The organism is Halomonas sp. BC1 (assembly GCF_002078135.1).
GTDB classification, from domain to species: Bacteria; Pseudomonadota; Gammaproteobacteria; order Pseudomonadales; family Halomonadaceae; genus Vreelandella; species Vreelandella stevensii.
Genome location: NZ_LFGS01000005.1, coordinates 124543 through 180623, shown reverse-complemented (window position 1 = coordinate 180623; position 56081 = coordinate 124543). Strand labels below are relative to the sequence as shown.

The 56081-nt window shown below is 60.8% G+C and carries 57 protein-coding genes, 1 tRNA gene and 2 pseudogenes (1 of these 60 running past the window's edge); 18 read left to right on the top strand and 42 right to left on the bottom strand.

Translation table 11 applies throughout. The features are described 5' to 3' along the window. Together ggt and ppsA are read right to left on the bottom strand one after the other, a co-directional pair. On the bottom strand, positions 1-735 hold the beginning of the coding sequence (gene ggt / locus B7L72_RS05480) for a gamma-glutamyltransferase (protein ID WP_081193055.1). The gene continues 1053 nt to the left of window position 1, outside the view; the window shows 735 of its 1788 coding nt (coding positions 1-735); the start codon lies at positions 733-735; its stop codon lies beyond the left edge, outside the window. Between the two features lie 180 nt (positions 736-915). Beyond that, positions 916-3300 carry a phosphoenolpyruvate synthase gene (gene ppsA, locus B7L72_RS05475; RefSeq protein WP_081193053.1) on the bottom strand — a complete coding sequence of 795 codons (2385 nt, stop codon included), beginning with the start codon at positions 3298-3300 and terminating at the stop codon, positions 916-918. Between the two features lie 315 nt (positions 3301-3615). On the opposite strand from ppsA, the gene ppsR reads away from it, so the two are divergent. Continuing rightward, positions 3616-4449, top strand: a complete 834-nt coding sequence (gene ppsR, locus B7L72_RS05470) for a posphoenolpyruvate synthetase regulatory kinase/phosphorylase PpsR (RefSeq protein WP_016913992.1) — start codon at positions 3616-3618, stop codon at positions 4447-4449. A gap of 9 nt (positions 4450-4458) precedes the next feature. Here the strand turns inward: ppsR and B7L72_RS05465 are convergent, their stop codons facing one another. The 4 genes from B7L72_RS05465 to B7L72_RS05450 form a co-directional block, all read right to left on the bottom strand. Beyond that, positions 4459-5037, bottom strand: coding sequence for a hypoxanthine-guanine phosphoribosyltransferase (locus B7L72_RS05465; protein WP_016913993.1), 579 nt, complete (start codon positions 5035-5037; stop codon positions 4459-4461). A 30-nt stretch (positions 5038-5067) separates the two neighbouring features. Next, complete coding sequence (nagZ, locus tag B7L72_RS05460) at positions 5068-6087, bottom strand: beta-N-acetylhexosaminidase (protein WP_081193051.1); 1020 nt, start codon at positions 6085-6087, stop codon at positions 5068-5070. Between the two features lie 76 nt (positions 6088-6163). Further along, complete coding sequence (locus B7L72_RS05455) at positions 6164-6679, bottom strand: L,D-transpeptidase (protein WP_081193049.1); 516 nt, start codon at positions 6677-6679, stop codon at positions 6164-6166. Then, positions 6657-7343 carry a TetR/AcrR family transcriptional regulator gene (locus B7L72_RS05450; protein WP_081193047.1) on the bottom strand — a complete coding sequence of 229 codons (687 nt, stop codon included), beginning with the start codon at positions 7341-7343 and terminating at the stop codon, positions 6657-6659. Before B7L72_RS05450 ends, B7L72_RS05455 begins: the two co-directional genes overlap by 23 nt. 224 nt (positions 7344-7567) lie before the next feature. Between B7L72_RS05450 and lexA the strand changes: the two genes are divergently transcribed. Beyond that, positions 7568-8236 (top strand): transcriptional repressor LexA, encoded by a 669-nt coding sequence (gene lexA / locus B7L72_RS05445; RefSeq protein ID WP_081193045.1) that lies wholly within the window; start codon positions 7568-7570, stop codon positions 8234-8236. 34 nt (positions 8237-8270) lie between these two features. On the opposite strand, the gene B7L72_RS05440 is transcribed toward lexA, so the two are convergent. Next, positions 8271-8942 carry an energy-coupling factor ABC transporter permease gene (locus B7L72_RS05440; protein ID WP_081193043.1) on the bottom strand — a complete coding sequence of 224 codons (672 nt, stop codon included), beginning with the start codon at positions 8940-8942 and terminating at the stop codon, positions 8271-8273. Between the two features lie 23 nt (positions 8943-8965). Then, on the bottom strand, positions 8966-9820 hold the full coding sequence (purU, locus tag B7L72_RS05435) for a formyltetrahydrofolate deformylase (RefSeq protein WP_081193041.1): 855 nt from the start codon (positions 9818-9820) through the stop codon (positions 8966-8968). A gap of 275 nt (positions 9821-10095) precedes the next feature. Between purU and B7L72_RS05430 the strand changes: the two genes are divergently transcribed. Further along, entirely contained in the window at positions 10096-11694 is a 1599-nt protein-coding gene (locus B7L72_RS05430; protein WP_081193039.1) for a ribonuclease J, read from the top strand. Positions 11695-11726: 32 nt separating this feature from the next. Here B7L72_RS05430 and moaE read toward each other — a convergent pair whose 3' ends face one another. From moaE to B7L72_RS05380, 10 genes are all read right to left on the bottom strand, one after another. After that, positions 11727-12206 (bottom strand): molybdopterin synthase catalytic subunit MoaE, encoded by a 480-nt coding sequence (gene moaE / locus B7L72_RS05425; protein ID WP_081193037.1) that lies wholly within the window; start codon positions 12204-12206, stop codon positions 11727-11729. Between the two features lie 3 nt (positions 12207-12209). Then, positions 12210-13004 (bottom strand): cyclic pyranopterin monophosphate synthase MoaC, encoded by a 795-nt coding sequence (gene moaC / locus B7L72_RS05420; protein WP_081193035.1) that lies wholly within the window; start codon positions 13002-13004, stop codon positions 12210-12212. 4 nt (positions 13005-13008) lie between these two features. Continuing rightward, entirely contained in the window at positions 13009-13569 is a 561-nt protein-coding gene (gene mobB, locus B7L72_RS05415; protein WP_081193033.1) for a molybdopterin-guanine dinucleotide biosynthesis protein B, read from the bottom strand. Positions 13570-13592: 23 nt separating this feature from the next. Continuing rightward, complete coding sequence (locus B7L72_RS05410) at positions 13593-14822, bottom strand: uracil-xanthine permease family protein (RefSeq protein ID WP_081193031.1); 1230 nt, start codon at positions 14820-14822, stop codon at positions 13593-13595. Positions 14823-14911: 89 nt separating this feature from the next. Next, positions 14912-15541, bottom strand: a complete 630-nt coding sequence (upp, locus tag B7L72_RS05405; RefSeq protein WP_016914005.1) for a uracil phosphoribosyltransferase — start codon at positions 15539-15541, stop codon at positions 14912-14914. A 98-nt stretch (positions 15542-15639) separates the two neighbouring features. After that, positions 15640-16323, bottom strand: a complete 684-nt coding sequence (gene ung / locus B7L72_RS05400; protein ID WP_081193029.1) for a uracil-DNA glycosylase — start codon at positions 16321-16323, stop codon at positions 15640-15642. A 1-nt stretch (position 16324) separates the two neighbouring features. Further along, complete coding sequence (gene gpt / locus B7L72_RS05395) at positions 16325-16804, bottom strand: xanthine phosphoribosyltransferase (RefSeq protein ID WP_016914007.1); 480 nt, start codon at positions 16802-16804, stop codon at positions 16325-16327. A gap of 6 nt (positions 16805-16810) precedes the next feature. Then, positions 16811-17356: an adenine phosphoribosyltransferase gene (locus tag B7L72_RS05390; RefSeq protein ID WP_039182221.1), complete on the bottom strand. Its 546-nt coding sequence runs from the start codon at positions 17354-17356 to the stop codon at positions 16811-16813. 34 nt (positions 17357-17390) lie between these two features. After that, positions 17391-18689 carry an NCS2 family permease gene (locus B7L72_RS05385; RefSeq protein WP_016914009.1) on the bottom strand — a complete coding sequence of 433 codons (1299 nt, stop codon included), beginning with the start codon at positions 18687-18689 and terminating at the stop codon, positions 17391-17393. Positions 18690-18881: 192 nt separating this feature from the next. Continuing rightward, a complete protein-coding gene (locus B7L72_RS05380; protein WP_081193027.1) occupies positions 18882-19508 on the bottom strand; it encodes a riboflavin synthase subunit alpha in 627 nt (208 codons plus the stop codon). Between the two features lie 462 nt (positions 19509-19970). Between B7L72_RS05380 and B7L72_RS05375 the strand changes: the two genes are divergently transcribed. The 4 genes from B7L72_RS05375 (at position 19971) to B7L72_RS05360 (ending at position 23137) form a co-directional block, all read left to right on the top strand. Further along, positions 19971-21014, top strand: a complete 1044-nt coding sequence (locus B7L72_RS05375) for a methionine ABC transporter ATP-binding protein (protein ID WP_081193025.1) — start codon at positions 19971-19973, stop codon at positions 21012-21014. Continuing rightward, entirely contained in the window at positions 20995-21648 is a 654-nt protein-coding gene (locus B7L72_RS05370) for a methionine ABC transporter permease (protein ID WP_026001709.1), read from the top strand. Before B7L72_RS05375 ends, B7L72_RS05370 begins: the two co-directional genes overlap by 20 nt. A 136-nt stretch (positions 21649-21784) precedes the next feature. After that, the gene (locus B7L72_RS05365) at positions 21785-22579 is read left to right on the top strand and encodes a MetQ/NlpA family ABC transporter substrate-binding protein (RefSeq protein ID WP_081193023.1); all 795 of its coding nucleotides are present in this window, start codon (positions 21785-21787) and stop codon (positions 22577-22579) included. 90 nt (positions 22580-22669) lie between these two features. Further along, positions 22670-23137: a GAF domain-containing protein gene (locus B7L72_RS05360; protein WP_081193021.1), complete on the top strand. Its 468-nt coding sequence runs from the start codon at positions 22670-22672 to the stop codon at positions 23135-23137. Between the two features lie 42 nt (positions 23138-23179). Here B7L72_RS05360 and B7L72_RS05355 read toward each other — a convergent pair. Continuing rightward, positions 23180-23256, bottom strand: a tRNA-Val gene (locus tag B7L72_RS05355). A gap of 164 nt (positions 23257-23420) precedes the next feature. Between B7L72_RS05355 and B7L72_RS05350 the strand changes: the two are divergent. Then, positions 23421-23840: pseudogene (locus B7L72_RS05350) on the top strand (endonuclease/exonuclease/phosphatase family protein); the annotation flags it as partial. Between the two features lie 37 nt (positions 23841-23877). On the opposite strand, the gene B7L72_RS05345 reads toward B7L72_RS05350, so the two are convergent. Continuing rightward, positions 23878-25254, bottom strand: coding sequence for a class II fumarate hydratase (locus tag B7L72_RS05345; RefSeq protein ID WP_081139012.1), 1377 nt, complete (start codon positions 25252-25254; stop codon positions 23878-23880). Between the two features lie 341 nt (positions 25255-25595). On the opposite strand from B7L72_RS05345, the gene B7L72_RS05340 reads away from it, so the two are divergent. Then, entirely contained in the window at positions 25596-25970 is a 375-nt protein-coding gene (locus B7L72_RS05340; RefSeq protein ID WP_081139009.1) for a phasin family protein, read from the top strand. Between the two features lie 100 nt (positions 25971-26070). Here the strand turns inward: B7L72_RS05340 and hda are convergent, their stop codons facing one another. Further along, entirely contained in the window at positions 26071-26775 is a 705-nt protein-coding gene (gene hda, locus B7L72_RS05335; protein ID WP_016914019.1) for a DnaA regulatory inactivator Hda, read from the bottom strand. Further along, a complete protein-coding gene (locus B7L72_RS05330; RefSeq protein WP_081193019.1) occupies positions 26772-27875 on the bottom strand; it encodes an AI-2E family transporter in 1104 nt (367 codons plus the stop codon). Before B7L72_RS05330 ends, hda begins: the two co-directional genes overlap by 4 nt. A gap of 192 nt (positions 27876-28067) precedes the next feature. Between B7L72_RS05330 and purM the strand changes: the two genes are divergently transcribed. Then, positions 28068-29147 carry a phosphoribosylformylglycinamidine cyclo-ligase gene (gene purM, locus B7L72_RS05325; protein WP_081193017.1) on the top strand — a complete coding sequence of 360 codons (1080 nt, stop codon included), beginning with the start codon at positions 28068-28070 and terminating at the stop codon, positions 29145-29147. Continuing rightward, positions 29144-29887 carry a phosphoribosylglycinamide formyltransferase gene (purN, locus tag B7L72_RS05320; RefSeq protein WP_081139004.1) on the top strand — a complete coding sequence of 248 codons (744 nt, stop codon included), beginning with the start codon at positions 29144-29146 and terminating at the stop codon, positions 29885-29887. The genes purM and purN overlap by 4 nt, the downstream gene beginning before the upstream one ends. A gap of 99 nt (positions 29888-29986) precedes the next feature. Here the strand turns inward: purN and dcd are convergent, their stop codons facing one another. The 4 genes from dcd to cobA all read right to left on the bottom strand — a co-directional run bounded on the left by dcd (position 29987) and on the right by cobA (position 33351). Further along, a complete protein-coding gene (dcd, locus tag B7L72_RS05315) occupies positions 29987-30553 on the bottom strand; it encodes a dCTP deaminase (protein ID WP_039182260.1) in 567 nt (188 codons plus the stop codon). A gap of 11 nt (positions 30554-30564) precedes the next feature. After that, positions 30565-31365 (bottom strand): iron-sulfur cluster carrier protein ApbC, encoded by an 801-nt coding sequence (gene apbC, locus B7L72_RS05310; protein ID WP_081193015.1) that lies wholly within the window; start codon positions 31363-31365, stop codon positions 30565-30567. A gap of 153 nt (positions 31366-31518) precedes the next feature. Then, on the bottom strand, positions 31519-32337 hold the full coding sequence (locus tag B7L72_RS05305) for a hypothetical protein (RefSeq protein ID WP_081193013.1): 819 nt from the start codon (positions 32335-32337) through the stop codon (positions 31519-31521). A gap of 180 nt (positions 32338-32517) precedes the next feature. Then, on the bottom strand, positions 32518-33351 hold the full coding sequence (gene cobA, locus B7L72_RS05300; RefSeq protein ID WP_081193011.1) for a uroporphyrinogen-III C-methyltransferase: 834 nt from the start codon (positions 33349-33351) through the stop codon (positions 32518-32520). A gap of 271 nt (positions 33352-33622) precedes the next feature. On the opposite strand from cobA, the gene B7L72_RS05295 reads away from it, so the two are divergent. The 4 genes from B7L72_RS05295 to B7L72_RS05280 all read left to right on the top strand — a co-directional run bounded on the left by B7L72_RS05295 (position 33623) and on the right by B7L72_RS05280 (position 37798). Continuing rightward, positions 33623-34534 (top strand): GGDEF domain-containing protein, encoded by a 912-nt coding sequence (locus B7L72_RS05295; RefSeq protein WP_081193009.1) that lies wholly within the window; start codon positions 33623-33625, stop codon positions 34532-34534. A 30-nt stretch (positions 34535-34564) separates the two neighbouring features. Further along, a complete protein-coding gene (locus B7L72_RS05290) occupies positions 34565-34903 on the top strand; it encodes a 4a-hydroxytetrahydrobiopterin dehydratase (RefSeq protein WP_081193007.1) in 339 nt (112 codons plus the stop codon). Beyond that, positions 34904-36094: an amino acid aminotransferase gene (locus tag B7L72_RS05285; protein ID WP_081138995.1), complete on the top strand. Its 1191-nt coding sequence runs from the start codon at positions 34904-34906 to the stop codon at positions 36092-36094. It abuts the gene before it with no gap. 219 nt (positions 36095-36313) lie between these two features. Next, entirely contained in the window at positions 36314-37798 is a 1485-nt protein-coding gene (locus B7L72_RS05280) for a uracil permease (RefSeq protein WP_081138994.1), read from the top strand. A gap of 13 nt (positions 37799-37811) precedes the next feature. Here B7L72_RS05280 and B7L72_RS05275 read toward each other — a convergent pair whose 3' ends face one another. The 5 genes from B7L72_RS05275 to merR all read right to left on the bottom strand — a co-directional run bounded on the left by B7L72_RS05275 (position 37812) and on the right by merR (position 42538). Beyond that, on the bottom strand, positions 37812-39143 hold the full coding sequence (locus B7L72_RS05275) for an MATE family efflux transporter (RefSeq protein ID WP_081193005.1): 1332 nt from the start codon (positions 39141-39143) through the stop codon (positions 37812-37814). Between the two features lie 109 nt (positions 39144-39252). Next, positions 39253-39837, bottom strand: a complete 585-nt coding sequence (locus tag B7L72_RS05270; RefSeq protein ID WP_081138991.1) for a YceI family protein — start codon at positions 39835-39837, stop codon at positions 39253-39255. 69 nt (positions 39838-39906) lie between these two features. Next, on the bottom strand, positions 39907-40482 hold the full coding sequence (locus B7L72_RS05265; protein ID WP_081138990.1) for a cytochrome b: 576 nt from the start codon (positions 40480-40482) through the stop codon (positions 39907-39909). 241 nt (positions 40483-40723) lie between these two features. Next, complete coding sequence (locus B7L72_RS05255; RefSeq protein ID WP_081193003.1) at positions 40724-42013, bottom strand: ISL3 family transposase; 1290 nt, start codon at positions 42011-42013, stop codon at positions 40724-40726. 78 nt (positions 42014-42091) lie between these two features. Then, complete coding sequence (gene merR / locus B7L72_RS05250; protein ID WP_006911920.1) at positions 42092-42538, bottom strand: Hg(II)-responsive transcriptional regulator; 447 nt, start codon at positions 42536-42538, stop codon at positions 42092-42094. 73 nt (positions 42539-42611) lie between these two features. Here merR and merT point away from each other — a divergent pair, with 73 nt between their 5' ends. The 3 genes from merT to merA are packed head-to-tail and all read left to right on the top strand — an operon-like array spanning position 42612 to position 44684. Then, a complete protein-coding gene (merT, locus tag B7L72_RS05245; protein WP_008957404.1) occupies positions 42612-42962 on the top strand; it encodes a mercuric ion transporter MerT in 351 nt (116 codons plus the stop codon). Positions 42963-42975: 13 nt separating this feature from the next. Then, positions 42976-43272 (top strand): mercury resistance system periplasmic binding protein MerP, encoded by a 297-nt coding sequence (gene merP / locus B7L72_RS05240; RefSeq protein ID WP_006911918.1) that lies wholly within the window; start codon positions 42976-42978, stop codon positions 43270-43272. A gap of 2 nt (positions 43273-43274) precedes the next feature. Further along, positions 43275-44684 carry a mercury(II) reductase gene (gene merA, locus B7L72_RS05235; protein WP_016914038.1) on the top strand — a complete coding sequence of 470 codons (1410 nt, stop codon included), beginning with the start codon at positions 43275-43277 and terminating at the stop codon, positions 44682-44684. Positions 44685-45037: 353 nt separating this feature from the next. On the opposite strand, the gene B7L72_RS05230 is transcribed toward merA, so the two are convergent. The 11 genes and pseudogenes from B7L72_RS05230 to B7L72_RS05180 all read right to left on the bottom strand — a co-directional run. Continuing rightward, positions 45038-46237: an O-succinylhomoserine sulfhydrylase gene (locus B7L72_RS05230; RefSeq protein ID WP_016914039.1), complete on the bottom strand. Its 1200-nt coding sequence runs from the start codon at positions 46235-46237 to the stop codon at positions 45038-45040. A gap of 89 nt (positions 46238-46326) precedes the next feature. After that, complete coding sequence (gene purF / locus B7L72_RS05225) at positions 46327-47847, bottom strand: amidophosphoribosyltransferase (RefSeq protein WP_026001713.1); 1521 nt, start codon at positions 47845-47847, stop codon at positions 46327-46329. 104 nt (positions 47848-47951) lie between these two features. Beyond that, positions 47952-48500, bottom strand: coding sequence for a CvpA family protein (locus B7L72_RS05220; RefSeq protein ID WP_081193001.1), 549 nt, complete (start codon positions 48498-48500; stop codon positions 47952-47954). Positions 48501-48502: 2 nt separating this feature from the next. Further along, the gene (locus tag B7L72_RS05215) at positions 48503-49192 is read right to left on the bottom strand and encodes an SPOR domain-containing protein (protein ID WP_081138986.1); all 690 of its coding nucleotides are present in this window, start codon (positions 49190-49192) and stop codon (positions 48503-48505) included. A 17-nt stretch (positions 49193-49209) separates the two neighbouring features. Continuing rightward, positions 49210-50505, bottom strand: coding sequence for a bifunctional tetrahydrofolate synthase/dihydrofolate synthase (gene folC, locus B7L72_RS05210; RefSeq protein ID WP_081192999.1), 1296 nt, complete (start codon positions 50503-50505; stop codon positions 49210-49212). Continuing rightward, the gene (accD, locus tag B7L72_RS05205) at positions 50498-51499 is read right to left on the bottom strand and encodes an acetyl-CoA carboxylase, carboxyltransferase subunit beta (RefSeq protein WP_016914044.1); all 1002 of its coding nucleotides are present in this window, start codon (positions 51497-51499) and stop codon (positions 50498-50500) included. Before accD ends, folC begins: the two co-directional genes overlap by 8 nt. A gap of 95 nt (positions 51500-51594) precedes the next feature. Further along, positions 51595-52398, bottom strand: a complete 804-nt coding sequence (trpA, locus tag B7L72_RS05200; protein ID WP_016914045.1) for a tryptophan synthase subunit alpha — start codon at positions 52396-52398, stop codon at positions 51595-51597. An 8-nt stretch (positions 52399-52406) separates the two neighbouring features. Next, positions 52407-53645 carry a tryptophan synthase subunit beta gene (trpB, locus tag B7L72_RS05195; RefSeq protein ID WP_026001714.1) on the bottom strand — a complete coding sequence of 413 codons (1239 nt, stop codon included), beginning with the start codon at positions 53643-53645 and terminating at the stop codon, positions 52407-52409. A gap of 72 nt (positions 53646-53717) precedes the next feature. Then, positions 53718-54350, bottom strand: coding sequence for a phosphoribosylanthranilate isomerase (locus B7L72_RS05190; protein WP_081192997.1), 633 nt, complete (start codon positions 54348-54350; stop codon positions 53718-53720). Next, positions 54347-55285 carry a tRNA pseudouridine(38-40) synthase TruA gene (truA, locus tag B7L72_RS05185; protein ID WP_081192995.1) on the bottom strand — a complete coding sequence of 313 codons (939 nt, stop codon included), beginning with the start codon at positions 55283-55285 and terminating at the stop codon, positions 54347-54349. Before truA ends, B7L72_RS05190 begins: the two co-directional genes overlap by 4 nt. Before the next feature lie 9 nt (positions 55286-55294). Continuing rightward, a pseudogene (locus B7L72_RS05180) lies at positions 55295-56081 on the bottom strand (hypothetical protein); the annotation flags it as partial.

Below are 56081 nucleotides of genomic sequence, written 5' to 3'. Positions count from 1 at the left end.
GGCGATCTCACCTTCGTGGAAGGCACTGCTGCCCTCATCCGCCACTCGGCGCAAGATGGCGGCCAGCGCGGGGTTGGTCAAGGTGACGCCCACGGCCAGCGGCTCGCCTGCTTCATGGTAGTAGAACGCTCGGGCCAGCGGGTCCTCGCGCAGCGCCGTGTCGTTGGCCAGACTGGTATGCAGCCGGTGGCTGACGGCAAAGCCCTCTTCCGCCAGCGTAATGGCAGGGGTAAAAAGCTCTCGCCAGGCGAGTTGACCATGTTCGGCGTGGGCCTGCTCCAGCATGCGCAGCACCCCCGGCACCCCCACAGAGAGACCGCTGGCCACCGCGTCCATGAACGGCAGCGGCTCGCCATCTTCCATGAACAGCTCACCGGTGGCCGCCGACGGTGCGGTCTCGCGACCATCGAAGGCCTGCACATTGCTGCCGTCGTAATGCATCAAGAAGGCACCGCCGCCGATCCCACTGGACTGCGGCTCTACCAGGGTCAGCACCATTTGTACGGCCACGGCGGCGTCGATGGCGTTACCGCCGGCCTTGAGCACTTGATACCCCGCGTCAGTGGCCAGCGGGTTCGCCGCAGCAACGGCAAAGGATTCCACGGCCCAACCGGGCTTCTCCTCATACCCTGAGCCTACTTCCGGTGACATCTCGGGAGCCTGGTAGCTAAAGCCCCAGCTCACCATGGGAACGAGTAGTAAGCCCGTCAGGGGGATTGCCCGTTTAGGCAGCATAGTCTTTCTCCTTTTCAGCAGGGTGCAGGCAGATATCGCGTAGGGCCACGGGGGCGGCGTCATCCAGAGCGGTGTCATCCAGAGCGGTGTCATCCAAAACAAAGCGTAGCCTATAAAACCCGTGCGCCCGGCACAATGGCCGGGCGCAAATCGAACAGCAGGCTAACTAACCCATGGATGTCAGGCGATACTCTCTCCTGCCAGCATGAACCAGGTTTCGAGAACCGCGTCCGGGTTCAATGACACCGAGTCGATCCCTTGCTCCATGAGCCACTTGGCGAGGTCCGGGTGATCCGAAGGCCCCTGGCCGCAAATCCCCACGTACTTGCCTTGCGCCTTGCACGCCTGAATGGCCATGGCCAGCAGCTTTTTGACCGCTGGATTACGTTCATCGAACAGGTGGGCCACGATGCCCGAGTCGCGATCCAGCCCCAGGGTCAATTGCGTCAGATCGTTGGAGCCAATCGAGAAACCGTCGAAGTACTCGAGAAACTCATCGGCCAGCAGCGCATTGGCAGGCAGCTCGCACATCATGATGACCTTGAGGCCGTCAGGGTCGCTGCTGCCACCGCGCTTCAGGCCGTTGGCGGCCAGCAGCTCGACCACTTCCCGGGCTTCATCCGTAGTGCGTACGAAAGGCACCATGATCTCGACATTGGTGAAGCCCATCTCTTCACGCACGCGCTTCAGCGCCCGACACTCCAGCTCGAAACAGGGCCGGAAGGCATCGGAAATGTAGCGAGAAGCGCCACGGAAGCCCAGCATGGGGTTCTCTTCACCTGGCTCGTACAGCTTGCCGCCTATCAGGTTCTCGTATTCGTTGGATTTGAAATCCGAGAGGCGGACGATCACCCGCTGCGGATGAAACGCCGCCGCCAGGGTGGAAATCCCCTCCACCAACTTGTCCACGTAGAAACTGACCGGGTCGGCGTACCCTGCCGTACGCAGGTCGATCACCTGCTGAAGGTCAACCGGCAGCGTTTGATAATCCAGCAGCGCCTTGGGGTGCACGCCAATCATGCGGTTGATGATGAACTCCAGGCGCGCCAGCCCCACGCCCGCGTGGGGAAGGCTGGCAAAGCCAAAGGCACGGTCCGGGTTGCCCACGTTCATCATGATCTTGAAAGGAATCTCCGGCATGGCATCGACGCTGGAGACGTTGCAATCGAAGGCCAGCAGGCCTTCATACACATGGCCGGTATCACCCTCGGCACAGGAGACCGTCACGTCGCTGCCTTCCTGCAGCTGCGTGGTGGCATCTCCACAGCCCACCACCGCGGGAATGCCCAGCTCACGGGCAATGATCGCCGCATGACAGGTACGCCCGCCTCGGTTGGTGACGATGGCCGATGCCCGCTTCATGATCGGCTCCCAGTCGGGGTCGGTCATGTCGGTAACCAGGATGTCGCCCTCTTGAATCTTGTCCATCTCGTCAGGACTGAGCACGATCTTGACCGCACCACGGCCAATGCGTTGTCCGATGGCCCGGCCAGTGATCAGCGTGCGGCCCTTTTCACGCAGCTGGAAGCGCTCCAGCTTGCCGCCCTCCTGCTGGGAAACGACGGTCTCAGGACGCGCCTGCACGATGTACAGCTGACCGTCATCGCCATCCAGCGCCCACTCGATATCCATGGGCCGCTGGTAATGCTGCTCGATGGTGACCGCCTGACGAGCGAGGTCCATGATCTGCTCGTCGTTGATACAGAAACGCCCGCGATCCTTGTAAGGCACGTCAACGGTTTCCACGGAACGACCTGCGCTGGCATCCTTACCGTACACCATCTTGATCAGCTTCGACCCCAGGGTACGGCGCAGCACGGCGGGGCGCCCGGCGGCCAGCGTGGGCTTGTGCACATAGAACTCGTCAGGGTTGACCGCCCCTTGCACCACGGTCTCGCCTAACCCCCAGGAAGCGGTGACGAACACCGCGTCCCGGTAGCCGGACTCGGTGTCCAGGGTAAACATGACACCGGACGCACCGGTTTCGGAGCGCACCATTTTCTGCACCCCGGCGGACAGGGCGACGTTTTCGTGGGCATAGCCCCGATGGACGCGGTAGGAAATCGCACGATCATTGAACAGCGAAGCAAAGACCTCGTGGACCGCGTGCTTGATGTTGGCCAGGCCTTCGATATTGAGGAAGGTTTCCTGCTGACCGGCGAACGATGCATCCGGCAGGTCTTCCGCCGTGGCGGAGCTGCGTACCGCGACCTTCAGGCCGGGGTGTTTTGCCTGCAACTGCTGGTACGCCTGCTCGAGTGCCGCTTCGAAGCTGGGCGGCAACGGCGTCTCGATGATCCACCGGCGAATACGCTTGCCAGCCTCGGCCAGCGCCTTGACGTCGTCGACGTCGAGCCGTGCCAGGGTGTCGTTGATACGGTCGTTGAGGCCTTCGTGGGAGAGAAACTCGCGGTATGCATGGGCCGTAGTGGCGAAACCGCCAGGCACCGTGACACCCACACCGGCCAGATTGGAGATCATTTCGCCAAGCGAGGCGTTCTTACCACCCACGCGTTCGACGTCCGCCATACCCAGCTGATCGAACCACAGAATGTACTCTTCCACGCAACCCCCTCACTCAGACATTGATGCTACCGTTGGGACGACACCCATTCACGCTGTCACCCTAGCATCGCGGCCCCCTATTCGCCATTGGTCTAACAGCGCAGGGAGTGGAGGATTTTTACAACAACGGCCGGAAACACGGCGTTTATGTAGTCAGGGCAGGATGCCGACCTGTTTGCGCAAGCCCAATCGCCAGTACCCTGCACACGCAAACCCTGCACACGAAAACCCTGCACATGAAAACGTTGTGCTGCCATGGCGCACGGCACACAATGAGCGTTCGTAAATCAGCTAGATGAGGGTGGCGGGCAGACTATGAAACGAACAGCCTTTTTTATTTCCGATGGCACGGGGATCACGGCAGAAAGCCTGGGGCGCAGCCTGTTGGCGCAGTTCAGCGACGTGGACATCAACATGATCACCAAGCCCTATATCGATACGTTGGAAAAGGCTCAGGCCGTCGCCGAGATCATCGAGTCCACCGCGATGCGTGACGGTGTTCGCCCCATTATCATCGACACCATCGTCGACCAGCAGATCCGCAACGTCATCCGCCAGGCCTCCGGCTTCAAGGTCGATATCTTCTCGACGTTTCTGGAACCGCTGGAGCAGGAGCTAGGCACACACTCTTCCTACAGCGTCGGGCGCACCCACTCCATAGGCAGCGACGATGTGTACATGGATCGTATCCACTCGGTGCATTTCGCACTGGATAACGATGACGGTGCCCGCACCCATCAATACGACAAGGCCGACATCATTCTGGTAGGGGTATCCCGCTGCGGTAAAACGCCGACGTCCTTGTACCTGGCACTTCAATTCGGCATTCGCGCGGCCAACTATCCGCTGACCGAGGACGACCTGGATGAAGATGGTCACTTGAAGCTGCCGAAAGCGCTGGCACCGCACCGGCACAAGCTGTTCGGCCTGACCATCGATGCCCGCCGACTAGCGGCCATTCGCAACGAGCGTCGCCCCAACAGCCGCTACAGCTCCATGGACCAGTGTCTGCAGGAAGTCGAGCAGGCCGAATCGCTCTACCGCAGCATGAACATTCCTTTCATCGACACCACGCGCTTCTCCGTGGAAGAGATCTCCACCCGCATGATTGCCGAAACCGGCCTGGCAAGACGCTTCTCGCCTCGCTAGGCCAGTGCCTTACATGCCCTTGGGTGCAAAAATCCCCGGGGCATTTCGCCAGTAGCCCTTGTAGTCCATACCAAAACCAAAGACGTAGCGGTCGGCGACTTCCAGGCTGCAGTAGTCGGCCTTGAGACCGGGCACTGCCTTGCGGTCGTGCTGCTTGTCCACCAGTACGGCGGTGGTCACGCTGGCGGCCTGGGCCTCCTTGCAGTACGCCAGGATGGCCGCCAGGGTGGCGCCTTCATCGAGAATATCGTCGACGATCACCACATGCCGACCCGCCATGGGGATTTCCGGCGAGACCCGCCAGAACAGCTCGCCGCCGCGCAGTTCATTGCGGTAGCGGGTCGCGTGCAGGTAGTCCACTTCCAGGGGAAAACCCAGCCGCGTCAGCAGATGACCGGTGGTGATCAAACCACCGTTCATGACGCAGTAGAAGACCGGCAACTTATCGCCCAAATCGCGGGTGATCTCTTCTGCCATGCGGTCAAGGGCACGCTCGACCTGCTCCTGTGAAATCAAACAGTCGGCGTTGTCCATCAACTCGCGCATGGAGTCCAGCGACTCCAGCGCTTCTTTATCCAATTTGGACATCGAGCCTCTCCAAAACAGTCTATGGGTCAATTAGCTGGCGTCAGCCACCAGCGCTTCCAGCCTGGCGTGGGTCTTGCGCCAACGGCCCAGCGCGGCCAGTGCTTCCAGCTGCGGTCGCGCGCGACCATAACGCAGCTTGGCGGGCCGCTTGTTGAATACGTCATGACAGGCCTGCACTACTTCCAGCGCTGCCTCACGGTCGTTGCAGATCAGCAGCATGTCGCAGCCCGCCGTCAGGGCAGCCTTGGCGCGCTCGGCGGGGCCACCGGCCTCATGGGCGCCGGCCATGCTCAGGTCATCCGAGAAGATGCACCCTTTAAAGCCCAGCGACTCACGCAGCATGCCTAGCCAGCTCGGCGAAAAACCGGCCGGACGGGAATCGAAGGCAGAGTAGACGATATGGGCGGGCATGACGCCGTTGAGCAGCGTGGCAAGCTGGCTGAAGGGCACCAGGTCGTGCTCCATGATGGCCGAGAGCGGACGTTCATCCACCGGCAGGGCGGTGTGCGAATCGGCCCCCACACCGCCGTGGCCGGGAAAGTGCTTGCCCACAGCTGCCATTCCCGCCTCATGCAATCCGTGCACGAAGGCTTGCCCCAGCAAGGCAACGTGCTGTGGGTCTCGGCTGAAGCTGCGGTCACCAATCACGCTGGAAATACCGCTATCCACATCCAGTACGGGAGCAAAGCTGATGTCCAGGCCACAGGCGGCCATTTCCATGCCCAGCAGCCAGCCGGCATCCTTGGCCAGCATCAGCCCCACTGCTTGGTCATCGGCGAAGACATCGCCAATGCGGGCCATCGGCGGCATGCGCGTCACGCCTTGCCGGATACGCTGAACCCGCCCACCTTCCTGATCGATGGCCAACAGCAGGTCACCTCGCACCCCGCGGATGCTGTCGCACAGTTCGCGCACTTGGGTGGCGCTTTCCACATTACGGGCAAACAGAATGACACCGCCGACCGCAGGATTCTTCAGCAGGCGCTTGTCTTCCTTGCTCAGAGTCTGGCCTTCCAGGTCGAGCATGACCGGGCCTAAAGGTTGAGTCATCGTACTGGATCCAGAAAAAAGGGCGTCATTCTAGACCACCCGTGTGAGCTTTCAAAATGAGCAACACCATGTCACGTCAATGCAGCCATACCGGCGTGCCCGGCGGCGCCTGCTGAAACAGCCAGAGGAGGTCGGCATTGCACAGTCGCACGCAGCCATGGGAAACGGCAACGCCCATGGGCTGATCAGGGGGAGTACCGTGCAGGTAGATGTAGCGACGCTGGGAATCGACACGGCCACCGCGATTGATACCGCGCTCCAGGCCACACAGCCACAGTATGCGGGTCAAGATCCAGTCGCGCTCGGGGAAGACGGCTGCCAAACCGGCAGAGTAGACTTCTCCGGTCCAGCGACGACCACGAAAGACCGCATCCTCAGGCAGCCCATCGCCAATGGCTGCCCGCACGTAGTGCCAGCCCAGTGGCGTACGGCCACTGCCCTCCTCTTGCCCCACGCCGGCCTTGCCCGTTGAAACGGCGCATTCGTGCTTTAGCTCGCTCCCCTGCCACCAGCGCAGGCGTTGGGCCTGGGTGTCGATTTCCATCCAGCCACCTTCAGCGGGCGGCAGGTCAGCCAATCTGGGCGTTTGCATGAAGCTTCTCATTCACGGTTGCTGCAGGCAACGGCATTGGCGCGCTCATGGCGGCCACCACGACGGGACGCAGACGCCGGATCAAGTCGCGCACGGTTACCTGCTCCTGATAATCCTTGGCAGCAATATCACGTAGCGCATCCAGCCCCGACAGCGTAAAGATCACCGTGCCCAGCATGAAGTGTAGCCGCCAGAAGCGCTCTGCATCCGGCAGCTCGGGGGTCGCCCGGCGCACCAGCTCGGTGAAGCGTGTGAAAACATCGCCATACTGCTGCTGGATGTAGCGCCGCAAGTGCCCTTGCGCCTGGCTGTAGGCCAGCCCCAGCAGCCGCATGAACACTTTCAGACTGTGGCGCTCGGCAGGCACGGTCAGTACCGTGGTAGCCATGGTTTCCAGCAGCACCTCCAGAGGAATGGGCTGACCTTCATAGCGCGCTTCCAGCTCATCCAGGGCGGTGTGGAAGCGCTCGGAGAACGGGTCAAGGTAGCGGGCAAACACCGCCTGTATCAGCGCTTTCTTCGACCCGAAGTGATAATTGACGGCAGCAAGGTTGACCCGCGCTTTGCTGGTGATATTGCGCAGTGATGTTTCGGCAAACCCCCGCTCTGCAAAGAGCACCTCTGCCGTATCCAAAATACGTGTGACCGTATCCGACTGGGCCATAGCGCCCTCCCAAAACAGGTGTTTAAAACATGGCGATCGCGTTGGCGAATAGTATGCCATTCCCCCTGCTGGCTCAAACGATTATCCCGCTCAAGGTTCAGGCCACGCGCCCCAGTACGGATTGCAACTCATCATGTACTGGACAGAGCAACATACTGTACACTTAAACACATACTGATTTTACGGACATGTAGCGACTGTCTTTTCACTGTTTGGAGTCTGATATGTCACGCCCACTCACCGCACGCCAGCAGCATGTATATGATTTTATCGTGAAGACCATGGGCGAGCTTGGCTACCCCCCTACCCGCGCCGAAATCGCCAAGGCGCTGGGCTTTCGCTCACCCAACGCCGCTGAAGAGCATCTGCGCGCTCTGGAGCGCAAAGGTGCCATCCGCATCATCCGCAATACCTCCCGGGGCATACGCCTGCCCAACCAGGAGCCGCTCGACGCCACGCCCCCGGCAGCCGAGCCCGCCAACGATGCCACGTCCAACGGGCTGCCGGTGATTGGGGAAGTTGCTGCTGGCAGTCCCATTCTGGCAGCGGAGCATATCGACCGTTACTGCCCGCTCCCTGCAGAGTACTTCACCCCCAAGGCCGACTACCTGCTGCGGGTACGCGGCCTGTCGATGAAAGACGTGGGTATTCTGGAAGGCGACTTGCTGGCCGTGCATCGTACCGACCGCGTGCGTGACGGTCAGATCGTCGTCGCGCGCCTGGAAGACGAGGTCACGGTCAAGCGTTTTAAACGCCAGGGGCATCACGTCACGCTGCTCGCCGAGAACGAAGACTTCGCCCCCATCGAAATCGACCTGAGAACTCAACAGCTGGATATCGAAGGCGTCGGGGTAGGCGTCATCCGAGGCGGGAACGGCCAGGCCCTGGGCTAAAATACTGGGCCAGGGCACTGGACCAAGCCACCGCCTACTGCATATCGATGTAACGATGGTCGTTGAACGTGGCGACCCAGTGCGGGTGGTAGACCAACAGAATGCTCAGCAGCATGCCGGTGATGAAAGCTTCCGAGGGCATCAACAAGGGTAGAAAGCGGGCATACTCCTGAGCCAGGTAAATCGCTTCAGGATCGATGCCCGCCACCAGAATCAGCCCGACGGCCGCCAGCCCACCCCCTAGCGTCGCCAGCGCAGCACCGAAAAAACCGCAGGCAAACAGAAACACCATCAGGTTGTCCGGCAAGCGGCGATCCACGATACGCCATACCACCCCCGTGATCACGGCAGGCACCAGCCCCGTCACCAGCACGTTGGCCCCCAACAGTTCCCAGGCATTGCGCCCGATCAGCACCATCGCCACGTTGAGCAGCAGGTTGCTGATCAAGGCCAGGGGCACCTTGAACACCAGCGTCATCAGCACCGTAAACACCAGATGCAGAGTTAACCAATCGACCGCCTGAGCCCGCAGCTGCCACATCAGCATCACGGCCAGCGTCGCGGCCATCCAGCGATGCTGCAAACCGGTATCTTCCAGCAGCGGCTGCCAGGGGCGCTGCCACAGCACCCACCCCAGAGCACCTGCCGACACCAGCCAGGTAGCCAGCAGTGCCCAGGTGGCCAGCACGCTTTGTGCAAAGGACATGGCGCCCCTCCCCGGTGGGCGAGTTAGCTGAACACGACGGTCTTGTTACCGTGAATCAATACGCGGTCTTCCAGATGCCAGCGCAAGCCGCGGGCCAGCACGGCTTTTTCCACATCACGGCCAAAGCGAACCAAATCGGTGGGTGTATGGCAGTGGCTGACCCGGTGAATATCCTGCTCGATGATGGGGCCAGCATCCAGTTCTTCGGTCACGTAGTGGCAAGTGGCACCGATCAGCTTGACGCCCCGCTCATAGGCCTGGTGATAGGGCTTTGCCCCCGCAAAGGAAGGCAGGAAACTGTGATGAATATTGATGACGCGTCCGGCATAACGCTCGCACAGTGAAGGCGGCAGAATCTGCATGTACCGCGCCAGCACGACACAGTCAGCCCGGGCAGCATCGATCTGTGCCTGCACCTGCTCGAAAGCCGCCTGCTTGTTGGCCGGGTCCACCGGTACATGATGATAGGGAATGCCATACCACTCGGTGAGCGAGCGCATGTCGTCATGATTGGAGATGACGCCCACAATATCGCAATCCAGCTCGCCAGCCTGCCAGCGATACAGCAGGTCCACCAGGCAGTGGGATTCCCGGGAAACCATCAACACCACGCGGCGGCGCTTCTGGGTGTCTACCAGCGACCACTGCATGTCGAATTCGGCGGCGACGGGCTCGAATGCGGTGCGCAGCGCCTCGGCCGACATGCCCAGTGAATCGGCGAGAATTTCATAACGCATGAAAAAGCGCCCTGTTTCCAGATCGGAGTGCTGGCTGGCCTCGGTGATCGAGCCGCCCTGCTGGGCAATGAAGCTGGAAACACGCGCCACGATGCCCACCTGATCCGGGCACGACACAACTAAACGGTAATAATGAGACATCAATGAACACTCTTGCGTATGTAACGGCACGTTCGCTGGGTAGGCGCCTGCTCGCGGGCAAGCCTCACCAGGCGCATTAGTGTAACGCAAGCGCCACGGCTAAGCACCGTGGTGCAGTGCCACGATGATTGTTACGTGCCCCTCCCTTCCCGTATAGTTAAGGGACTATATTTCCAGGCTTTTCATGACTGATGCATCCACCACGCGTTCAACTTCGTCCCCGTCGCCGCCCGCCCCTGCACCTGCTTCCGCTAGGTGGATGCGGTGAAATTGGAATGAACCTTACGCTGTATGGATACGACGATCAGTGGATCGCCGTCGATTGCGGCATGATGATTCGTCAGGATCTGCCCAACTCGCCGCTGCAGGTACCCAACACCGACACCCTGCAAACCCTCGGTATCACCCCGGCGGCGCTGTTCATCACCCATGGTCATGAAGACCACATCGGCGCCGTGGCTTGGCTATGGCCGCGTTGGGGCTGCCCCATTTTTGCCACCCCGTTGGCCGCAGGCCTGCTGCGACATAAATTTGCCGAACACCAGCTGAGCAGCGCTGCCATCGAAATCATCGAACCCGGCGATGCGGTGGAGCGCGGTCCCTTCACCCTGCGCTACCTGAGTGTCACTCACTCCATTCCTGAAAGCTGCGCCATCATGATGCAGGCGGGCGACTATCGAGTACTGCATACGGGAGACTGGAAACTGGACCCGGAGCCGCTCATCGGCGCCCCGGTGAATGCCGCTCATTTTCGTGCGCTGGCCCCTTTGGACCTGGTGGTTGGCGACTCCACCAACGCCCCCATGCCTGGCCAGTCAGCCAGCGAAGGCGACGTCGCCAAAGCACTGACCACGACCCTCGAACAGTGCAAGGGCCGCGTGGTGGTATCGTGTTTCGCCAGCAACCTGGCGCGGGTACTGGCCATCGGGCGCGCCGCTCATGCTTGTGGGCGGCGGGTCAGCTTGATGGGCCGCTCCATGGAGCGCATGGTGAGCGTGGCCAGAGGGCTGGGCTATCTGGACGACTTCCCGCCGCTGGTCCCGTCCCACGACCTGGGATACCTGCCTCCCGAAGAAGTGGTGATCATCGCCACCGGCAGCCAGGGCGAGCCGCGCGCTGCCCTTCAGCGGCTGGCGCAGCGCCGTCACCCCTTCGTCGACCTGGAGCCAGGCGATAGCGTGATTTTTTCTGCCAAGGCCATCCCGGGCAATGAGCGCCCCATCGAACAGCTTAAAAAACGTTTGTTACAGCTAGGTGTCGCGCTATTCGATGAAAACAATCACCCCGAGCTCCATGCCACGGGGCACCCAGCCCAGCAGGAGCTGAAAAAGCTCTATCAATGGGTGCGCCCCAAGGCCCTGCTACCCGTGCATGGTGAAGCGCGTCATCAGCAGGCTCATCAGGCACTGGCCGAGCAGCTAGGCATCAGTGCCCCCCTTACGCCCGTCAATGGCGACCTGATCCTGCTGGACAATCAGGGCCTGCGCCTGGAAACGCGCCATCCACAGCCGCCCTGCATCGTCGATCAAAACAGCGTAAGGCCCCACCCTGGCCTCGAACATCAGTCGTCTGGTCCACGGCGCGGCAGCCTGTTTCTGGCGCTACCGGTGACCGCCACCGAGACTGGCTGGTGGCGCATTGGCCGGATGATGCTGGATACCACGGGGGCCAGCCCACTGGACGAAGAGAGCTTCAGCGACTGGCTGGACGAGCAGCTGGAAGAGATCGAAGCGGAAACGCTGGCAGACTTGCGTCACGCCCTGCAGCCGCGCCTGATGCACTGGCTGGCCAACCACCTTCAGCACATGCCTGAGGTGCACCTGCAGATCATGGCCGCCGACATGCCCACCGAAGAGGAACTGGACCAACAGTAGTCCCTTTCCAGGTCAGCAGGCTGAAGAGCAGCTCACGACCAGCGCTCGGCATCCTGCTGATCGGTTTTGCGCTCCTTGACCCAATACGCCCCCTGGCGTGCGCGCTCCTTTTTCCAGAACGGCGCCTGGGTCTTGAGATAGTCCATGATGAAGTCACAGGCCAGGAAGGCATCCCGCCGGTGGGCACTGGCCACCAGCACGCGAACGATAGGGTCACCCGGCGCCAAATCTCCCACCCGATGAATGACGTGTACCGCCTGCAGCGACCAGCGCTGCCAGGCCTGTTCGGCAATCTCCATCAGGCTGCGCTCGGTCATTCCGGGGTAATGCTCCAGCGTCAAGCCCAGTACATCGGGCGACTCGTTGAAGTCGCGCACCAGCCCGGTAAAGCTGACCACCGCGCCGATATCCGTGCGCCCCCGCAGCGCCCGCTCGTAGCCATGAGCCATGGAGAAGCTGTCCTCGGTGACCTCGACCACGAGCGCTTTATGCGGATGTTCAAGCAGTGCCATGGCTCAGCCTCCCGTGACCGGTGGGAAGAACGCCACTTCGTCATCGTCGGTAATCCGCGAACTATCGCTGGCCATGACCTGGTTGATGGCACATAACGTACGCTGATCGGACAGTAGCGCATAGCGCGCATCCCGGGCGCTGAGGGCCGCTTTCAGGCCTGCGACGTTACGGCTCGGCAAACAGTCCAGATCCACCGACACATCGCTTTCCCCCACCCGCTCGCGCAGCTCGGCCAGAAACTTGACCCGAACGCAGGGAGATGAACAACGCTCCCCAAGGCTTACTTCCCCGGATGCCCCTTCGCCGGTCACGATGGGCGCGGGCATCAGGCGCTGGTAATCGCCACGACTACCCCCCTGCTTGCTCTCCAACTGCACGGCTTCGATGCGCATCTCTTTATCGACGGCCTTGCACATATCATACAGCGTCAGGCAGGCCACGGACACGGCCGTCAGGGCCTCCATCTCTACTCCCGTCCGGCCATTCAGGCGGCACAGCGCCGTAACATTGACCCAACCGTTGTCATGGTCGATCTCAAAATCCACCGACACCTTGGAAAGCGCCAGCGCGTGACACAGCGGGATCAGCTCGTGGGTACGCTTGGCCGCTTGAATACCGGCGATGCGCGCCGTGGCCAGCACATCACCCTTGGGCAAGGCACCGTCCGTCAGCAGTTGCAGCGTCTGAGCGCTCATCACGATTCGTCCAGAGGCGACGGCCTCTCGGCGTGTCTCAGCCTTGTCGCCAACATCGACCATGTTGGCTTCGCCTTGGGCATTGAGGTGGGTTAACTGCATCGTGTCACCTTTTGCTATCAATCAGAGAGTGGCGCTGCTCGGCAGCCCAGTCGAACACCCAGCGGGCAATACCATCAATGTCGTCGAGGTTCAGCCGCATAACATCTTCACGCAGTGGCACAGGCGCCGCGCCGCTCAGCGCCACGCCCACTCCATGCGGGTCGCTGAGGATGTGCGCGTCGCCAATGCCCTCTCGGTAGAGTACCAGCTTGGCGATGGGCCAGGCCTTGAAACCTTCGACGATGACCAGGTCTGGCGCATGCGGTGCCATGAGCGAAAGCAGATACGCCAGATCCGGCTCTTCCTCTGCCGGCATATCCATCATCAACGCCAGACGGCGACTCGATGCTACCAGCATTGGGGCCGCCCCGGCCTTGCGTAGCTGGTAGCTATCCTTGCCGGGCTGGTCCACCTCGAACTGATGATGAGCATGCTTGATCACCGCCACCGACAGGCCAAGTGCCCGCAGCCGAGGCAGCAGCTGTTCGAGTAGCGTGGTCTTTCCCGTCCCGCTCCAGGCGGCAACACCCAGTACCGGAAATGCACAGCGCAGTGGTTCACTCATGGCATACCTCGTCAACTGAGCGACTATTCGCCCTCTTTCTCCACAGGCAACAGCCAGTTTAACGCAATGCCCACCAGGGCTGCCAAACTTACCCCCTGCAAGGTGAATTGACCACCCCCGAACTGCATGCCACCAATGCCGAAGACCAGAATCAGCGACACCACCACCAGATTACGCGCCGCCGTCAGCGACTGCCCTGCGCGCACCAGAGTGTTCATACCCACCACAGCAATCGAGCCAAACAGCAGAGTCATGATGCCCCCCATCACCGGACCGGGAATGGTTTGCAGCAAGGCGCCCAGCTTGCCGACGAATGCCAGCACAATGGCCAGCACGGCGGCAATCACCATGTATTTCGGGTTGAACGCCTTGGTCAACGTCACCGCGCCGGTCACTTCGGAATAAGTGGTATTGGGCGGACCACCAAACAGCGCCGCCGTGGTAGTAGCCAGGCCGTCACCCAGCAGCGTGCGATGCAGGCCGGGTTTTTCCAGGTAGTTCTTGCGAGTCACCGAACCAATCGCCACCATGTCGCCGATATGCTCCACAGCGGGTGCGATCGCCACCGGAATCATGAACAGAATTGCGGCCCAGTGAAAACTGGGGGCAGTGAAATTGGGTACCGACAGCCAGGCCGCTTCCCTGACCGGGGTAAAATCGACCACCCCCATCAGCAGGGCCAGTACGTAGCCCACCGCAATACCGCCCATGATGGGCACCAGCCGCAGCAGGCCACGCCCGAACACGGCCAGCACCAGCGTCACCATCAGGCTGGCCATGGAGAGAAAGATCGCCGCACCGTAGCCAATGTTGTCACTGGTCTCACCGGTGGCCATGCTAACCGCCACCGGCGCCAGGGCAAGACCAATCACCATGATGACCGGCCCCACCACCACCGGTGGCAACAGGCGGTGCAGCCAGGCCGTGCCTTTCAGCCGTACGGCCTGTGAAATGGCCACGTATACCAACCCGGCGGCCATCAGCCCGCCCATGGTGGCAGAGACTCCAAAGCTGGCAATCGACCCCTGAATAGGCGCAATGAAGGCAAAGGAGGAAGCCAAAAAGACTGGTACCGTCTGGCGCGTAATGCCATGAAAGACGAGGGTGCCCACCCCAGCGGTAAATAGGGCCACGCTGGGGTCCAGGCCCGTCAGCAGCGGCACCAGCACCAAGGCACCAAATGCGACGAACAGCATTTGTCCGCCGGTCAGCAGTAGTTTAGGCCACGACTCTTGTGCAGTATTGGTTGTCATTGCACGACTCCAGGAAGGTCTATCGATAATAACGGAGGCAAAAAAATGCCCCCAACGCGGCGCGTAAGGGGCTTTATGTCGCGGAGCGCTTAACGCGTTCCGAAAATCTTGTCGCCGGCATCTCCCAGGCCGGGGACGATGTAGCCATTCTCATCGAGTCGGTCATCTACCGACGCGGTGTAGATTTCTACATCAGGATACGCATCCTGCACCCGTTTGATCCCTTCAGGGGCAGCCACCAGCACGATCACTTTCATGTGTTCACAGCCGCGCTCACGCAGCATGTCCAGTGTCGCCACCATGGAACCACCGGTTGCCAGCATGGGGTCGATGACGATCGCCATGCGCTCTTCGATATCGTTGGCAAACTTGGCAAAGTACGGCACCGGCTGCAGCGTTTCCTCGTCACGGTAAAGGCCTACAACGCTCACCCGGGCACTGGGAATGAGGTCGGTCACGCCTTCCAGCATGCCCAGACCCGCTCGCAGAATGGGCACGATGGTGACTTTTTTACCCTTGAGACGCTGTGTGGCGATGGGCTCACCGTTCCATCCCTGGATCTCGTGATCTTCGAGCTCCAGGCCCTTGGTCGCTTCGTAGGTCAACAGCTTGGCCACTTCACCTGCCAGTTCACGAAAACTTTTCGTGCTCAGGTCAACTTCACGCATGAGTCCCAGTTTATGCTGAACAAGCGGATGATTAATGGCGTAAACACTCATGGGACTACCTCACTGCAGGGGATTCGGGATGGCGGCCTTGATCGCATTGAACACGCGCTCAAAATTGCGCGCCATTCTACCCGCAACTGACCATCAGGTTAAGGTTTTTCCGGCAATTGCCACGTAATCGGCGTACGGCCCTGCTGCTGGAGGAACTGATTTGCCTTGGAAAAATGGTGATTACCGAAGAAGCCACGGTGTGCCGACAGTGGCGAAGGATGGGGCGACTCCAGTACCAAATGGCGCTGGGTATCGATCAGCGCTTTCTTCTGGCGGGCATGGCTGCCCCAGAGCAGAAATACACAGGGCTCGCCGTGCTGGCTAACGGTTTCGATGGCCCGGTCGGTGAACGACTCCCAGCCCTTGCCACGATGCGATGCTGCATTGCCCTGCTCCACGGTCAGCGCAGTGTTCAGCAACAACACGCCCTGTTTGGCCCAGGGTTCCAGGAAGCCATGGCGCACCGGTGTAAAACCTACGTCCGCCGCCAACTCTTTATAGATGTTGACCAGCGACGGCGGCACCGGCACCCCTGGCTGTACCGAAAAACACAGGCCATGTGCCTGGTTGGAGCCGTGGTACGGGTCCTGGCCGAGAATGACCACCTTGACCGAGGCCAGCGGGGTCAGCTCGAACGCACGAAACCAGTGGGACGAATGAGGATAAATAACCTTCCTGGCCGCTTTTTCCTGAGCCAGAAAGGCTTTCAAGGCCGACATGTAGTCGGCCTTGAACTCTTGCCCCAGCCACTGTTGCCAGTCATTGGGTAGCGGGGTCGACATGTTACTTCTTCATCTGGTCGGCGAGGGGCTCGACATAGGCAATGCCCATGTCCCAAGGGAACTGAATCCAGCACTGCTGTGCCACTTCGGTCAGGTACTGATCCACCAACGGCCGACCTTCGGGCTTGGCGTAGATGGTCACGAAATGCGCCTTGGGCAGCATTTCACGCACCGCACGCGCCGTCTTGCCGGTGTCGACCAGATCATCCACTAGCAACCAGCCTTCGCCGTCGTGGTCGACGCCTTTCATGATGTCCAGGCCACCCTGGTTCATGTGGTCGTAGCTCTTGATGCAGATCGTGTCGATCAGGCGGATGTTGAGTTCACGGGCAATCAGCGCCGCAGGAATCAATCCGCCTCGGGTAATCGCCACGATCCCCTTGAAGTCACGCTCGATCAGCAAATGGCACAGCTGACGAACATCACGATGAATCTGATCCCAGGAGACGGTGAAGTGTTGGTGGTAGCGTTCGCTGCTCATGGGGCGTTACTCGTCTTCATTAAAGGAACAGACCGCGAATACGCTATAGCCCGCATCGCGAATTTTGGTAGAGCCACCCAGTTCAGGCAGGTCGATGATCGTTGCCGTCTCGACGACCTGGCCGCCGCAGCGCTGAATGAGGTTGGCCGCTGCCAGCATGGTACCGCCGGTGGCAATCAGATCATCCATCAACAAAATACGGTCATTCTGCTGAAAAGCGTCGGCGTGCAGCTCGACTTCCGAATGACCATATTCCAGCGTATAGGTCTCGCTGATCGTCTTGAACGGCAGCTTGCCCTTCTTGCGCACCGGCACGAAGCTGCAGCCCAGCTCATAGGCCAACGGGGCGCCAATAATGAAGCCACGAGCATCAATCGCCGCGATGGCATCCAGGTTCATCTCCTGGTAGCGGTGCACGAAGCTATCGATCAGCTTGCGAAAGGCAGCGCTGTTTTGCAGCAGCGGAGTGATGTCACGGAAGTTCACTCCTTGCTCTGGCCAGTCAGGAACCGTGCGAATAACGGACTTAATGTAATCGCCGTAGATGCTCATCGCGTCTCTCATTGATTAGTCAAAATGCGGGCAGTTAGCCCAGGAACAGGAATTTTGCTGCAAACAGCAGCGCCAGCACGACCACTGCTGGATTCAGGTCGCTGAATCGACCTGACAGGGTCTTGATGGCAACGTAGCTGATGAAGCCCAGGGCAATACCCTCGGCAATCGAGAAGGTCAGCGGCATGGCCAGCGCAGCGATCAGCACCGGCGCGGCGTCTGTGGGGTCTTCCCAGTTGGCATGCGCCAGGCTACCCGCCATCAGCACCGCCACGTACAGCAGCGCGCCCGCCGTAGCATAGGCCGGAATGGAACCCGCCAGCGGCGCAAAGAACAGGCTGATCAAGAACAGCACGCCCACGACTACCGCCGTCAGGCCGGTACGGCCACCCGAAGCAATACCCGCTGTCGACTCGATGTAACTGGTGGTGGTGGAAGTACCCAGCGCAGCACCAGCCATGGACGCCGTGCTATCGGCCATCATGGCACGGCCAATGCGCGGCAGCTTGCCGTCCTTGTCCAGCAGCTTGCCACGGTGCGCCACGCCCACCAGCGTACCCGAGGTGTCGAACAGGTCCACGAACAGGAACGCAAAAATCACGCTCAGCATGGCCACGTCCAGCGCGCCCATCAGATCCATGGCCATGAAGGTCGGGGCGATGGAAGGCGGCATGGACATGATGCCACCGTACTGATTGTGGCCCAGCACCATGGCGGTGACGGTCACACCCAGAATACCGATCATCACCGCACCGGTCACGCGCAGGTAGGCCAGCGCGGTAATCACGAAAAAGCCCAACAAGGCGTAGATGGCCGGCGGCTGAGACAGGTCGCCCAGCGCCACGTAGGTCGCCGGATTGGACACCACGATGCCGGCATTTTTCAGGGCAATCATCGCCAGGAACAGGCCGATACCCGCCGCAATCCCCAATCGCAGCGACAGCGGGATCGAGTTGATGATCCACTCGCGCACCTTGAAAATGCTCAGCAAAAAGAAGGTCAAGCCCGAGAAGAACACCGCCCCCAGCGCGGCTTCCCAGGTGTAGCCCATTCCCAGCACCACGCCGTAGGTAAAGAAGGCGTTCAGGCCCATTCCGGGTGCCTGGGCAATAGGGTAGTTGGCCCAGAAGCCCATCACGAAACAGCCAATGGCCGCCGCCAGACACGTCGCCACGAACACGGCACCGTAATCCATGCCGGCTTCCGAAAGGATGCTCGGGTTGACGAAGATGATGTAGGCCATCGTAAGGAACGTGGTGACCCCTGCAATCACCTCGGTTTTTACGTTGGTCTTCTGCTCGGCGAGCTTGAAGTAGTTGTCCAGAAATTTCATATCGTTTTTATCCTTCGCGCTTACGCTGGATGCGTCCCTTGGTGCGAGAAAAGCCGCACATACTACCGAAAGGCACTACGCGATGCGAGTACCCCCTGTGCAGCGAATGAAAGGGCGATAGCGCCCCTGTCTTATGATTAGCAAACTTCAGGCCATAAGCTAACCGATTGGTCAACACTGGCCGATAATTTTCTACAGCCGACTCGCCAGCACCCGCTCCACGGTCTCCACGATGACCTGAGTTTGCGGGTCGATCTCGATATTGACCCAGTCCCCAACCAGTCGCTCCTTGAGCATGGTGCGCGACAGCGTTTCGGGAATCAGGTTGACGCTGAACTCCACCCCTTCCCCAGCGTCAGCCGGTCGTACGTCCCCCACCGTCAAGCTGATACCATCCACGCCAATGTAGCCTTTCTCGAACACGAACCTGGCCATAGAGAGGGGCAGCAAGAACCACAGCCGACGATTGTTGGGGGCTTCCTCGATGGCCACGACCTTGGCCATACAGATGACGTGCCCGGACATGGAGTGCCCGCCAATTTCATCACCAAAACGGGCTGCACGCTCTATATTGACGCATTGCCCCACCTCGATTGCACCAAGATTAGTCAATCGCAGCGTTTCACGCATCAAATCAAAGCTGACCTTCTCACCTTCGATGCGCGTAACGGTCAAACAGACCCCGTTATGTGCCACCGACGCACCAATTTCCAACCCCTCACGCAGCTCTTCGGGCAGCGCCACCACGTGGGTACGAAACGCCTCCAGCTCCAGCACTTCGACGACTTCGGCGATACCTTGCACAATACCGGTGAACATGGACTTTCCCTCTGTTGATTCGCCAGCGAACTGGCTCAAGCTGTAAAAATTTCCGCAAGCTTACACCCTATGCCCCAACCTTGTGCAGTGCAGGCCCGGCAAGTGCTTGAACAGCGTGTTTTTTGCTGCCCAACGCAGCCTGAAAAGGCCAAATTCAGAATCAAAAACCAAAAACAAGCTATAAAAAAGTGGAAAACTCTGTACAAGCACGCTTAAACATGAAATAGACCGTATTTAATTGACAATCCACCCACCTCTCTTTAGACTTTCGCCGCAAATGTAATGACGCCGATTTGTACCCAGATTGCGGGCGTCCACGCGGTCCCTGTAACCACGTGAAGTGCAGCTAAAAGGGTGTGTCCAGCGTTGATGGCCACCCGCAAGGGTGGTCTTTTTTTGTTACCCTCCCCTACGCTCGTCTCTCCCGCACTCCGTCTTCGGCCTAACATTAAGGCAGACGCTATGATTGAACTTAGCAACGTAAGTAAAACCTACGGCAGCGGCCCCAGCGCCGTTCACGCCCTTCAGGATGTCAATTTAACGATACCCAAGGGCAGCATTCACGGCGTCATCGGCCTATCCGGCGCAGGCAAATCGACCCTGATCCGCTGCGTCAACCTGCTGGAGCGCCCCACCAGCGGCAAGGTACAGGTCGACGGCCAGGAAATGACCCAGCTGAGCCGCCGCGACCTGAATCAGGCACGCCATCGTATCGGCATGATCTTTCAGCACTTCAACCTGCTCACCACGCGCACCGTCTTCGATAACGTGGCGCTGCCGCTGGAACTGATGGGCGAGAAGCGCAGCGCCATCAAGAACCGCGTCTTGCCACTGCTCGACATGGTCGGCCTGGCCGACAAGGCCAGGCAGTACCCCGCGCAACTCTCAGGTGGTCAGAAGCAGCGCGTGGCCATTGCCCGGGCGCTGGCCAGCAAGCCCAACGTACTGCTCTGCGACGAGGCCACGTCGGCTCTGGACCCGCAAACCACCAGCTCCATTCTGGAACTGCTGCGCGACATCAATCAGCAGTTGGGCATTACCATCCTGTTGATCACCCATGAAATGGAAGTGGTCAAATCGATCTGCCATCGCGTCAGTCTGATTTCCGGCGGGCGACTGGTAGAAAACGCCGAAGTCGGCGATTTCTTTACCGCACCAGCCACCCAGCTAGGTCGCGAGTTCCTCAACGATTTCCTGCAGCTGAGCCCGCCCAAGGAGCTGCTGGAGCGCTTGCAAGCGCAGCCCGGCGAGCAGACCCACCCGGTGGTGCGGCTGACCTTCTCGGGCGATGCGGTCTCCACGCCGCTGATTTCACGCCTGGCGCGGGAGTGCAGCGTGGATGTCAGCATTCTGCAGGCCAAGGTCGAGTCGATTCAGGAGCGCACGCTGGGCTTGATGATCGCCGAGCTGCTGGGCACTCCGGCACAGACCGAGCAAGCCATGTCTTATCTGGAATCGCATCAACTACAGGTGGAGGTACTGGGTCATGTCCAGCGCAATGTTTGATCTCGTGTTACAGGCGACGCTGGACACCCTTTACATGGTGGCCGTGTCCGGCGTCATCGCCACGCTGCTGGGCCTGCCGCTGGGGGTGCTGCTGTACGTCACGCGGCCTCGGCAGATTCTGGCCATGCCGGTACTCAACCAGGCACTGGGCATCATCACCAACGTAGGCCGTTCGATTCCGTTCATCATTCTGATGGTCGCCATCATTCCTTTCACGCGAATGCTGGTCGGCACCTCCATCGGCATCAACGCGGCATCGGTCCCTTTGACCATCGCGGCCATCCCCTTCGTCGCCCGCTTGATCGAAGGCGCGCTCAACGAAATTTCGCCCGGCCTGATCGAGTCCGCCCAGTCGATGGGCGCCACGCCCTGGCAAATCATCACCAAGGTACTGATCCCTGAAGCACGCGGCGGCATCATTACCGGTCTCACCATCACCGTGGTGACTCTGGTGAGCTACTCGGCCATGGCAGGCGCCGTTGGCGGCGGCGGCCTTGGCGATTTGGGCATTCGTTATGGCTACAACCGCTTCAACCCGACCATCATGCTGATCACCGTGGTGATTCTGGTGGTCATGGTGCAAGGTTTCCAAAGTCTGGGCGACTATCTGGTCCGCAAAAGCGATCGCAAGTAGGCCATCGACTGCCCTGCAAAACGATCTGGCGTTTTGCGTAGGTCAGCATAGCCCCATATGCCCAAAACGCATTAGACTTGTGTTTCTTATTACTGCATCATTACAACACGACTCATCACAACACTGGAGCAACGCCATGCAAAAACTCGTTATTGGCAGCCTGACCGCCCTGGCACTGGCCATCAACGTCGCCAACGCCGACACGCGCACCATCAAGGTAGGCACGGTCGCAGGCCCGGAAACCGAAGTCATGGAAGTCGCGGCGCGCATTGCCAAGGAAGAGTTCGACCTGAACGTCGAAATCATCGAGTTTACCGACTACGTGACGCCCAACGCGGCACTGGCCGATGGCAGCCTGGATGCCAACGCCTACCAGCACGAGCCCTACATGCAAGCCATGATCAATGACCGTGGCTACGACTTCGCCATCGCTGGCTACACCTTCGTGTACCCCATCGGTGCTTACTCGGAAAAGTACAGCAGCATCGACGAGCTGCCGGATGGCGCTCAGATCGCCCTGCCGAACGACCCTTCCAATGAAGGTCGCGCTCTGATCCTGATGCACAACGAAGGCCTGATCACGCTGAACGATCCAACCTTCCTGGAAGCCACCCCCATCGACATTGCTGAAAACCCGCGCGGCTTCCGCTTCCGTGAAATCGAAGCAGCGCAGTTGCCTCGCGTACTGCCCGACGTGGACATGGCCTTCATCAACAACACCTTTGCTCAGCCAGCAGGCCTCAGCCTGGATGACGCATTGATCAAGGAAGGTCCCGAGTCCCCCTACGTCAACCTGATTGCCGTGCGTGGCGGTGACGAAGAGCGCGAAGATATTCGCCAGCTGGTAGACGCTTACCAGCGCGACGAAGTCATCGAGAAAGCCACCGAGCTGTTCAAGGGTGCCGCCGTACCTGGCTGGATCGAAGAATAACGCTACTGGCAGTACACGCTTTACCATCAGGCCAGCCGCAAGGCTGGCCTGATGCGTTTTAATCTCATGTGCCGACACCCGAGAAACAACATGACCACGATCGATTATGACCTGCTCAATCGACAGCTCGCTGCTCTGCTGGACACACGCGACTGGTTGACCAACAGCGCCCAGACCAGCGCGTTCATCCAGCAATCGCTGGAACAGCTCAACTGGGTAGGCTTTTACCTGCAGCGCCAGCCGGAAATACTGACCCTGGGTCCCTTCCAGGGCAAGCCCGCCTGCAACCCCATTCCGTTCAGCAAGGGAGTATGCGGCGCAGCAGCGCGCAGTCGCACCACCCAGCGGGTCGACGACGTACACGCCGTAGCCGACCATATTGCCTGCGATGCGGCCTCCCAGTCCGAACTGGTCGTCCCCATCGTTCAGGATGGCTGGCTATGGGGCGTTCTGGATATCGACAGCCCTCAGCTGGCCCGCTTCAGCGCCCAGGACCAGGCCGGCATCGAGGCGCTGGTCGATACTTTCATTCTCCACACCGATCTGCCCCGCCCATAACGCAAAAAGCCCCGAGCAGTGCTCGGGGCTTTTTGCGGAATCTGGTAGGACCAGGCGGATTTGAACCGCCGACCTCCACGATGTCAACGTGGCGCTCTAACCAACTGAGCTATGGTCCTGCTGTGCAACGGATGCGTATTCTACGGCTTTATAGCTGAATTGCAAGTCATTTTTACGTCTTCTTCTCTGCAAGACTCTGGCAACCGCCTGAGCTGGAAGAATTATATCGACACTTGATAAACGTAACCACTAAGCTGCATCTACGTTAAATCGTTATATCATAAAGTCGCTGTGGCGCGACGCCGAACTGCTATGGGTAGGCAAGGAAGTCCACGAAGAGCCTTTCCCCACCATCGTGGCGGGCGATCTCAACGATGTGGCCTGGTCGCGCACCACGCGGCTGTTCTGCAGGGTCAGTGGCATGCTCGACCCCCGGCGCGGCCGCGGGCTCTTCAGCACCTTTCACGCCCACTACCCTCTACTGCGCTGGCCGCTGGATCATGTGTTCGTCAGTGAGGAGTTTACGCTCACCCACATGGAGCGTCTGGAAGCCTTCGGGTCGGATCACTTCCCCATCCTGGCGACACTCAGCTACCAGCCGGCGCGCCAAGAGGAGCACGACACTCCTTCCGCCAGTTCGGAAGAGCGCCAGGAAGCCAGTGCCACCATTGCGCAAGGCAAGAGCGAAGAGCAGCAGACCTGACGCCAAACTGGGCTGAACCACGTCAGAACGCGGCTGTTTACTGAGGGATCCCCCCACGCGTAAGCACCGCCGGGTCCAGCAAGCGCTCCAGGGTCGCGCGATCCAGGTCGGTTTCTTCCTCGGCCACGTCAATGATGGGCCGACCCGCCTGATACGCTTTCTTGGCAATGGCCGCAGCAGCGTTGTAACCAATGACGCTGTTCAGCGCCGTGACCAGAATCGGGTTGCGCGCCAGCGGCCCCTGCAAATTGTCCTCGCGCACCTTGAAGGTGGCGATGGCCCGCTCGGCCAGCAGCGTGGCGGTATTGCTCATCAGCGTAATGGAGGTCAGCAGATTGGCCGCCACCAGCGGTAGCATCACGTTCAGCTGGAAGTTACCGCTCTGCCCGGCCACGGTCACCGCCGTATCCAGACCGATCACCTGAGCCGCCGCCTGGGCCGCGGACTCGGGAATCACCGGATTGACCTTGCCGGGCATGATGGAGCTCCCCGGCTGCAGCGCCTCCAGCTCGATCTCACCCAGCCCTGCCAGTGGCCCAGAGTTCATCCAGCGCAGGTCATTGGCAATTTTCATCACCACACAGGCAAAGCCGCGCAGCTGCCCGGACAGCTCCACGGCGGCATCCTGAGAGCCCAGGCTAGCGAAGAAGCTGTCGTTGGGCACCAGCGAAAGCCCTGTCTGTTGGCTCAGGTCCTCGGCCACCCGCTCGGCAAACCCCTCAGGCGCATTGATGCCCGTGCCCACCGCCGTACCGCCCTGGGCTAATCGGCACAGCCGCTGCTGGGCGCTGTCAAAACGTTCGATGGCCTGCCCTACCTGGCTGGACCAGCCGCCCAGCTCCTGGTCCATGCGCAGCGGCATGGCGTCCATCAAATGCGTGCGCCCGGTCTTCACCACGTGGGAAAGCGCTTCGGCGCGACGGTCGATGGCCTCTTTCAGCTGCACCAGAGCAGGCCGGAGCTGGGTATGTACCGCAATCGCCGCAGACAGGTGAATGGCGGTCGGGATGACATCGTTACTGGACTGCCCCATGTTGACGTGATCATTGGGCGTGATCTCGACCCCTTCACGACTGGCCAGGGTCGCCAGCACCTCATTGACGTTCATGTTGGTCGAGGTGCCCGACCCCGTCTGGAAAACATCCACCGGGAAGTGCTCATCGTACTGCCCGTCGATCACCGCCATGGCCGCCTTTTCGATGGCTGCGGCGCGCTGTTCATCCAGCAGCCCCAGCGCCTGATTGCTGCGCGCGGCGGCCAGTTTGATGCGCGCCACGGCATGAATGAACGCCGCAGGCAACGGGGTGCCCGACACCGGGAAGTTGTTCACCGCCCGCTGTGTCTGGGCACCGTAAAGGGCTTCTGCGGGCACTTCCAGCTCACCCATGCTGTCTCGTTCAATCCGCGTGCTCATGGTGCTCTCCTTTTCCAATTGGCTCATCGAGTTCAGTTCGCTCGTCAATGGCTGGCATAGCCAGCACCGACGAACAAATGATAATGATTATCCATAACTTAAAGTGTAGCGATGTTCCGTGGATCGGTAAACAGCGTCCCCACAGCATGGAGGGCAAGAGGCGATTGCGCCATGTTGCACTGCACAAAAACAGCTGTTATGCTGCAAAGCAAGATGAGGTCAGCAGTTGCGGTAGCGATGTCAGGAACGCGGTTGCTGAGCCTTGAATATTGGATTGCCCTACTCGATCAGCAATCCGTTTGCCTAAGACTTTGCCCAAGACAAGGCCAGGAGACATCACCATGCGTACCTTCAACACCAACGAAATGACTCAGCAGTTCGACAACCTGTTCATGGCACCTGCCCGTGCTTACATGACCCTGAGCATCGACTACTCTGAAAAACTGCTGAATGCCCAGCTGGACGCGAACAAAGCGTACGTGGACACCGGCATCGCCCAAGTGCGTCAGCTGTTGAGCGTCAAGGATGCCGATGGCCTGCGCAGCTACATGGAAAGCCAGCAAAAAGTGGCCAAGGACTTGGCCGAGCGCGTCAAGGGCGACGCTGACAAGGTAGTATCGCTGCAGCAGGATTTCCTGCAGAAAAGCCAGAAGCTGACCGAAGACAACGTCAAGCAGGCTCAGGCAGCCGCCAGCAAAATGAGCAAGAGCGCCTGATCAAACGCCAGGCTGGTGGCACGTGAGTGAGGCCAGCCCAACGTAAAAAGCCCCGAGCACGCTGTGCTCGGGGCTTTTTCATGGCGCCTACCAATAGTGTCTACCAGTTGAGCGCGCCTTTCACGAAAGGAATGGTCAGCTTGCGCTTGGCCGACAGCGACGCCTGATCCAGAGTCTCCAGCGCCCGGCACAGCTCACCAAGCTCTCGGGGGCCGCGATGCAGGATATACCGCCCCACATCGTCGGGTAACTCCATCCCCCTGACCCGGGCCCGCAGCTTCAAGGCGGCCAGGCGCTCCTGGTCATCCAGCGGATGAAGATGAAACGTCACCCCCCAGGTCAACCGTGAGGCCAGATCCGGTAGCACGACCTCCAGCCGCCTGGGCGGCGCATTGGCGGCGATCAAGAGCGCTTTGCCAGCGTCTCGCAAACGATTGAACGCATGGAACAACGCCTCTTCCCAACGCTTGCGCCCGATGACGTATTCGAGGTCGTCGATGGCCACCAGGTCAAGACGCTCGATATCCTCCAGCATCAGCGGCGGGAAATGGCCCAGGTCGGCCAGCGGCAGGTAAAGGGCACGCTTGTCCTGATCCGAGGCCGCGTGGCAGGCCGCCTGCAACAGGTGGCTACGGCCGCTGCCTGGCGCACCCCAAAGATAGATAAACGGCTCGGCATCTGGCGACAGCTGCTGCGTCAGATGCTGCACCAGAGCTGCATTACCGCTCGAGGGATAGTAGTTGTTCAGCGTTGCGTCATCACGCAACCCCACCCCGAGCGGTAACTGTGCCGGCAATCGGCTCATGAAGACTCCCCTTTGTCCTGGAGACCCAGTTCGTGCGGCGGTGACGTCGGCTCCAGCGTCTCATCATACAAGGCACTGTTCTGGTAACGCTCCTTGACCTCCTTGAGCAGCACCATGATGACCGAGGCCGCCGGCAAGGCCAGAAGCACCCCGGTCAGGCCAAACAGATTGCCCCCCGCCAACACCGCAAAAATGACCGCCACCGGGTGCAAGCCTATCTTGTCACCCAGCAATTTGGGCTGCAGCACGACGCTTTCGATGACCTGCCCCAGGCTGAATACCCCCAGCACCCCCACCAGCGCCCACCAGCTATCGAACTGGAACAGCGCCACCACCAGGGCGCTGCTGAGCCCAACGATGAACCCCAGGAAGGGGACGATGCTGACCAGCCCGGAAATGACGCCGATCAACAGGCCAAAATTCAGCCCCATCAGGGTCAGCCCCACCGCATAGATGACGCCCAGACACAGCATGACCAGTAGCTGGCCTCGCAGGAACGCCGCCAACACCTCATCGCAGCGTTTGGCCAGCCGCGTGGCGTCATCGACCCAGTGGCGCGGTATCAAGTCGATCAGATTGTTCAGCAAACGGTTCCAGTCAAGGAGCAAGTAGAACGTCACCACCGGAATCAATGCGACGTAGGTCACCCACGTGGCGAAGGCCATGCCCGAACGGCCAATCTGGCCAAGCGCCTGGGCCAGGTAGCTACCGGCATCGCGCCAATTTTCAGCCAGGGTCTCCTGAACATTGTCCAGCTCGGAACGCAGATCATACCCCGTCCACGCCTGCACCTGCGGGGCCAGGTAGTTTTCCACCCAGTCGAACACGCCAGGCACCATCTCGCCAAGCTGCTTGATCTGCTGGATGACCAGCGGAATCAGGATCAGCAAACTGATGGCCAGCACCAGCAACAGAATGAGAAATACGCTGCTGACCGCCCACACCCGCTTCAGCCCCAGCCGCTGAAAATAGTTGGTCAGCGGGTCTGCCAGGTACGCCAGAATCAGTCCGGCAATGAAGGGCATGAGCACCGCATCCAGTAAATACACAACGCCAACCAGGGCCACCAAAAACAGGATGCCCCACCATGAATGTCGCATTTTATTCTCTCCTCCCTGGATACACGGTCAGCGTCAAGCAATGAATAGTAACAAAACCTGGCCTGCACGCACCTGATAACGTGTCCATCGGTGCGACTTACGTCGCGCAGTGATACAATCGCAGGCCGTTATCGCTCCGGCACTGGCAATTTGCCAGCACAATCGCTTTGCATAGGCTTCACAGGACCCGTCATGACCGAGACCTCCTCTTCCCAGTCGACTCCCTCTCTCAGCTACAAGGACGCAGGCGTCGATATTGATGCAGGCAATGCCCTGGTGGATCGCATCAAGCATGTGGCCAAGCGCACGTCACGCCCGGAGGTCATGGGTGGCCTCGGTGGTTTCGGCGCGTTGTGCGAGCTGCCTGCGGGTTACCGTCAACCCGTACTGGTCTCTGGGACCGACGGCGTAGGCACCAAGCTGCGTCTGGCCATGGACCTGGGCAAGCATGACACTATTGGGATCGACCTGGTAGCCATGTGCGTCAATGACTTGATCGTGGCCGGTGCCGAGCCGCTGCTGTTTCTCGACTACTATGCCACGGGCAAGCTGGACGTGGATATCGCCGCCGACGTCGTCACCGGCATTGGTGCAGGCTGTGAACTGGCTGGCTGTGCGCTGGTGGGTGGCGAAACCGCCGAGATGCCCGGCATGTACGAAGGCAACGACTACGACCTGGCTGGCTTCTGCGTTGGCGTGGTAGAGAAAGAAGAGATTCTGGACGGCAGCAAGGTCGCCGAAGGTGACGTACTGCTGGGCCTCGCCTCCTCCGGCCCCCACTCCAATGGCTACTCCCTGATTCGCAAGATCCTCGAAGTCAGCCAGGCGTCGCTGGAAGAGCAGGTAGACGGCAAGCCGCTGAGCGAAGCGCTGATGGCTCCCACGCGCATTTACGTCAAGTCACTGCTCTCGATGATGCGTGAAACGGAGCTGGCGGTGCATGCGCTGTCGCACATTACCGGTGGCGGCCTGTTGGAAAACATTCCCCGGGTGCTGCCCGACCACCTGGCGGCACACATCGACCTGGCCACCTGGCAGCGCCCGGAAGTATTCAACTGGCTGCAAGCCAAGGGCAACGTCAACGAAACCGAAATGCACCGCGTGCTGAACTGCGGCATCGGCATGGTGGTGGTAGTGCCTGCGAGCCAGGCGGAAGCCGCCAAGGCTCACTTGCAGGCTCAAGGTGAAACCGTCTACCAGATTGGCCACATCGAAGCACGCCAGGGCGAAGCCGTGGTACTGAAAAACGGCAAGGCAGGCCCGCAGGCATGAGCAGTACCGAGTACAGCACGGATACCATCAACGACCTGACCCCGGAACCCGTGGGCGCACGCCGCGTGGTGGTGTTGATCTCCGGCAGCGGCAGCAACCTGCAGGCCTTGATCGACGCCCAGCAGCACGACCGTCTGGGCGGCGAGATCGTCGCGGTCATCTCCAACGAGCCGGACGCTTACGGTCTGAAGCGCGCCCACGAAGCGGGTATCGAAGCGGTGGCTCTGCCCCACCGTGAATACGATAGCCGCGACGCCTACGACGGCGCACTGATCAAGGTGATCGAACGCCATGAGCCGGATCTCATCGTACTGGCGGGCTTCATGCGGATTCTGACGCCACGCTTCGTACAGCGCTTCCTGGGCAAAATGCTCAACATTCACCCGTCGCTGCTGCCTGCCTACCAGGGCCTCAACACCCACGCCAGAGCCCTGGCCGATGGTGTTGCCCAGCATGGTTGCAGCGTGCATTTCGTCACCGAAGAGCTGGACGGAGGGCCGGTGGTCTTGCAAGCCGAGCTCGCCGTCACCGCCGACGACAGCGTCGAGACCCTCAAGGAGAAGGTCCACGCCCGTGAACACCTGATCTTCCCGATTGCCGTTCACTGGTTCCTCGAGGGACGCTTGCAGTACACCGCCGAAGGCGCACGCATGGACGGCCACCTGTTACCGCCCCATGGCATGCGTCTTTCCCATGCGGATGCCGCCGAAGAACTGGACGAAGAAGCCAACGACGCCTGACCCATCGTGGCATCCAACTCAAAACGCCCTGATGCATCACTGCATCAGGGCGTTTTTCTCTTGCCATCTGACAATGGCTGATCGCTCAGGCCTTCCCTATCACGTTCTGGGCAAGGTTACCCCACGCTGACCCATGTACTTGCCGCCGCGATCCTTGTACGAGGTTTCGCAGACCTCGTCGGATTCGAGGAACAGCATCTGGGCAACGCCTTCATGGGCATAGATCTTGGCAGGCAGGTTGGTCGTGTTGGAAAACTCCAGCGTCACGTGGCCTTCCCACTCCGGCTCCAGCGGCGTCACGTTGACGATGATGCCGCAGCGCGCGTAGGTCGATTTACCCAGACAAATGGTCAGCACGTTACGCGGAATACGGAAGTACTCCACCGTGCGCGCCAGCGCGAACGAGTTGGGCGGGATGATGCACACGTCCCCTTTTACATCGACGAAGCTTTTGTCATCGAACGACTTGGGATCGACAATCGCCGAGTGGATATTGGTAAACACCTTGAACTCATCGGCACAGCGCACATCGTATCCGTAGCTGGACGTGCCGTAGGAGATCACCCGCTGATCGTTGACGTAGCGCACCTGCTCGGCTTCGAAGGGCTCGATCATGGCATCGCTCTGCGCCATACGGCGGATCCACTTGTCTGATTTAATGCTCATCGGTTACTTCATCACTCGCTAAAGGAAATCGTCGGGCCACCGGATTGATGGGCGTTGACGGACTGCGCCACCTGACGGGCAATCTCGGCAAACGTTTGGCTCACGGAACTCTCCGGCTCGGCAACCACGCTGGGGCGCCCGGAGTCGGCCAATTCACGGATCGACAGCGTCAGCGGCAGCCGACCCAGCACCGCCGTATCATACTCTTCGGCAATGCGCTCGCCACCACCGGTGCCAAAGATCGCCGCTTCATGGCCGCACTGTTCGCAGTGGTACAGGCTCATGTTCTCGACGACCCCCAGCACAGGCACATTGACCTTGCGGAACATTTCGATGCCCTTGCGAGCATCCAGCAGTGCGATGTCTTGAGGCGTCGTCACGATCACGGCACCCGATACGGCCACTTTCTGCGCCAGCGTCAACTGGATGTCGCCGGTACCGGGCGGCATGTCGATCAGCAGGAAGTCCAGGTTGTCCCACTGGGTCTGGTTGAGCATCTGCTGGAACGCCCCCACGACCATGGGGCCACGCCATACCATGGCATCCCGGGTATTGACCATGAACGCCATCGACATGGCCTGGATACCGTGCGCTTCCAGCGGCAGAAACGTGTTGTTCTCCCCGGCCTGAGGGCGCACCCCTTCCTTGACGCCCAGCATCTGCGCTTGACTGGGGCCATAGATATCAGCGTCCAGCACGCCTACGCGGTAGCCCTGAGCCGCCAATGCCAGCGCCAGATTCACGGTCACGGTCGATTTGCCGACACCGCCCTTGCCCGAGGCCACGGCCACGATATGTTTCACACCATCCATCAATGGCTCTCCCGTTGTTGAATACCTGCATGGTCTGGCGGGAATGATACTCCTCCACCGCCCATTTCTAAACCGACAAAAACAAAAGCGGGCATGGGAAGCCCCGTGCCCGCTCTTGGAAGAACACGATGGCCTCAGCCATCGGAACTCCGTTTACTGCGCTTGCGTATCGTCAGCGTCAGCGTCGTCGCCCTCGCTCTCTTGATCACCTGACAGGTCAGGCACCTCATCGTTGGCAGCATCATCCACGTGCAGGCGGTCGCCTAGCGCGGCCAGCTCTTCACGCCATTCACGTAGCTGGGTTTCCAGCCGCTCCAACTGCTCTTCGCGAGTCTCGATATCGCGCTCGACGTTGGCGACTTCTTCGCGTCCGATGTCCAGCGCCACCATCAGATCATCCATTTCACTGCGCACCTGGCTCAGGCTCTCTTCTTCCTCTTCGCGCAGCTGGGTCATGGACTCGATCTCGGACTGCATCGCATCGCGCTCGCTGGTCACGCTATCGCGCTCCTCCTGCAGCGACTCCAGCTCGCTCTGCTGGCTGGCAATCTGCTCTTCCAGCTCGGCCAGGCGCTCGCTGGCCTCGTTGACCTGGGACTCCAGCTCTTCCAGACGCGACTGCACGGTACTTACCTCGCCCTGGGCGGAAGCCAGCGTCTCGGCGGCTTCCTCCTGCTGCTGCGCCAACAGGGCTATTTCTTCGCGCATGGCCGTCAGGTCTGCTTCGGCTTCTTCGACCTCAGCCAGACGCTGGCTCAGCTGGGCATTTTCCTGCTCGACACTATTCAGCTGACCTTCCAGCCGCTCGACGCGATCACGATGGGTGCCTGCATTGGACTGCGCCATGATGGCCCATATCACCGCAATGGCCGCGATACCGGCAATCCCCTTGACGCGGTTATCCTGAAACAACGTCTTCATATCGGGCTTGCCAGTGGGTGTTTGCGGCTTTGGGTGGTTTGTTTCTGACATGCTGCATCTCTCTCTATCGCCTGGCTGCTGGTAATAGCAACGTGAGTGACAAAACGTTCGATAGCATCAACGATCGTTTCTAAAAGTAGTCCCTATCAGCATACACAGCCACCCACATATCGCCAGCCGTCCAACGGGATAGCACGCTTTCTCTTGTTATCTACACGCATGGCAATCGCGTTATGGCCGCTGCACTTTACAAAAATGGCTATCTTCGCCAAACCCCTGAGCGCTCCCCTGCTCCGCCTCGAACCACGACAGCTGCGCATGCAGTGTCACCACGCTTCCCACGATCAACAGCGTGGGCGGCTGGATAGCGCCTTGCAGAAAAGCCGTGGGCAGATGACCCAGCGTACCCGTGTGGGTCTGCTGTTGACGCGTGGTACCTTGCTCGATCAGCGCCAGCGGCGTTTCTGGCGCTAGACCATGGGCCATCAACCCCTCGCAAATCGACGTCAAATTACTCAACCCCATATAGAACACCAGGGTCTGGCCGGGCTGTGCCAGGGTAGGCCAATCGAGGTTAAACTCGCCCTGCTGCAAATGCCCGGTCACGAAACGCACGGATTGCGCATGATCACGATGGGTCAGCGGTATGCCGGCATAGGCAGCGCAGCCAGATGCCGCCGTGATACCGGGTACGACCTCTACTTCGATGCCCGCTGCCACCAGGGTTTCGAGCTCCTCGCCACCGCGACCAAAGATGAAAGGGTCGCCACCCTTCAGTCGAACCACCTGTTTGCCCTGTCGGGCCCAATCCACCAGCGCTTGATTGATCCCCTCTTGGGGTACACTGTGGGATGAACGCGCCTTGCCCACATAGTAGCGCGCCGCTTCCGAGGGTAGCAGCGCGATGATTTCGTCACTCACCAAACGATCATAAAGCACCACCTCGGCGCTCTTGAGCCGCCGGTAAGCTTTCAATGTCAGTAAGTCCGGGTCGCCCGGCCCTGCGCCTACCAGACTGACACGACCAGCACCTGGCTGGGAGCTCATGGCTACCATGGTCGTCATCCCCCTTCATGTATTGGCTGCGTGCCCAAAACCGCCACCAAAGTAATAAAAATAATGATTTATATACAAAAAAGTAATTTTAAACCGAATTGCTCATGCTGCACAGGCCAGACAACGCAAAATCACAAAACATAGAATTAAAAATATTTTTTAATTCCAAAAAATTATCAATAAAAGACAATTTGTCAGCAATGGCTTACATCCCATTTACCTTTTTAGGGCTAATCTTTACGGCTAACTTATAATAGGCCTATCGTCTGGAGATTCACGCATGTCCGTGAATGAGGCATCCGTTACTTCCAAGCCTGCCGCCCTGGGCACGGAAGAGTTGATCAGCAGCATCCCCGGGGTCATTTTTCAGTTTTACCGCACGCACGCTGGCCACATGCACTTTCCCTATCTGGAAGGGGGTGGCATGGCACTTGCCTATATCGACAAACACCAGCTCGCCGAAGATGCCCAGCCGCTGCTGGAGCAACTCACTGGCAGCGACTACCCAAAGATCATGTCAGCCATCGAGCGCTCGGCACGCTGGATGCTGCCGCTGACGACTCGCTTTCAGCTACCCTTTCCCGAGGACAATCCGCGCTGGATTGCGGTCAGCGCCACCCCGGAGCCCTTGACCAATGGAGTGCGCTGGAGTGGCATCATGATGGATATCACCGAGCAGGTGCTGGAAGAGCAGCGCTTGCGCCGACTGTGCGACACCGACCCGCTGACCGGCCTCGCCAACCGGCGCAAGCTGATGCTGCAACTGACCCATTTAAGCTCCCTGAGCACGCGCCATGGCTCACCGCTGTCGGTGATGATGATCGATATCGATCACTTCAAGCAGCTCAATGACGCCTGGGGGCACCTGCAGGGCGACAAGGTACTCAAGCAGCTGGCCACATTGACCACGTCGCTGCTGCGCTGTGAAGACATCGTGGCCCGCCTGGGAGGTGAAGAGTTCATGGTACTGTTGCCGCTTACCTCGCTGCAGCAATGCCATGCGCTTGCCGACCGCCTGCGCAAAACCATCGCCGAGCACGATTTCGGCATTGGCCAGAGCAGCGTCACGCTGAGCATCGGGGTGGCGGAGTACCGCTGTGGCGAACCCCTGACCAGCCTGATGGAGCGCGCCGACCAGGCGCTCTATCGTGCCAAGGAGCTTGGCCGGGACTGCGTGCGTCTTCTACCCTGACGCTATACTGATCGCGCCCGGAGACCCACCATGCAAAGCCTCGCTCGCACTGCCTTCCAGTCCGTGTCGTCAGATGCCATGCCGCTCGCTCATAAGGCATGCCAACCCCATCTGGCCGCACTTCCAGAGTGGCAGATTATCGAACACGATGGCATCATGAAGTTGACGAGACGCTTTACGTTTCGTGATTTCGCCGATGCGTTGGCATTTACCCAACGGGTCGGTGAGGTTGCCGAGCAGGCTGGGCATCATCCGGTCATCGTGACCGAGTGGGGGCGCACCACCGTGACTTGGTGGACACATACCCTGCGCGGCCTGCATCTCAATGATTTCATTCTTGCCGCCAGAACCGACGAGGTAGTCGAATAAATGTTTGAGCAAATTGAGCGAGTCCCTGGAGACGCCATTCTCGGGTTGATCGAAGCTTTCAAGAAAGACACCAATCCGCAGAAAGTGGACCTAGGTGTCGGTGTATATCGTGATGCAGCGGGCAATACCCCGATCATGCGCGCGGTCAAGGAAGCAGAAGCTCGCCTGCTCAAGAATGAAACCACCAAAACCTACATTGGCTCCCACGGTGCCCCCGCTTATGGCGATGCCGTGCTGCCCATGGTACTGGGTGCCGACTCACCGGTACTGAAAGCCAAGCGTGCCAGCGCCACGCAATCACCGGGCGGCACGGGCGCCCTGCGTCTGGCGGCCGATTTCATTGCCAGCCAGTTGCCCGGCAAAGGCATCTGGGTCAGCGACCCCACCTGGCCCAACCACCACGGCATCTTCACTGCGGCCGGCATTGCACTGCACAAATACCCCTACGTTGATGCCGAGAACCGTCTGGATTTCGCGGGCATGCTGGCAGCCCTCAAGCAGATCCCTGAAGGCGACGTGGTCGTGCTGCATGCCTGCTGCCACAACCCCACCGGCTTCGATCTTTCTCAAGCGCAGTGGCAGGAAGTCATGGCCGTTCTGCAAGAGCGCAAGCTGCTGCCGCTGATTGACTTCGCCTACCAGGGCTTCGGCGAAGGGCTGGACGAAGACGCCTACGGCGTTCGCCTGCTGGCTGAAAACCTGGATGAAGTGATCATCACCAGCTCCTGCTCCAAGAACTTCGGCATCTACTGCGAGCGCACTGGCTGCCTGATCCTGGTGGCCAAGGACGCCGAGCAGATGGAAAACGTACGCTCCCAGGCGGCCATCGTTGCCCGGGAAAACTACTCCAATCCGCCCGCCCACGGCGGCGCCATCGTCAGCGAAATCCTCCACGATGCCGAGCTGTCCGCCCTGTGGCGTGAAGAGCTGACGGAAATGCGCGACCGCATCAATACCCTGCGTCGCGATTTCGTCGAGGCACTCAAACCTTACGGCCTGGCGGAAAAATTCGCCTGCGTGGCCGAGCAGCGCGGCATGTTCTCCTACACGGGCCTGACCCCGGAACAGGTAGACCGCCTGCGTGACGAGTTCGGCATTTACATGGTGCGCTCAGGCCGTGCCAACGTGGCAGGTTTCTCCCACGAGAACCTCCCCTACCTGGCCAAGGCCATCGCGGCAGTCAACGACTGATCTCGCGCACTGACATATCACGCCCGGGCCTTGGCCTGGGCGTTTTTGTTTTCGAAAGATCAACCTCTTGAACAATGATGTGTACAATTGCGCCTTCGCCGCCAGAGCCTGGGGCGCCTGCGCGGCGTCCGTGACAACGCAACGCTTGACCGATTAGTCAAACATTCGGCACACTCAGCGTAGCCTTGTATACAACACACCATAACCGAGAGGCACAACATGGCGGCTGCCAGCACTCCCTACCCCTGGTACAAAAAAGAAGATACCGACGCTTTCTTTGCGCTGTTTCAGAACAACATCGCCAACTTCATCATTATCGCCATTACCATGCTGGGCATGGGTTTCCCTGCTTCCATCGTGTATGGGCAGGTGCTGCCAGGGGCGGCGGTCGCCGTCATGGTGGGCAACTTCTACTATGCCTGGAGCGCCGCTCGCTTGGCGCGCAAGGAGAACCGCAGCGATGTCACAGCGCTCTCCTACGGTATTTCCACGCCGGTGATGTTCGTCTTCCTGTTCGGGGTGCTGCTGCCCGCCAAACAGCTGACCGGCGATGCCGAACTCGCCTGGAAAGTCGCCGTGGCCGCCTGCTTCATCAGCGGTGCCATCGAAGCGCTGATCAGCGTCGTGGGCCGCTGGGTACAGTATCACCTGCCCAGAGCCGCCATGCTGGGTGCCGTGGCAGGCGTTGCGCTGACCTTTATTGCGGGTGAAATGCTGTTCAAGACGCTGGAAATGCCGGTGATTGGCCTGCTGGTGCTGGGGATCATCATCGTGGGCCTGGTCGCCAGGGTGAGCATGCCCTTCAAACTCCCCACCTCGCTGTTTGCCATCGTCATCGGGACGACCATGGCCTACCTGATTGGTGATGCAGGCACCGAGCGCTTCAGCGATGCCTTCACCCATCTTGGGTTCTACCCCTTGCTGCCCAATCTCGCCTGGTTCGAAGGGCTGGGCCTACTGTTCACCGGCATGCTGGCCGTCCTGACCGTGGTGCTGCCCATTACCCTGTACAACGCCATCGAAACCATGAACAACGTCGAGGCCATGGAAGCCGCAGGCGACAAGTACGATGTACGGGAGTGCCAGGCCGTGGATGGTGCAGGCACCATGATCGGGGCCTTGTTTGGGGGCGCGTTTCCTACCACGGTCTACATTGCCACGGTGGGTGCCAAGTGGATGGGCGCCGGGCGCGGCTACAGCCTGCTGAACGGCGCCGTCTATGCGCTGGCCACCATGTTCGGCCTGATTGCTGCACTGGCGGCCATCATTCCGGTCTCCGTCGTGGCGCCTATTCTGGTGTTCGTGGGGATGTCCATGATCGCCACTGCGTTCCAGGCCAACGATACCCGCTACTACCCGGCCATCGCCCTGGCGATGCTGCCCTACTTCGCCAATTACGTGATGACGCGCTTCAACCGGGGAGCCGGTGAGGTGGTCAGCGACATCTCCAGCGCCATCGTCGTGCTGGGGCAAGGCGCCATGTTCATGGCCATCCTACTGGGCGCCATGACCGTGTCGGTGATCGACCATCAGTTCCGCAGGGCAGCGGCCTTTGCCGCCATCGCGGCGGGCTTTTCATTCGTTGGCCTGATGCATGCCCCCCAGCTGGCCTTCAATGCGGCCCCCGACTTCGTCATGGGCTATCTCGCCATGGCGCTGCTGTTCCTGTATTTCTCATTTCAGGAATCACGTCGCCAGCACTGAACCCGTTGTCGGGTCATGACGCTCCCGCCCGCCGATGCGGGCGAGAGAGAATCCGCCGCAGCGCTCCCCAAGCCATCAGGCCTGCCAGCACATTCCCCAAAGCGGCGCCCGCAGCCAGCCCCGTCCAGCCAAACAGCTGCCCACCCACCCAAAGGCACGGCAGGTAGCACACGAACAGCCGCGCACTGGAGAGCAGCATGGCCCGCAGCGGCCAGCCCAGCGCATTGCCCGCCGAGACCACCAGCATGCATACACCCAGCGCCGCATAGCTGGGCAGTAGAAAACGTATCAGCAGCGCCAGCTCGCTCTGCACTTCTGGATTACCGGCCAGCGCCATGGCCACCCAGGGTGACGCCAGCGCCAACAACACGCCCAGCGCCAATTGCCAAGCCACGGCCACGGTCAGCGCCAGGCGCAACAAACGGTGGATCTGCTCCCACTCTCCAGCCCCATAGCAGCGCCCCAACCAGGGAGGCAGGGACATGGTCATGGCAAGAATCACCATCAGCGAAAGGGTTTCCAACCGGCTGGCCAACCCCCAGGCCGCGACCTGGGCATCCCCCAGCCCCGCCACCGCCGCAATCGCCAGCATGGCGGCCAGCGGCGGCATCAGCTGGCTGACCATGGCTGGCGCGGCAATGCCGGTGAAAGAGCGCCAGGAGCGTTTGGCCTCTGGCCACAGCGCGACCATCGTCGCCCACCCACGGCGATACAGCTTACGGCTGGTAAACCATAAGCCCACGGCAAAGGCGATGGCCGTGGCCCAGGCAGCCCCCGGCAACCCCCACCCCTCCCAGGGGCCTAGGCCAAAAATGAACAGCGGGTCCAGCACCAGGTTCACCAGGCTGCTGACCACCATCATCTTGCCAGGCAACCGAGTATCGCCGTGGGCGCGAAACACGCTGTAGATGAAGTAAAGCAAGGCGCCCAACCAGGCGGCGAACAGCTGCGGCGCCCAGTAGGCTCGAATGTGCCCTAGCGCACGCTGGTCGGCCCCCAGCAGGCTGAACAAGGGCTCCTGCAACGCCCAAAGCACCACGGCCAGCGCACCGATGACCGCGCCACCGGCTACCAGCACCAGGCTGCTCAAGCGCTTGGCTCTGGCCTGTTCACCGGCCCCCAGGGCGCGGGAGATGAGCGCCGCAATCGCAATGCCCATCCCCACCTGAATACCAATGATCAAAAACGACAGCGGAAAAGTGAACGACTGCGCGGCCAGCGGGGCCGTGCCCAGTCGCGCGATGAAAGCGCTGTCGACCAGCTGAAACCCCAGCAGCGCCAGAACGCCAATGGCCATGGGCCAGGTTTGGCGCCATAGGGTGATGGCCAACTCACGTTGTTGCATAGCGGCTGCCAACGGCGGCCTCCTTGGTGTATTGCTCGGTTGACGGGTGCCCTAAAACGCAAAAAACGCCACCACCCGTGAGGGTGGCAGCGCTTTCATCGGGCATCGCTTACTGGCGGATGCCTTCGAAGGTAACGTACAGCTCCAGCTCGTGCATGGCTTCCGGGAAGTCGCTCATGTCGATGCCGAAGTCACTCAGCGTCAGCATGGTGCTGCCTTCGAAACCGGCGCGGTAGTTACCCCAGGGGTCTTCGCCTTCGCCCATCAGGGTTACCGGCATTTCGATTTCCTGAGTTTCGCCATGCAGCATCAGCTCGCCGGTCACCACGCCTTCGTTGTCACCCGTGGCTTCGAAACCAGTGGACGTAAAGGTCGCCGTGGGGAATTCGCTGGCGTTGAGGAAGTCAGCGCTCAGAATATGACGATCACGCTCGGCATGGTTGGTGGTCAGGCTGTTGACCTGCACTTCCATGGAGACGGAAGACGCGTCCAGGTCGTCGGCATCGTAATGGAACTGGCCATCGAAGGTCTCGAAGCTGCCCAGAATGTAAGAGAAGCCCAGATGGTTGATCTTGAACTGCACGAACGCGTGCTGGCCTTCGATATCGATCTGATAGTCAGCCGCCTGCGCCTGGCTCAGGGGAACCAGAGCCGCTGCGGCCAGTGCCGTGGCAATCGCTGTCTTCTTCAACATTGCTATCTCCTCGCTTTCCTTGGTCAAGAGTGCGGATCCATCATGAGTCCGCGGTGAGTAGAACAGGGTTCAAATCTTTGGCTGGCCATGACGATTTGGCTGCCCATGGCGCGGGTTGATCATGCGGCGCAGCGTATCGTGCCCCAAGCGCCAGTGGTGAACCAGTGCCACCAGTGCATGCCCACCTGCCAATACCATGAGCACCAGCGCGCTGTACCAGTGGATGTCTCCCGCCACGCTGGCCTGATTGGGCAAGCCATGCACGATGGCGGGCGCATCGAACCAACCAAATACACTGATGGAACGGCCATTGGCGGTCGAAATCAGGTAGCCGCTGAACAGTACCATCAGCATCAAAACGTAAAGGGCTATGTGGCCAAGGTGAGCTGCCAGACGCTCGAACCGACCACCCTCTGCAGCCGGGCTGGGCTGTATCATGCGCCAGGCCAATCGACCGAAGGTGGCGATGAGCAGCAACACGCCCACCGAGCGGTGTATCCAGGGCGCCTGATTGTACCAGGGGTCGTAATAACCCAACCCGGTCATCCACCAGCCAAGCGCGAACAAGCCAATAATGGTCAGAGCGCTCAGCCAGTGAAACGCGATACTGACCAGCCCCCAGCCGCTGCGTGTATTACGCCACATCCTTGATTCCCCATTGACGGCTGCATACTGCCCCGCAGCATGCTTCGTTTGTTATAAAAATCATAACCTTTCGAATGGCAAAACACTGCTGAAAAAAGCAGAACGCATCGTTCGGAAAAACCGTTTCATCATGGCCACACCATGTCACTTTATGAAACGTTAGCGCGTTTCGCCAATAAAAAAGGGTATACGGATTTAATGGTTGATGGGGCACCTTCACCCCATCAATCTGATACCACCCTCAGATGGTTGATAGATCGACTCCGTAGTTGAGTTCCTCTGCGAAGTCCGGCAGTCCGTAACCGATGGTTTTCTTGTAGAAAGGAGAGACCTTCGCAGTCGGTGCCTTCTTCTTGTGCTTCGTGGTGTAGAGCATTCGTGCCCGCATCACCTCGAATGAGTAGCCACGGCCATCGCGGTTCTTATCCTTGGCCAGCCGGTTGATTGACTCCGTGAAGGCGTTGGTGATCGGGATGTCGGTCTCGAAGTAGGTCAGCATCTCCTCATGCCAGCCACTGATAGCACTGACGAGATCTTTCCAGACCTCCTTTTGCCCCTGTGGGATGTCGTCAATCCAGGCAGTCAGCGCCTTCTCGGCGTCACGCCGGGTTGTGGCGTCCCAGATGTGGAAGAACCGCTCCTTGTGCTCGTAGGCCGCCAAGAGCTGGGGGAATGCCCCTGTCCAGGTCTCCATGATGAGCCGTTCGCGATCTGAGACATCGTGAGCGCGCTTCAGCAGGATCTTCCGGTCACCCTTGAGGGTTCGGCGCTGGTTGGACGTCAGCTTTTTCCTGAGCCCCTTGCGGACCTTTTCCAAGGCCTCGTTGGCCATTCGCACGACGTGGAACTTATCGACCACAATGCGAGCCTGCGGCAGCACCGCCTGGACAGCACGGCGGTAGGGTTTCCACATATCCATGCTGACGATCTCGACCTGGTGGCGCTCGGTCATGCTCATGAGGCGCCTCGTCACCGCGTCCTGCTGGCGACCGGGCAGCAGGTCCAGTAGGGTACGCTCCTCCAGGTTGGTCAGGATGCAGCGGTAGCGGCGGTTCAGGTACAGCTCGTCGATCCCCAGGCAGCGGGGTGTCTCGAAGCGATGCCAGGCTGCCAGGAACTCAGCCTTCTTCTTGAATATCTCGCGGACAGTCTTCTCGTCGAGGCCCGTGGTATCAGCCACGTAGGCGTAGGGGTGATTGAAGGCTTCCTTCTCGACGTGGTTGTAAAGCCTCCGCGTCATGCGGTGATCGTCTACCATTTCCGGAAGAGCTGGCCGGAACGTCCTTCCACACGCCCGGCAGGTGTAGCGGCGACGGACCACCCAGAGGGTGACCCGCCTTCCGTGGATGGGTAGGTCGCGATAGGCCACATCGCGCTTGCCGAACCTGACAAACTCACTCTCAACGCCGCATTCCTCGCAAGCTAGAGGCTCAGGAGCTTCGACCTGGTAGTGGAGATCATGCTCTTCCATCTTGGTGGCTAGGACGTGGTACTCGGGAAGGTGCAGGATGTTGTCAGGCAAGCTGGTCATGCAAACTTTCCTTGTCGACATGGTCCATAGATGATTGCGACTCTTTGACCGCGTTGTTTTCTACGAACTGAAGGTGATTTACTCCCTTGGGTCTTCTGCTTCTCTGAGCCCTTCATGCAATGACGCAATTAGCGGGCAAGTGATATTGCCTTGTTGTGCATGGCATCGGTCGACCATTTCGCTCAGCACCTTCTCAATTCTTTCAAGCCTGTCGATCTTCTCGCGAACGTCCCCTAACTTGTGCTCTGCGAGAGCACTGGCTTCTTGACAGTGGGCGCCATCTTCCAGCCGAAGTAGGTCACTGATCTCATCCAGACTAAAGCCCAGCTGCTGCGCCGTTTTCACGAACGTCAACCTGTCGATATCGGCGGCACTATAGCGTCGAATACCTCCGGGAGGTCGTTCGGGCTCCGATAATAGCCCTCGTCGCTGGTAATAGCGGATTGTCTCGACATTGACGCCGGCCGCCTTGGCCAGGCCGCCAATGGTCATGGTGTCCGCCACTTTATCTGCATGTCTCTTCATGATGCTTGACTCCGTACCAAGCTACGGAAGTAACCTTATCGTAGCTCCCCCCATCCCGAAAGGAGAATCGTCAATGCGGACACCTAAAACGGGGCGAGGGCCCCTGGCCGCCGGAGGAGTCGCGGCCCTCCTGGCCTCGGCGTGTTGCCTCGGCCCGCTGGTTCTGATCACGCTGGGCGTTTCCGGCGCCTGGATCAGCAATCTGGCGTCGCTGGAGCCCTATCGCCCGCTCTTTATCGGCGTCGCGCTGGTGGCGATGTTCTTCGCCTGGCGTCGCGTCTTTCGGCCAGTGGAAAAGTGCCAGCCGGGAGAGGTGTGTGCCGTGCCACGGGTCAGGACGGGCTACAAGGCGATCTTCTGGCTCGTATCGCTGCTGGTGCTAATCGCCCTGGTATTCCCCTACGTCTTGCCCTTGTTCTATTAAAAGGAGATCTACCATGAAAGCTCGTTTCGCCTTCATCGCGCTACTCGCCCTGCTCAGCACGCCCGCCTTAGCGGCCTTGCAGACCGTGAAGCTGTCGGTGCCGGGCATGACCTGTGCCGCCTGCCCGATCACCGTCAAGGCCGCCCTCAACAAGGTGGACGGCGTCTCGCAAGTCGACGTGAGCTACGCGGATCTCGAGGCCGTGGTCACCTTTGACGACGCCCGAACGTCGGTGGAGGCATTGACCGAGGCCACCACCAACGCTGGGTATCCATCAACCCCGACATCCTCGCAAGCGGATCGAGAGTGATCATGAAGAATCCCAAGACCCTGCTGCGCGTGAGCGTGATCGGCAGCGGCGGCGCCGCCATGGCGGCGGCCCTGAAGGCCGCCGAGCGCGGCGCCCGGATCACCCTGATCGAACGCGGCACCGTCGGCGGTACCTGTGTCAATACAGGCTGTGTGCCTTCGAAGATCATGATTCGCGCGGCCCATATTGCCCACTTGCGTACGGAAAGTCCCTTCGATGCAGGCCTGAGCGCCCAGGCGCCGGTGGTGGATCGGGCCAAGCTGCTCGAGCAGCAGCAGCGACGTGTCGAGGAACTGCGTGACGCCAAGTACGAGGGGATTCTGCGCGACCACCCGGCCATCACTGTCCTGCACGGCGAGGCCCGGTTTATCGATGCCCATAGCCTGATGGTCAAGCTGAACGAGGGCGGCGAGCAGGTCGTCCACTTCGACCGCGCCTTCATCGGTACTGGCGCCCGACCGGCAGTACCGCCGATCCCGGGTCTTGCCGACACCCCCTACCTGACCTCTACCAGTGCTCTGGCCCTGGACACTCTTCCCGAGCGGCTGATTGTGATCGGCGCCTCGGTGGTGGCCCTGGAACTGGCCCAGGCCTTCGCCAGGCTGGGCAGCCGGGTCACGGTGCTGGCCCGCAGCCGCCTGCTCTCCCAGGAAGACCCGGCGGTAGGGAATGCGGTGGAGGCGGCGTTTCGCCGCGAGGGCATCGAGGTCCTCAAGCAGACCCAGGCGAGCCGTGTGGACTACACCGACAATGAATTCATTGTCGACACCAACGCCGGCACCTTGCGGGCGGATCAACTGCTGGTGGCCACCGGACGGACACCCAATACCGAGGCCCTGAACCTGGCGAGCCTCGGCGTGGAAACCGCACATGGGGCTATTCTGGTCGATGAGCATCTGCACACCACGGTGCCGGGGCTCTATGCCGCCGGTGACTGCACCGATCAGCCGGAGTTCGTCTATGTCGCCGCCGCCGGGGGCAGCCGGGCTGCCGTCAACATGACCGGGGGCGAAGCCACCCTGGACCTGAGCGCCATGCCGGCGGTGATCTTCACCGACCCCCAGGTGGCCACCGTCGGCCTGACGGAAGCCGAGGCCATCGAGCAAGGCTTCAGCGTCGATACCCGTGAGCTGGACCTGGAAAACGTGCCGCGTGCGCTGGTGAATTTCGACACCGGTGGTTTCATCAAGCTGGTGGCCGAACGCGACTCGGGCCGGTTGCTGGGGGTGCAGGCGGTGGCGGGGGAAGCCGGTGAGCTGATCCAGACGGCGGTGATGGCGCTACGCGCACGCATGACCGTACACGACATCGCCAATGAGCTGTTTCCCTACCTGACCATGGTGGAAGGGCTCAAGCTCTGTGCCCAGACTTTCACCAAGGATGTGACGCAGTTGTCCTGCTGTGCCGGGTGAACGATATGAGCGCGACCGTGGTGCCACTGGGCGGCGGCACCACGGGTTTTGGGCATGGACACCACAGGGAGCCCTGTCACGATGAACACGACACTACCAGATTGCGGGATGATGGGGGCGATGGGCTGGATAATGCCAGTGATCGGAATTGCCCTACTATTGCTACTGGTCCTGGGCATCGCCTGTTTGGTGAAGTATCTGCTCTCTAGCAAGTGAGCGTACTCAGCGAGCCATCAACCAGCTAATCCGTTGTGGGTTGAGTTTGTCGGCCACCTTTCGCTCTCGCATACCAACCAGATAATCCGGATACCCATAAAAAACCGGCCTCATGGCCGGTCAGTCGTCATGGTACTTCAACGAGCAGCCAGCGCATCCAGGCCACGCGCCAGGTCACGCTGGATATCCGCCTGACTTTCGAGCCCGACAGCTACCCGAATCAAACCCGGCGCAATCCCTGCGGCGGCCTTTTGTTCCTCGGAAAGACGCCCGTGGGTCGTGGTGGCCGGGTGGGTGATGGTGGTTTTGACATCGCCCAGATTGCCGGTAATCGACAGCATGCGCGTAGCGTCGATCACCTGCCAGGCGCCCTCTTGTCCACCCAGCACCTCGAACCCCAGCACGGCCCCAAAGCCCTGCTGCTGGCGCTTGGCCAACGCGTGCTGAGGGTGTGCTTCCAGACCGCTGTAATACACCCGACTGACGGCGGGGTGCTGGTCGAGCCAGCGGGCCAGGCTCAAGGCGTTCTCGCAGTGGGCCCTCATGCGTAGCGACAGGGTCTCGAGCCCCTTGGTGAAGATCCACGCGTTGAACGGACTCAGGCAGGGGCCGCAGGTCCGCACGACGCCAAACACCTCTTCCAGCAGGTCATGACGCCCTACCACCGCTCCGCCCACGGCGCGCCCTTGGCCATCCAGATACTTGGTGGCCGAGTGGATCACCAGATCGGCCCCCAGTGCCAGCGGCTGTTGCAGGGCAGGCGTAAGGAAACAGTTATCGATGGCCAGCAAGGCCCCGCTGCGCTTCGCCAACGCTGCCAGGGCCGGAATATCGGCCACTTCGGAGAGCGGATTGGACGGCGTTTCGGCAAACATCAGCCGAGTTGCGGGCGTCACCGCGGCTTCCCAGGCTGCCAGATTGGAAAGCTCCACATAGCGCGTGGTAATACCAAACTTGCCCAGATACTTGTCGAACAGGCTGACCGTAGAGCCAAACAGCGAACGCGAGGCGACGATCTCATCCCCTGCCGACAGCAGTGCCAGGGCAGTCGAAAGAATGGCGGCCATGCCAGAGCTGGTGGCGACGCAGCGCTCACCACCTTCCAGGGCCGCCAGTCGGCGCTCGAAGGTGTGTACCGTCGGATTGGTGAAACGCGAGTAGACGTTACCCGGCTCTTGACCACCGAACTTACGGGCAGCTTCGGCAGCACTCTCGTAAACAAAGCTCGAGGTGGGAAAAATCGGCTCGGCATGCTCCTGCTCAAACGTGCGGTGATGCCCCGCGCGAATGGCGAGCGTTTCGAGCGACCACTCCTCCTGGTGATGATCATCGTGCATGGCAGCGCCCTCTTTTCCAAAACGTCCAGCTTCCATAACGCTCAATCCACTGGCAACTCCCCCGAGGAAAGTTGCCAGCGTATTCGCGCTCAGTCGTCCAGGTCATCGTCCTGATTGTGCATGTCAACCAGCGCATGGTCACCCGCGCTATTGTCCTTGGCCGCATCGTTACGGCTAGCCTCCAGTACCGCCAGGTAAGCCTCGTCGATATCGCCGGTAACATAGTTGCCATCGAACACCGAGCAGTCGAAGGATTCCATCTCGGGGTTGACCTCGCGGCAGGCGCTCTTCAGGTCTTCCAGATCCTGATAGAAGATGCGGTCGGCGCCAATCAGCTGGCCGACTTCCTCTTCCGTGCGGCCATGAGCAATCAACTCGGTGGCCGCGGGCATGTCGATGCCGTAGACGTTGGGGTAGCGAACCGGGGGCGCCGCCGAGGCGAAATAGACCTTCCGGGCACCGGCATCCCGGGCCATCTGGATGATCTGCTTGCAGGTGGTGCCGCGCACGATGGAGTCATCCACCAGCAGTACGTTCTTGCCCTTGAACTCGACATCGATGGCATTCAGCTTCTGGCGCACCGATTTCTTGCGCTGGGTCTGCCCTGGCATGATGAAGGTACGGCCAATGTAGCGGTTCTTCATGAAGCCTTCGCGGTAGGTGACGCCAAGGTGCTGGGCCATCTCCAGTGCCGAGGTACGCGAAGTGTCCGGAATCGGAATCACCACATCGATATCGTGGTCGGGCCACTCGCTCATGATACGGTCGCCCAGCTTACGGCCCATCTGCATGCGCGTGCCGTAGACATAAGCACCATCCAGAATGGAGTCGGGGCGCGCCAGATAGACGTGCTCGAAGATACACGGATACAGCTCGGGGCGGTCAGCACATACCTGGGTATGAATCTGGCCCTGCATGTCGACGAAGATGGCCTCACCCGGCGCCAGGTCACGCTCCAGTTCGAAACCACCCACGTCCAGCGCCACCGACTCGGAAGCGATCATCACTTCCTGGCCGTTGGGGTCCTGGCGCGTGCCGAACACCACCGGGCGAATGCCGTGGGGATCACGGAAGGCCACCATGCCGAACCCGTTGATGATCGCCACGGCCGCGTAGCCACCCTTGCAGCGACGATGCACGCGACGCACCGCATCGAAGATGTCCTCGGCTTCCAGGTGAAGGCCTTGTTTGCCCAGCTCGTGGGCGAAGACGTTGAGCAGCACTTCGGAGTCTGAGCTGGTATTGATATGGCGCAGGTCCGTGGAGAACAGCTCCTGCTTCAACTGCTCTGAGTTGGTCAGGTTGCCGTTGTGGGCCAGCGCAATGCCGTAGGGAGAGTTGACGTAGAACGGCTGAGACTCGGCCTCACTGGAGGAGCCCGCCGTGGGGTAGCGCACGTGGCCAATGCCCAGGTTGCCTTTCAGGCGCGCCATGTGGCGAGTATGGAAAACGTCACGGACCAGGCCGTTACTCTTGCGCAGTAGGAAGCGTCCCTCGCTCCAGGTCATCATGCCGGCAGCGTCCTGGCCGCGATGCTGAAGTACGGTCAGGGCATCGTAGATTCCCTGATTTACCGCCTGCTTGGCCAGAAGGCCCACTATACCGCACATTCCAGTTACCTCGCTTTAGTACCACGGCTTGCTGGTGCAAACCCGTATGATCATCCAACTTACTCGTGCCGCTGCCAGACAGCGGCACGACATCCACCGCTCGGCTATTGCTGAACGGGTACGCGTAATTCGGGGAGCGAGACATCGCGCAGCGACGCCGGTGGCGTCGGCAGCTCACGCTCCCACTGGTCCAGTTGGCTCACGGCCCAGTCCCGCAACTCGATGAAGGTGGGGCGCAGTGAGGCTTCCTGCCATGCCTGAAGGTCTGCCAACGGTGTCAAGGTGATCAGCACGGTTACCACCAGCAGGATGACCACGCCACGGGCAAGCCCGAACGCAGCGCCCGCAAAACGGTTCAACAGCCCCATGCCCACCCACTCCACGGCGGCGTGAACGATACGTATCACGATGCCGCACAGCAGAATCACCGCAAAGATGACCAGCGCAAAGGCCAACACCAGGCGAGCATCGAAACTCTCGATGAAGCCGGCCATCAGCTCGGCCACCGGCTCGGCCAGCACCCGCGCCACCATCAGCGCGACGAGCCAGGCAGCCAGCCCCAGTGATTCACGCACGAAGCCCCGCACGAAGCCTGCCAGCATCGATAGCGCCAGCACGGCCAGAAAAACGGCATCAATCCATGTCAGCGCCATGATCAGTCTCTTACCCGCACCAGCAGGCCTTGAACATTGGCGCGCTCTTTCACCAGCGCCAACGCCGCCTCGCCATCTTCCGAAGAGCCGTACGGGCCCACCAGCACGGTGGTGAGGTTGTTGTCACGCGGGCGCTGGAAAACGCGGAAACCTTGATTGGTGAGTTGATCGCTGATTCGCTGGGCATTGGCGGCATCGCCAAAACTGCCTACCTGAACGGCCCATTCGCCCTGCTGCTGCGCCTGGGGAGCAGAACCATTGCTGCTGCCGCTGCTACTGCTACCGCTGCCTCGGTTCTGGTTGGCGGCCACCAGCTCGGCAATCGGGTCATTGGCGGGAGCGGGCGTCGGTTCGCTGCGCGGCGCTTCGGCGGGTGCCGCTGGCGGAGGCGTTTCAGCGGGCGCACTGGCAACGGCCTCGGTCTGCGGTTCCAGCGGCACAACCTCGATGGGCTCGTCCACTACCTCGGCATTCTCCAGCGGCTCGAGGGGAGACGGCGCGTTGATGGAAGCAGGCATCTCGGGCACAGGAACGTCCTGACGCACCACATTCACCGGCTGTTCGATCACGAAGGTGGGCTGCGGACGCTCTTCTCGGGGCGCCGGGTCACTCATCAACCACGGCACGATGATCGCCAGCACGGCCAGCAGAATCACGAGACCGCTAATGCGTTCCGTTTTACCGTATTTCATATCCCTCTCCCTCCAGCTTAACGTGCCTGCGGCGATGCTTGAGGCAGTGGCATCGCCAGTAGCGCTGCCACGGTAAAGAATGACCCCGTTGCCAATACCCGATCCTCTGGCGTCAGCCGTTGAGCCAGCCACTCTGCCCCGGCCTCGGGGGAATCGGCGCAATGATACACGCGCCCGCCCAGCGACGTAATACGCTCGGCAAGCTCGCTGGCCGAGCGGCCACGTTCGCCTTCCAGGCTGACGCAGACCCAGTCACGGATACGCGGCAACAGTGCCTCGATCACACCGTCGGCATCCTTGTCATTGAGCATGCCCAGCAGCCCCCACTGGCGACCACCGGCAGGCGGCGCGGGAAGCCTGCGCGCCAGATAGCTGGCCGCATGCGGATTATGCCCCACGTCCAGGCACCACTGCCCGCTCCACTGCAGGCGCCCCGGCAGCGTCACGCCAGCCAGCGCTTCACTGACCGGCCGCACCTTCAACGGCACACCTGCCAGCGCCAGCGCCTGCAGCGCCGTGGCCGCATTGTCGATGGGCAAGCCCGGGTCTGGCAGCGCGTCAAGGGAAAGAGTATCCCCTTCACGGTTGAGCCCATGCCAGCACCAGGGCGTGCCTGGCGGCTCGTCACCCGCGCTATGGCTGAAACCCACGCCCAGCACGTAGCTGGGCGCAGCCACCGCAATGGCCGTGTCCAGCACGCTCGTGGGCAGCGTCAAGCTTCCCAGCACGGCGGGTTTCAGGGGGCGAAAGATACCTGCTTTTTCGCGCCCGATCTGAGCCAGATCGGTCCCCAGGAAATTGGCATGATCCTGCGCGATGGTAGTCACGATGGCCACATCGGCATCGATGATGTTGACGGCATCCAGCCGCCCGCCCAGCCCTACCTCCAATACCGCCAGATCCAGCTCGGCATTGGCCAGGCACCAGAGCGCACACAGAGTGCCCGCCTCGAAGTAGGTCAGACTGATGGCGGGCGCTTCCAGGCGAGCATCCTCCACCTGAATGAAGCCTTCGACCAGGGTTTGGTCACTGGCTTCGCGCCCTTCCAGCGTGACCCGCTCGTTATAGCGCAGCAGATGAGGAGACGTGTAGGTACCGGTGCGCAGGCCATGCGCCCGCGCCACCGCATCGATCATGGCAAGGGTCGAGCCCTTGCCATTGGTGCCTGCCACGGTAATCACCTGGCGAGCCAGGGGGCGGTCCAGCAGTCCCATACGCCGGGCCACCTGCGACACCCGCTCCAGGCCCATGTCGATGCCTACCGGGTGCAGCGTCTCAAGATGATTCAGCCATTCGGCTAACGTGCTAGGCATTGCGCGACGCGTCATCGCTCGCAGGCTGGGCAGGCTCTGCCTGAGCACTGCTCTCTGCAGCATCCGCCAATGCGGCTTCTTCCACCACAGGTTCGGTGATTTCACCTTCGACCACCGGTTCAGCGCTGGTTTCCACGGCGGGCTGATGAGTCAGCTTGCGCAGCACACCACCGACACGCGCACGCATATCATGGCGATGCACGATCATATCCACCGTGCCATGCTCCAGCAGGAACTCGCTGCGCTGGAAACCTTCCGGCAGCGTTTCGCGCACGGTCTGCTCGATGACCCGAGGGCCTGCAAAACCGATCAGTGCGTTGGGTTCGGCAATGTTCAGATCACCCAGCATGGCCAGCGACGCGGAAACGCCACCAAACACCGGGTCGGTCAGCACGGAAATATAGGGGACACCCGCCTGTTTGAGCTTCTCCAGGGCTGCCGAGGTCTTGGCCATCTGCATCAGCGAGAACAGCGCTTCCTGCATCCGCGCGCCACCCGAGGCAGCAAAGCAGATCAGCGGAATACCCTCGTCCAGCGCAATGGTGGCCGCGCGGACGAACTTCTCACCGACTACGGCCCCCATGGAGCCGCCCATGAAGGTGAACTCGAAGGCCACGGCCACGACCGGCAGGCCATCCAGCTCGCCACGCATGGCAACCAGCGCGTCTTTTTCACCGGTCTCTTTCTGGGCAGCCGTCAGGCGGTCCTTGTACTTCTTGGAGTCGCGGAATTTGAGGCGGTCATTGGGCTCGATCTCGGCCCCCACCTCTTCGCGCCCCTGCTTGTCCAGGAACCAGTCAAGGCGCTTGCGGGCGGTCAGACGCAAGTGATGGTCACACTTGGGACAGACGCTGTGGTGCTTTTCCAGCTCCGGCAGGTACAGCACCGCCTCGCATTTGGGACATTTACGCCAGAGGCCATCGGGCACGCTGGCACGACGGTCCTTCCGCTGGATACGCCCCATGGAGGGCACGATCTTGTCTAACCAGCTCATATCAAAAAGGCTTCCGTATACGTCAACGCTTGGTCAAGCCAAGCTTGATGAGTGTCGTCAATTCAAGATTCAGTGTAGACGATGAGAGGACGCACTCAGGCGTCCATGGCGGTCCGCATCTCAGCCAACACGCTCTTCAACTGTCCGGTGATGGTTTCAGGGGCATCCACGCTGTCCGCAATGCGGTTGACCAGCGCGCTGCCGACGATCACGCCATCGGCGACTTTCGCCACCTCGGCGGCCGTCACCCCATCGCGAATGCCGAACCCAACGCACAGCGGCAAATCGGTCATGTCACGCAGCGGCGCCAGGTGTTCAGCGACATCGGCTGCGTTCAATGTGGCCGCCCCGGTCACGCCTTTGAGCGACACATAGTAAAGATACCCCTCACCGTGGGCGCATATTGTAGCGGCACGGGCATGGGAAGTGGTAGGCGCAACCAGGAAAATCGCTGCCAGGCCGCGCGCTTTGAGCAGCGGGCCGAACTCGTCCGCCTCTTCCGGCGGCATGTCCACCACCAGCACGCCGTCCACACCGACGCTGGCGGCTTTATCGGCAAAGGCCGTGTAACCGATGCGTTCGATAGGATTCAGGTAGCCCATCAGCACGATGGGGGTCTGGGTATCGGTCTGGCGAAACTCGGCCACCATGTCCAGCAGGTCCACCAGCCGGGTGCCCTGTTTCAGAGCCCGCTCGCAGGCCTTCTGGATGACCGGGCCATCCGCCATCGGGTCGGAGAACGGCACGCCAAGCTCGATCACATCGGCCCCGGCATCCACCAGGGCGTGCATGAAGCCTACCGTGTACTGGGGCGCAGGGTCCCCGGCGGTGATGTAAGGGATCAGAGCCTTGCGGCCCTGCTGCTTCAATTCGGAAAAACGCTGGTCGATTCGATTCATGCTAGCCCTTAAAACTCGATGCCGTCGATGTTAGCCACGGTCATGATGTCCTTGTCACCACGCCCTGAAAGGTTCACCACGATATGCTGATCAGGCCGCATGGTGGGCGCCAGCACTTTGGCATGGGCCAAGGCATGGGCAGACTCCAGCGCAGGCATGATGCCTTCCATGCGGGTCAGCTCGCGGAACGCTTCCAGCACCTGCTGGTCGTTGGCGGCCACGTACTGCACGCGACCGGCGTCTTTCCACAGCGCGTGCTCGGGGCCAACGCCAGGATAATCGAGGCCTGCGGAGATGGAGTGAGTGTCCATCACCTGGCCCGCTTCGTCGGACATCAGGTAGGTGCGGTTGCCGTGCAGCACGCCACGCGGTGCATTGGAAGACAGCGGCGCGGCGTGACGGCCGGTTTCCACCCCGTCGCCCCCTGCCTCGACACCGTACATGGCCACGGCGTCATCTTCGACGAACGGGTAGAACAGGCCAATGGCATTGGAGCCACCGCCCACGCATGCTACCAGCGCATCCGGCAGGCGGCCGATCTGCTCCAGCGACTGACGGCGCGCCTCGCGCCCCACCACCGCATTGAAATCGCGCACCAGCAGCGGGTACGGATGCGGCCCGGCCACGGTACCGATGATGTAGAAGGTGTTGTCCACGTTGGTGACCCAGTCACGCAACGCCTCGTTCATGGCGTCCTTGAGCGTGCGGGTGCCGGACTCCACCGGAATGACCCGAGCGCCCAGCAGCCGCATGCGGTACACGTTCAGCTTCTGGCGCTGGACATCGGCGGCGCCCATGTAGACATCGCACTCCAGCCCCAGCCGCGCGGCAACCGTGGCCGTGGCCACACCGTGCTGACCCGCGCCGGTTTCAGCGATGACCCGAGGCTTGCCGGCCTTCTTGGCCAGCAGCGCCTGACCGATGGTGTTGTTCACCTTGTGGGCGCCGGTGTGGTTGAGGTCTTCGCGCTTCAACCAGATTTGCGCGCCACCCAGCGAGTTGGACCAGCGCTCGGCGTGATACAGCGGCGAGGGGCGACCCACATAGTGCGCCAGGTCGCGGTCGAACTCCGCCTGAAAGGCCGGGTCGTCGCGCAGGCTGAAGTAGGCCTGCTCCAGCTCTTCAAGAGCGTAACTCAGGGTTTCCGACACGAATCGGCCGCCATAGGGGCCAAAGTGACCACGGGCATCCGGCATTCGGGTCAGGTCGCTGAACTTGGTTTCAGTTGCTGAGACTGTCACAGGCATACCTCACAGGATTGCCAGAAAGGCAAAGATGAATGAATACATAAAGGTGGAAGAAGGGTTTTACGCCCCTCGTCAGCGCTGATCGGCCCGCCCGACCTGAGCCACGAAGTCGGCCATTCGCCGAGCATCCTTTTGGCCTGGGGCGGCTTCGATTCCCCCTGATACATCAACCGCATAGGGAGCCACCTGCGCCACCGCGGCGGCAATGTTCTCGACCGTCAGCCCACCCGCCAGAATAACAGGTTTTTGCAGGGCTGCGGGGATTCTAGACCAGTCGAAGGTTTCTCCGGTTCCGCCAGGCACGCCCGGCCGATAGGCGTCCAGCAGCAGTGCCTGGGCGGCCGCATACTGCTGCGCTGCCTGATGCAGGTCGAGGTCGTCACGCATGCGCAGCGCCTTGATCCAGGGGCGATCGAACTGGGCGCAGAAGTCGGCGGACTCGTCACCGTGGAACTGGATCAAATCCAGGTGCGGCAAACACGCCTCCACCAGCGCCACGTCAGGGTTGACGAACAGCCCCACCCGCGTCACAAAAGCCGGTACCGGTGCTGCCAGCGCTGCCAACGTGGCAGGGTCGATCCCCCGCGCGCTCCTGGGCCACATGACGAACCCCAGCGCATCGACCCCCAGCGCCACGGCCTCGGCCACGTCCTCGTGGCGAGTAAAGCCACAAAACTTGATACGCGTGCGACCAGGTGCGGTCATGAGGCGCTCTCCTGCTGTTCAGGGCTAGCTTGCTGGGTAAAGGTGAGCTGGCGTCGGGCGGCCACTCTGGGCGTCTCCGGCAGCGCCCGCTCGCCAGTCCACTCGCCGGTAAAGGCCAGTAGATTGGGCCCCAGCGGCTCCCTGGGAATCTCGAAACGTTCGTCGTAGAGGGAGTCGACGAAATGCAGGCCGCAGGCAGGCGCCGTGACATCGCCCTTCTGGCGATTCTTCATCGCCAGCAGGCGGGCGATATGCCCTTCGTCCTGCGCCCCCCGGCCAACGCTGGCCAGCGCTCCGGCAATGTTACGGATCATGTGATGCAGGAAGGCATTGCCCTGGATGTCGATCACCACCAGCGGGCCGTAACGCTTCACTTCGACGAAGTGCATCTGGCGCCAGGGGGATTTCGACTGGCAGCCCGCCGCGCGGAAGCTGCTGAAATCGTGCTCGCCCACCAGCACCTGGGCCGCACGATGCATGGCATCGGCATCCAGCGGGTCGCGACACCAGGTGACGTTGTGGCGCTCCATGACCGGGCGGCTGATCTGATTCAGAAAGAGGTAGCGGTAACGGCGTGCCAGCGCGCCAAGGCGCGAATGAAAATCGTCGGATACCGGCTTCACCCAACGCACCGCCACGTCTCGGGGCAGATTGGTATTGGCGCCGAAAATCCACGCTTTTTCAGTGCGCTGTACCGGCGGGTCGAAGTGAATCACCTGGCGCGTGGCGTGCACACCGGAATCGGTGCGGCCGCTGGCGTAGATATGCACGGGCGCCCCCGCCACCTTGCCCAGCGCATCTTCGATGGCCTGTTGCACGGAGGCGGCATGCTTCAGGCGCTGAAAGCCACAAAAACGTGTGCCGTCATATTCGACGCCCATGGCCAGTCGGCCAGCCAGCGGTTGTGTTTCATCAAAGTGGTAGAACAGCGTCATCAAGCCACGTCATTTGGAGGATTTGGAAGAGTCGCTATTATCCCGACGTCGCGGCTCGAATGCCACCTCTTCGATTTCCCACTCCTCTTCAGGGGTATAGCGGGTGCGCAGCGGCGCAGCGTCCGCGTTTCCTGACAAGGAGGTCTCGGCCTCGTCTGGCTCGTTGGCCTGCAGCGAGGGCGGATGATAATCGATATAGTGCGCCCGATGATCGTCCGGCACCGGTTGCGCAGGCGCCTGGGGCGTCGACAGCTCCGCAGCATCCTCCTCCTGTTCCGGTGGAGCGTCGGGCGCGGCCTGATTCACTCCGGCAGGCGTCGGCTCGACGAGCATTGGCTCTTCCAGCGCCAGCGGCGGCCGCGGCTCTGGCTCTTCGACGGGCTCGGGGGTGTCCAGAAAAGCCGCTTCCAGGGCTGCTTCGTCTTCATCGACAGCGGATTCGACTTCTTCTTCGGTTGAACTCCACTCCGGGGAGCTGGCTTGCGAAGATGGCTCCTCCAAGGGGCTATGCTCACCAGACGCTTGAGCAACAGGTTCCTGAACAGCCGACTCGTCGGTCACCGGCTCGTCAGCAGCAGACACCTGCTCATAGCGCTCGGCTACCTGTGGCGGCGCTTTCGGGATATCGAAAGGCGGTGGTTCGGCAAGGGGCGGCTCGGCCAAAGGTGCGCCAGCGGTGCCGGTGCTTTCCATGACTGGCTCGGCGCGTCGTGGGGGCGTTTCTACGGCAGCGGCGGGCGCGGGCACGTCCTCCCACTGGCGCTCGCGGCGCTTGCGTGACCACACCAGCGCCCCA

What these genes read in the sequence shown, in the direction of transcription:
- ppsR (WP_016913992.1), top strand. Translation starts at nt 3,616, where the DNA reads ATGAAACGAACAGCCTTTTTTATTTCCGATGGCACGGGGATCACGGCA.
- B7L72_RS05465 (WP_016913993.1), bottom strand. Translation starts at nt 5,037, where the DNA reads ATGTCCAAATTGGATAAAGAAGCGCTGGAGTCGCTGGACTCCATGCGC.
- nagZ (WP_081193051.1), bottom strand. Translation starts at nt 6,087, where the DNA reads ATGACTCAACCTTTAGGCCCGGTCATGCTCGACCTGGAAGGCCAGACT.
- B7L72_RS05455 (WP_081193049.1), bottom strand. Translation starts at nt 6,679, where the DNA reads ATGCAAACGCCCAGATTGGCTGACCTGCCGCCCGCTGAAGGTGGCTGG.
- B7L72_RS05450 (WP_081193047.1), bottom strand. Translation starts at nt 7,343, where the DNA reads ATGGCCCAGTCGGATACGGTCACACGTATTTTGGATACGGCAGAGGTG.
- lexA (WP_081193045.1), top strand. Translation starts at nt 7,568, where the DNA reads ATGTCACGCCCACTCACCGCACGCCAGCAGCATGTATATGATTTTATC.
- B7L72_RS05440 (WP_081193043.1), bottom strand. Translation starts at nt 8,942, where the DNA reads ATGTCCTTTGCACAAAGCGTGCTGGCCACCTGGGCACTGCTGGCTACC.
- purU (WP_081193041.1), bottom strand. Translation starts at nt 9,820, where the DNA reads ATGTCTCATTATTACCGTTTAGTTGTGTCGTGCCCGGATCAGGTGGGC.
- B7L72_RS05430 (WP_081193039.1), top strand. Translation starts at nt 10,096, where the DNA reads ATGAACCTTACGCTGTATGGATACGACGATCAGTGGATCGCCGTCGAT.
- moaE (WP_081193037.1), bottom strand. Translation starts at nt 12,206, where the DNA reads ATGGCACTGCTTGAACATCCGCATAAAGCGCTCGTGGTCGAGGTCACC.
- moaC (WP_081193035.1), bottom strand. Translation starts at nt 13,004, where the DNA reads ATGCAGTTAACCCACCTCAATGCCCAAGGCGAAGCCAACATGGTCGAT.
- mobB (WP_081193033.1), bottom strand. Translation starts at nt 13,569, where the DNA reads ATGAGTGAACCACTGCGCTGTGCATTTCCGGTACTGGGTGTTGCCGCC.
- B7L72_RS05410 (WP_081193031.1), bottom strand. Translation starts at nt 14,822, where the DNA reads ATGACAACCAATACTGCACAAGAGTCGTGGCCTAAACTACTGCTGACC.
- upp (WP_016914005.1), bottom strand. Translation starts at nt 15,541, where the DNA reads ATGAGTGTTTACGCCATTAATCATCCGCTTGTTCAGCATAAACTGGGA.
- ung (WP_081193029.1), bottom strand. Translation starts at nt 16,323, where the DNA reads ATGTCGACCCCGCTACCCAATGACTGGCAACAGTGGCTGGGGCAAGAG.
- gpt (WP_016914007.1), bottom strand. Translation starts at nt 16,804, where the DNA reads ATGAGCAGCGAACGCTACCACCAACACTTCACCGTCTCCTGGGATCAG.
- B7L72_RS05390 (WP_039182221.1), bottom strand. Translation starts at nt 17,356, where the DNA reads ATGAGCATCTACGGCGATTACATTAAGTCCGTTATTCGCACGGTTCCT.
- B7L72_RS05385 (WP_016914009.1), bottom strand. Translation starts at nt 18,689, where the DNA reads ATGAAATTTCTGGACAACTACTTCAAGCTCGCCGAGCAGAAGACCAAC.
- B7L72_RS05380 (WP_081193027.1), bottom strand. Translation starts at nt 19,508, where the DNA reads ATGTTCACCGGTATTGTGCAAGGTATCGCCGAAGTCGTCGAAGTGCTG.
- B7L72_RS05375 (WP_081193025.1), top strand. Translation starts at nt 19,971, where the DNA reads ATGATTGAACTTAGCAACGTAAGTAAAACCTACGGCAGCGGCCCCAGC.
- B7L72_RS05370 (WP_026001709.1), top strand. Translation starts at nt 20,995, where the DNA reads ATGTCCAGCGCAATGTTTGATCTCGTGTTACAGGCGACGCTGGACACC.
- B7L72_RS05365 (WP_081193023.1), top strand. Translation starts at nt 21,785, where the DNA reads ATGCAAAAACTCGTTATTGGCAGCCTGACCGCCCTGGCACTGGCCATC.
- B7L72_RS05360 (WP_081193021.1), top strand. Translation starts at nt 22,670, where the DNA reads ATGACCACGATCGATTATGACCTGCTCAATCGACAGCTCGCTGCTCTG.
- B7L72_RS05345 (WP_081139012.1), bottom strand. Translation starts at nt 25,254, where the DNA reads ATGAGCACGCGGATTGAACGAGACAGCATGGGTGAGCTGGAAGTGCCC.
- B7L72_RS05340 (WP_081139009.1), top strand. Translation starts at nt 25,596, where the DNA reads ATGCGTACCTTCAACACCAACGAAATGACTCAGCAGTTCGACAACCTG.
- hda (WP_016914019.1), bottom strand. Translation starts at nt 26,775, where the DNA reads ATGAGCCGATTGCCGGCACAGTTACCGCTCGGGGTGGGGTTGCGTGAT.
- B7L72_RS05330 (WP_081193019.1), bottom strand. Translation starts at nt 27,875, where the DNA reads ATGCGACATTCATGGTGGGGCATCCTGTTTTTGGTGGCCCTGGTTGGC.
- purM (WP_081193017.1), top strand. Translation starts at nt 28,068, where the DNA reads ATGACCGAGACCTCCTCTTCCCAGTCGACTCCCTCTCTCAGCTACAAG.
- purN (WP_081139004.1), top strand. Translation starts at nt 29,144, where the DNA reads ATGAGCAGTACCGAGTACAGCACGGATACCATCAACGACCTGACCCCG.
- dcd (WP_039182260.1), bottom strand. Translation starts at nt 30,553, where the DNA reads ATGAGCATTAAATCAGACAAGTGGATCCGCCGTATGGCGCAGAGCGAT.
- apbC (WP_081193015.1), bottom strand. Translation starts at nt 31,365, where the DNA reads ATGGATGGTGTGAAACATATCGTGGCCGTGGCCTCGGGCAAGGGCGGT.
- B7L72_RS05305 (WP_081193013.1), bottom strand. Translation starts at nt 32,337, where the DNA reads ATGTCAGAAACAAACCACCCAAAGCCGCAAACACCCACTGGCAAGCCC.
- cobA (WP_081193011.1), bottom strand. Translation starts at nt 33,351, where the DNA reads ATGACGACCATGGTAGCCATGAGCTCCCAGCCAGGTGCTGGTCGTGTC.
- B7L72_RS05295 (WP_081193009.1), top strand. Translation starts at nt 33,623, where the DNA reads ATGTCCGTGAATGAGGCATCCGTTACTTCCAAGCCTGCCGCCCTGGGC.
- B7L72_RS05290 (WP_081193007.1), top strand. Translation starts at nt 34,565, where the DNA reads ATGCAAAGCCTCGCTCGCACTGCCTTCCAGTCCGTGTCGTCAGATGCC.
- B7L72_RS05285 (WP_081138995.1), top strand. Translation starts at nt 34,904, where the DNA reads ATGTTTGAGCAAATTGAGCGAGTCCCTGGAGACGCCATTCTCGGGTTG.
- B7L72_RS05280 (WP_081138994.1), top strand. Translation starts at nt 36,314, where the DNA reads ATGGCGGCTGCCAGCACTCCCTACCCCTGGTACAAAAAAGAAGATACC.
- B7L72_RS05275 (WP_081193005.1), bottom strand. Translation starts at nt 39,143, where the DNA reads ATGCAACAACGTGAGTTGGCCATCACCCTATGGCGCCAAACCTGGCCC.
- B7L72_RS05270 (WP_081138991.1), bottom strand. Translation starts at nt 39,837, where the DNA reads ATGTTGAAGAAGACAGCGATTGCCACGGCACTGGCCGCAGCGGCTCTG.
- B7L72_RS05265 (WP_081138990.1), bottom strand. Translation starts at nt 40,482, where the DNA reads ATGTGGCGTAATACACGCAGCGGCTGGGGGCTGGTCAGTATCGCGTTT.
- B7L72_RS05255 (WP_081193003.1), bottom strand. Translation starts at nt 42,013, where the DNA reads ATGACCAGCTTGCCTGACAACATCCTGCACCTTCCCGAGTACCACGTC.
- merR (WP_006911920.1), bottom strand. Translation starts at nt 42,538, where the DNA reads ATGAAGAGACATGCAGATAAAGTGGCGGACACCATGACCATTGGCGGC.
- merT (WP_008957404.1), top strand. Translation starts at nt 42,612, where the DNA reads ATGCGGACACCTAAAACGGGGCGAGGGCCCCTGGCCGCCGGAGGAGTC.
- merP (WP_006911918.1), top strand. Translation starts at nt 42,976, where the DNA reads ATGAAAGCTCGTTTCGCCTTCATCGCGCTACTCGCCCTGCTCAGCACG.
- merA (WP_016914038.1), top strand. Translation starts at nt 43,275, where the DNA reads ATGAAGAATCCCAAGACCCTGCTGCGCGTGAGCGTGATCGGCAGCGGC.
- B7L72_RS05230 (WP_016914039.1), bottom strand. Translation starts at nt 46,237, where the DNA reads ATGCACGATGATCATCACCAGGAGGAGTGGTCGCTCGAAACGCTCGCC.
- purF (WP_026001713.1), bottom strand. Translation starts at nt 47,847, where the DNA reads ATGTGCGGTATAGTGGGCCTTCTGGCCAAGCAGGCGGTAAATCAGGGA.
- B7L72_RS05220 (WP_081193001.1), bottom strand. Translation starts at nt 48,500, where the DNA reads ATGGCGCTGACATGGATTGATGCCGTTTTTCTGGCCGTGCTGGCGCTA.
- B7L72_RS05215 (WP_081138986.1), bottom strand. Translation starts at nt 49,192, where the DNA reads ATGAAATACGGTAAAACGGAACGCATTAGCGGTCTCGTGATTCTGCTG.
- folC (WP_081192999.1), bottom strand. Translation starts at nt 50,505, where the DNA reads ATGCCTAGCACGTTAGCCGAATGGCTGAATCATCTTGAGACGCTGCAC.
- accD (WP_016914044.1), bottom strand. Translation starts at nt 51,499, where the DNA reads ATGAGCTGGTTAGACAAGATCGTGCCCTCCATGGGGCGTATCCAGCGG.
- trpA (WP_016914045.1), bottom strand. Translation starts at nt 52,398, where the DNA reads ATGAATCGAATCGACCAGCGTTTTTCCGAATTGAAGCAGCAGGGCCGC.
- trpB (WP_026001714.1), bottom strand. Translation starts at nt 53,645, where the DNA reads ATGCCTGTGACAGTCTCAGCAACTGAAACCAAGTTCAGCGACCTGACC.
- B7L72_RS05190 (WP_081192997.1), bottom strand. Translation starts at nt 54,350, where the DNA reads ATGACCGCACCTGGTCGCACGCGTATCAAGTTTTGTGGCTTTACTCGC.
- truA (WP_081192995.1), bottom strand. Translation starts at nt 55,285, where the DNA reads ATGACGCTGTTCTACCACTTTGATGAAACACAACCGCTGGCTGGCCGA.